The sequence below is a fragment of the Nonomuraea rhodomycinica genome (assembly GCF_013363995.1).
Lineage (GTDB): Bacteria > Actinomycetota > Actinomycetes > Streptosporangiales > Streptosporangiaceae > Nonomuraea > Nonomuraea rhodomycinica.
Genome location: NZ_JABWGO010000018.1, coordinates 1 through 56,192, shown reverse-complemented (window position 1 = coordinate 56,192; position 56,192 = coordinate 1). Strand labels below are relative to the sequence as shown.

Annotated in this window: 51 protein-coding genes and 2 tRNA genes (1 of these 53 running past the window's edge); 26 read left to right on the top strand and 27 right to left on the bottom strand. The window is 72.6% G+C overall.

Translation table 11 applies throughout. The annotated features are described in order from the left end of the window. The 5 genes from HT134_RS42080 to HT134_RS42060 all read right to left on the bottom strand — a co-directional run. On the bottom strand, nucleotides 1–306 hold the 5' portion of the coding sequence (locus HT134_RS42080) for a GNAT family N-acetyltransferase (RefSeq protein ID WP_217709013.1). 264 nt of this gene lie to the left of the window's left edge; 306 of the gene's 570 nt are visible here — the first part of the coding sequence; the start codon lies at nucleotides 304–306; its stop codon lies beyond the left edge, outside the window. Further along, nucleotides 303–1,403 (bottom strand): ribosome small subunit-dependent GTPase A, encoded by a 1,101-nt coding sequence (rsgA, locus tag HT134_RS42075; RefSeq protein ID WP_175606103.1) that lies wholly within the window; start codon nucleotides 1,401–1,403, stop codon nucleotides 303–305. The genes HT134_RS42080 and rsgA overlap by 4 nt, the downstream gene beginning before the upstream one ends. A gap of 233 nt (nucleotides 1,404–1,636) precedes the next feature. Continuing rightward, complete coding sequence (gene mca, locus HT134_RS42070; protein WP_175606102.1) at nucleotides 1,637–2,509, bottom strand: mycothiol conjugate amidase Mca; 873 nt, start codon at nucleotides 2,507–2,509, stop codon at nucleotides 1,637–1,639. Between the two features lie 90 nt (nucleotides 2,510–2,599). Beyond that, entirely contained in the window at nucleotides 2,600–3,589 is a 990-nt protein-coding gene (locus tag HT134_RS42065; RefSeq protein ID WP_175606101.1) for an LLM class flavin-dependent oxidoreductase, read from the bottom strand. 110 nt (nucleotides 3,590–3,699) lie between these two features. Continuing rightward, nucleotides 3,700–7,008: an ATP-binding protein gene (locus HT134_RS42060; RefSeq protein WP_175606100.1), complete on the bottom strand. Its 3,309-nt coding sequence runs from the start codon at nucleotides 7,006–7,008 to the stop codon at nucleotides 3,700–3,702. A gap of 189 nt (nucleotides 7,009–7,197) precedes the next feature. Between HT134_RS42060 and HT134_RS42055 the strand changes: the two genes are divergently transcribed. The 3 genes from HT134_RS42055 to HT134_RS42045 all read left to right on the top strand — a co-directional run bounded on the left by HT134_RS42055 (nucleotide 7,198) and on the right by HT134_RS42045 (nucleotide 11,006). After that, complete coding sequence (locus tag HT134_RS42055) at nucleotides 7,198–8,556, top strand: FAD-binding oxidoreductase (protein WP_312888855.1); 1,359 nt, start codon at nucleotides 7,198–7,200, stop codon at nucleotides 8,554–8,556. A gap of 39 nt (nucleotides 8,557–8,595) precedes the next feature. Beyond that, on the top strand, nucleotides 8,596–10,071 hold the full coding sequence (locus HT134_RS42050) for an FG-GAP-like repeat-containing protein (RefSeq protein WP_175606099.1): 1,476 nt from the start codon (nucleotides 8,596–8,598) through the stop codon (nucleotides 10,069–10,071). Between the two features lie 68 nt (nucleotides 10,072–10,139). Next, nucleotides 10,140–11,006, top strand: a complete 867-nt coding sequence (locus HT134_RS42045) for a GNAT family N-acetyltransferase (RefSeq protein WP_175606098.1) — start codon at nucleotides 10,140–10,142, stop codon at nucleotides 11,004–11,006. A gap of 61 nt (nucleotides 11,007–11,067) precedes the next feature. Here HT134_RS42045 and HT134_RS42040 read toward each other — a convergent pair whose 3' ends face one another. Next, a complete protein-coding gene (locus HT134_RS42040; protein ID WP_175606097.1) occupies nucleotides 11,068–11,640 on the bottom strand; it encodes a TetR/AcrR family transcriptional regulator in 573 nt (190 codons plus the stop codon). Nucleotides 11,641–11,732: 92 nt separating this feature from the next. On the opposite strand from HT134_RS42040, the gene HT134_RS42035 reads away from it, so the two are divergent. The 5 genes from HT134_RS42035 (at nucleotide 11,733) to HT134_RS42015 (ending at nucleotide 18,282) form a co-directional block, all read left to right on the top strand. After that, complete coding sequence (locus tag HT134_RS42035; RefSeq protein WP_175606096.1) at nucleotides 11,733–13,664, top strand: fumarylacetoacetate hydrolase family protein; 1,932 nt, start codon at nucleotides 11,733–11,735, stop codon at nucleotides 13,662–13,664. Beyond that, complete coding sequence (locus tag HT134_RS42030) at nucleotides 13,661–14,269, top strand: DUF2867 domain-containing protein (protein WP_175606095.1); 609 nt, start codon at nucleotides 13,661–13,663, stop codon at nucleotides 14,267–14,269. The genes HT134_RS42035 and HT134_RS42030 overlap by 4 nt, the downstream gene beginning before the upstream one ends. Next, complete coding sequence (locus HT134_RS42025) at nucleotides 14,266–14,685, top strand: DUF6463 family protein (RefSeq protein WP_175606094.1); 420 nt, start codon at nucleotides 14,266–14,268, stop codon at nucleotides 14,683–14,685. The genes HT134_RS42030 and HT134_RS42025 overlap by 4 nt, the downstream gene beginning before the upstream one ends. A 33-nt stretch (nucleotides 14,686–14,718) precedes the next feature. Then, nucleotides 14,719–16,932: an SF1B family DNA helicase RecD2 gene (gene recD2 / locus HT134_RS42020; RefSeq protein ID WP_175606093.1), complete on the top strand. Its 2,214-nt coding sequence runs from the start codon at nucleotides 14,719–14,721 to the stop codon at nucleotides 16,930–16,932. A gap of 162 nt (nucleotides 16,933–17,094) precedes the next feature. Further along, complete coding sequence (locus tag HT134_RS42015) at nucleotides 17,095–18,282, top strand: L,D-transpeptidase (protein ID WP_175606092.1); 1,188 nt, start codon at nucleotides 17,095–17,097, stop codon at nucleotides 18,280–18,282. A gap of 91 nt (nucleotides 18,283–18,373) precedes the next feature. On the opposite strand, the gene HT134_RS42010 is transcribed toward HT134_RS42015, so the two are convergent. Then, nucleotides 18,374–19,324 (bottom strand): GlxA family transcriptional regulator, encoded by a 951-nt coding sequence (locus HT134_RS42010; protein ID WP_175606091.1) that lies wholly within the window; start codon nucleotides 19,322–19,324, stop codon nucleotides 18,374–18,376. A 71-nt stretch (nucleotides 19,325–19,395) separates the two neighbouring features. On the opposite strand from HT134_RS42010, the gene HT134_RS42005 reads away from it, so the two are divergent. Further along, nucleotides 19,396–20,235, top strand: coding sequence for an alpha/beta fold hydrolase (locus HT134_RS42005; RefSeq protein ID WP_175606090.1), 840 nt, complete (start codon nucleotides 19,396–19,398; stop codon nucleotides 20,233–20,235). A gap of 202 nt (nucleotides 20,236–20,437) precedes the next feature. Then, entirely contained in the window at nucleotides 20,438–20,722 is a 285-nt protein-coding gene (locus HT134_RS42000; protein ID WP_175606089.1) for a carboxymuconolactone decarboxylase family protein, read from the top strand. A 7-nt stretch (nucleotides 20,723–20,729) separates the two neighbouring features. On the opposite strand, the gene HT134_RS41995 is transcribed toward HT134_RS42000, so the two are convergent. The 4 genes from HT134_RS41995 to HT134_RS41980 all read right to left on the bottom strand — a co-directional run bounded on the left by HT134_RS41995 (nucleotide 20,730) and on the right by HT134_RS41980 (nucleotide 26,897). Next, a complete protein-coding gene (locus tag HT134_RS41995) occupies nucleotides 20,730–22,109 on the bottom strand; it encodes an MFS transporter (protein ID WP_175606088.1) in 1,380 nt (459 codons plus the stop codon). A 1,439-nt stretch (nucleotides 22,110–23,548) separates the two neighbouring features. Continuing rightward, entirely contained in the window at nucleotides 23,549–24,394 is an 846-nt protein-coding gene (locus HT134_RS41990; protein WP_175606087.1) for an alpha/beta fold hydrolase, read from the bottom strand. After that, complete coding sequence (locus tag HT134_RS41985) at nucleotides 24,394–25,326, bottom strand: VOC family protein (RefSeq protein WP_175606086.1); 933 nt, start codon at nucleotides 25,324–25,326, stop codon at nucleotides 24,394–24,396. Before HT134_RS41985 ends, HT134_RS41990 begins: the two co-directional genes overlap by 1 nt. Nucleotides 25,327–25,352: 26 nt before the next feature. After that, nucleotides 25,353–26,897 carry a bifunctional 3-(3-hydroxy-phenyl)propionate/3-hydroxycinnamic acid hydroxylase gene (locus HT134_RS41980; protein WP_175606085.1) on the bottom strand — a complete coding sequence of 515 codons (1,545 nt, stop codon included), beginning with the start codon at nucleotides 26,895–26,897 and terminating at the stop codon, nucleotides 25,353–25,355. Nucleotides 26,898–27,093: 196 nt separating this feature from the next. Here HT134_RS41980 and HT134_RS41975 point away from each other — a divergent pair, with 196 nt between their 5' ends. Further along, nucleotides 27,094–27,762 (top strand): TetR/AcrR family transcriptional regulator, encoded by a 669-nt coding sequence (locus HT134_RS41975; protein ID WP_217709012.1) that lies wholly within the window; start codon nucleotides 27,094–27,096, stop codon nucleotides 27,760–27,762. A gap of 3 nt (nucleotides 27,763–27,765) precedes the next feature. On the opposite strand, the gene dmpG is transcribed toward HT134_RS41975, so the two are convergent. From dmpG to HT134_RS41960, 3 genes are read right to left on the bottom strand one after another with little or no spacing between them, the layout of a single operon-like run. Then, complete coding sequence (dmpG, locus tag HT134_RS41970) at nucleotides 27,766–28,791, bottom strand: 4-hydroxy-2-oxovalerate aldolase (protein ID WP_175606084.1); 1,026 nt, start codon at nucleotides 28,789–28,791, stop codon at nucleotides 27,766–27,768. After that, the gene (locus tag HT134_RS41965; RefSeq protein ID WP_175606083.1) at nucleotides 28,788–29,735 is read right to left on the bottom strand and encodes an acetaldehyde dehydrogenase (acetylating); all 948 of its coding nucleotides are present in this window, start codon (nucleotides 29,733–29,735) and stop codon (nucleotides 28,788–28,790) included. Before HT134_RS41965 ends, dmpG begins: the two co-directional genes overlap by 4 nt. After that, nucleotides 29,732–30,556, bottom strand: coding sequence for a 2-keto-4-pentenoate hydratase (locus HT134_RS41960; protein WP_175606082.1), 825 nt, complete (start codon nucleotides 30,554–30,556; stop codon nucleotides 29,732–29,734). Before HT134_RS41960 ends, HT134_RS41965 begins: the two co-directional genes overlap by 4 nt. Nucleotides 30,557–30,624: 68 nt before the next feature. Between HT134_RS41960 and HT134_RS41955 the strand changes: the two genes are divergently transcribed. Next, nucleotides 30,625–31,386 (top strand): IclR family transcriptional regulator, encoded by a 762-nt coding sequence (locus HT134_RS41955; protein ID WP_175606081.1) that lies wholly within the window; start codon nucleotides 30,625–30,627, stop codon nucleotides 31,384–31,386. A gap of 39 nt (nucleotides 31,387–31,425) precedes the next feature. Here the strand turns inward: HT134_RS41955 and HT134_RS41950 are convergent, their stop codons facing one another. Next, nucleotides 31,426–32,190 carry an IclR family transcriptional regulator gene (locus HT134_RS41950; protein WP_175606080.1) on the bottom strand — a complete coding sequence of 255 codons (765 nt, stop codon included), beginning with the start codon at nucleotides 32,188–32,190 and terminating at the stop codon, nucleotides 31,426–31,428. Nucleotides 32,191–32,269: 79 nt separating this feature from the next. Here HT134_RS41950 and HT134_RS41945 point away from each other — a divergent pair, with 79 nt between their 5' ends. From HT134_RS41945 to HT134_RS41925, 5 genes are read left to right on the top strand one after another with little or no spacing between them, the layout of a single operon-like run. Further along, entirely contained in the window at nucleotides 32,270–33,424 is a 1,155-nt protein-coding gene (locus HT134_RS41945) for a cupin domain-containing protein (protein ID WP_175606079.1), read from the top strand. After that, on the top strand, nucleotides 33,421–34,254 hold the full coding sequence (locus HT134_RS41940; protein ID WP_175606078.1) for a fumarylacetoacetate hydrolase family protein: 834 nt from the start codon (nucleotides 33,421–33,423) through the stop codon (nucleotides 34,252–34,254). The genes HT134_RS41945 and HT134_RS41940 overlap by 4 nt, the downstream gene beginning before the upstream one ends. Then, a complete protein-coding gene (locus HT134_RS41935; RefSeq protein WP_175606077.1) occupies nucleotides 34,254–34,901 on the top strand; it encodes a maleylpyruvate isomerase family mycothiol-dependent enzyme in 648 nt (215 codons plus the stop codon). Before HT134_RS41940 ends, HT134_RS41935 begins: the two co-directional genes overlap by 1 nt. 16 nt (nucleotides 34,902–34,917) lie before the next feature. Further along, the gene (locus tag HT134_RS41930; protein WP_175606076.1) at nucleotides 34,918–36,201 is read left to right on the top strand and encodes an FAD-dependent monooxygenase; all 1,284 of its coding nucleotides are present in this window, start codon (nucleotides 34,918–34,920) and stop codon (nucleotides 36,199–36,201) included. Between the two features lie 46 nt (nucleotides 36,202–36,247). Further along, nucleotides 36,248–36,487, top strand: coding sequence for a hypothetical protein (locus HT134_RS41925; RefSeq protein WP_175606075.1), 240 nt, complete (start codon nucleotides 36,248–36,250; stop codon nucleotides 36,485–36,487). A gap of 102 nt (nucleotides 36,488–36,589) precedes the next feature. Here the strand turns inward: HT134_RS41925 and HT134_RS41920 are convergent, their stop codons facing one another. After that, nucleotides 36,590–37,696: a hypothetical protein gene (locus tag HT134_RS41920; protein ID WP_175606074.1), complete on the bottom strand. Its 1,107-nt coding sequence runs from the start codon at nucleotides 37,694–37,696 to the stop codon at nucleotides 36,590–36,592. Nucleotides 37,697–37,979: 283 nt separating this feature from the next. Next, nucleotides 37,980–38,405 (bottom strand): hypothetical protein, encoded by a 426-nt coding sequence (locus HT134_RS41915; RefSeq protein ID WP_175606073.1) that lies wholly within the window; start codon nucleotides 38,403–38,405, stop codon nucleotides 37,980–37,982. A 297-nt stretch (nucleotides 38,406–38,702) separates the two neighbouring features. Between HT134_RS41915 and HT134_RS41910 the strand changes: the two genes are divergently transcribed. The 3 genes from HT134_RS41910 to HT134_RS41900 all read left to right on the top strand — a co-directional run bounded on the left by HT134_RS41910 (nucleotide 38,703) and on the right by HT134_RS41900 (nucleotide 40,344). Further along, nucleotides 38,703–40,118 (top strand): hypothetical protein, encoded by a 1,416-nt coding sequence (locus HT134_RS41910; RefSeq protein ID WP_175606072.1) that lies wholly within the window; start codon nucleotides 38,703–38,705, stop codon nucleotides 40,116–40,118. Between the two features lie 68 nt (nucleotides 40,119–40,186). Continuing rightward, nucleotides 40,187–40,260, top strand: a tRNA-OTHER gene (locus tag HT134_RS41905). A 12-nt stretch (nucleotides 40,261–40,272) separates the two neighbouring features. Continuing rightward, nucleotides 40,273–40,344: transfer RNA gene (locus tag HT134_RS41900), tRNA-Pro, on the top strand. A 168-nt stretch (nucleotides 40,345–40,512) separates the two neighbouring features. Here the strand turns inward: HT134_RS41900 and HT134_RS41895 are convergent. From HT134_RS41895 to wrbA, 3 genes are all read right to left on the bottom strand, one after another. Beyond that, nucleotides 40,513–40,821, bottom strand: a complete 309-nt coding sequence (locus tag HT134_RS41895) for a hypothetical protein (protein ID WP_175606071.1) — start codon at nucleotides 40,819–40,821, stop codon at nucleotides 40,513–40,515. Nucleotides 40,822–41,513: 692 nt separating this feature from the next. Beyond that, nucleotides 41,514–42,941 carry an MFS transporter gene (locus HT134_RS41890; RefSeq protein ID WP_175606070.1) on the bottom strand — a complete coding sequence of 476 codons (1,428 nt, stop codon included), beginning with the start codon at nucleotides 42,939–42,941 and terminating at the stop codon, nucleotides 41,514–41,516. A gap of 28 nt (nucleotides 42,942–42,969) precedes the next feature. After that, entirely contained in the window at nucleotides 42,970–43,647 is a 678-nt protein-coding gene (wrbA, locus tag HT134_RS41885; RefSeq protein WP_175606069.1) for an NAD(P)H:quinone oxidoreductase, read from the bottom strand. A 258-nt stretch (nucleotides 43,648–43,905) separates the two neighbouring features. On the opposite strand from wrbA, the gene HT134_RS41880 reads away from it, so the two are divergent. From HT134_RS41880 to HT134_RS41865, 4 genes are all read left to right on the top strand, one after another. Beyond that, nucleotides 43,906–45,072 carry a hypothetical protein gene (locus HT134_RS41880; protein ID WP_175606068.1) on the top strand — a complete coding sequence of 389 codons (1,167 nt, stop codon included), beginning with the start codon at nucleotides 43,906–43,908 and terminating at the stop codon, nucleotides 45,070–45,072. After that, on the top strand, nucleotides 45,057–47,606 hold the full coding sequence (locus HT134_RS41875; RefSeq protein WP_175606067.1) for a fibronectin type III domain-containing protein: 2,550 nt from the start codon (nucleotides 45,057–45,059) through the stop codon (nucleotides 47,604–47,606). The genes HT134_RS41880 and HT134_RS41875 overlap by 16 nt, the downstream gene beginning before the upstream one ends. Before the next feature lie 38 nt (nucleotides 47,607–47,644). Further along, on the top strand, nucleotides 47,645–48,073 hold the full coding sequence (locus tag HT134_RS41870; RefSeq protein ID WP_217709011.1) for a hypothetical protein: 429 nt from the start codon (nucleotides 47,645–47,647) through the stop codon (nucleotides 48,071–48,073). A gap of 93 nt (nucleotides 48,074–48,166) precedes the next feature. After that, nucleotides 48,167–48,811 carry an acyl-homoserine-lactone synthase gene (locus HT134_RS41865; RefSeq protein WP_175606066.1) on the top strand — a complete coding sequence of 215 codons (645 nt, stop codon included), beginning with the start codon at nucleotides 48,167–48,169 and terminating at the stop codon, nucleotides 48,809–48,811. Nucleotides 48,812–48,813: 2 nt separating this feature from the next. Here the strand turns inward: HT134_RS41865 and HT134_RS41860 are convergent, their stop codons facing one another. Beyond that, nucleotides 48,814–49,389: a TetR/AcrR family transcriptional regulator gene (locus HT134_RS41860; protein ID WP_175606065.1), complete on the bottom strand. Its 576-nt coding sequence runs from the start codon at nucleotides 49,387–49,389 to the stop codon at nucleotides 48,814–48,816. A 119-nt stretch (nucleotides 49,390–49,508) separates the two neighbouring features. Here HT134_RS41860 and HT134_RS41855 point away from each other — a divergent pair, with 119 nt between their 5' ends. Then, on the top strand, nucleotides 49,509–49,949 hold the full coding sequence (locus HT134_RS41855) for a DoxX family protein (RefSeq protein ID WP_175606064.1): 441 nt from the start codon (nucleotides 49,509–49,511) through the stop codon (nucleotides 49,947–49,949). Between the two features lie 29 nt (nucleotides 49,950–49,978). Here HT134_RS41855 and HT134_RS41850 read toward each other — a convergent pair whose 3' ends face one another. Both HT134_RS41850 and sigJ read right to left on the bottom strand, forming a co-directional pair. Further along, nucleotides 49,979–50,905 carry an RNA polymerase sigma-70 factor gene (locus tag HT134_RS41850; protein WP_175606063.1) on the bottom strand — a complete coding sequence of 309 codons (927 nt, stop codon included), beginning with the start codon at nucleotides 50,903–50,905 and terminating at the stop codon, nucleotides 49,979–49,981. A gap of 269 nt (nucleotides 50,906–51,174) precedes the next feature. Continuing rightward, a complete protein-coding gene (sigJ, locus tag HT134_RS41845; protein ID WP_175606062.1) occupies nucleotides 51,175–52,110 on the bottom strand; it encodes an RNA polymerase sigma factor SigJ in 936 nt (311 codons plus the stop codon). 148 nt (nucleotides 52,111–52,258) lie between these two features. On the opposite strand from sigJ, the gene HT134_RS41840 reads away from it, so the two are divergent. After that, entirely contained in the window at nucleotides 52,259–52,792 is a 534-nt protein-coding gene (locus tag HT134_RS41840; RefSeq protein ID WP_175606061.1) for a YceI family protein, read from the top strand. Between the two features lie 42 nt (nucleotides 52,793–52,834). Here the strand turns inward: HT134_RS41840 and HT134_RS41835 are convergent, their stop codons facing one another. From HT134_RS41835 to HT134_RS41820, 4 genes are all read right to left on the bottom strand, one after another. After that, nucleotides 52,835–53,491, bottom strand: a complete 657-nt coding sequence (locus tag HT134_RS41835) for a maleylpyruvate isomerase N-terminal domain-containing protein (RefSeq protein WP_175606060.1) — start codon at nucleotides 53,489–53,491, stop codon at nucleotides 52,835–52,837. A 98-nt stretch (nucleotides 53,492–53,589) separates the two neighbouring features. Next, complete coding sequence (locus tag HT134_RS41830) at nucleotides 53,590–54,804, bottom strand: cytochrome P450 (RefSeq protein ID WP_175606059.1); 1,215 nt, start codon at nucleotides 54,802–54,804, stop codon at nucleotides 53,590–53,592. Nucleotides 54,805–54,868: 64 nt separating this feature from the next. Next, on the bottom strand, nucleotides 54,869–55,765 hold the full coding sequence (locus tag HT134_RS41825) for an RNA polymerase sigma-70 factor (protein ID WP_175606058.1): 897 nt from the start codon (nucleotides 55,763–55,765) through the stop codon (nucleotides 54,869–54,871). A gap of 66 nt (nucleotides 55,766–55,831) precedes the next feature. After that, nucleotides 55,832–56,192 (bottom strand): SDR family oxidoreductase (locus tag HT134_RS41820; RefSeq protein ID WP_512698725.1); only part of this gene is annotated, 361 nt, incomplete at its 5' end.

Genomic DNA, 56,192 nt, shown 5'->3' with positions numbered 1-56,192 from the left:
GGCGCACGGGCCCAGGGTGAGCGCGGGAGCGCCGTCGACGTGGCAGCGGGTGAGCAGCGCGAACCCGGCGACGGCGCCGCCGGGCTCCTGGGAGACCCACGACAGGCCGGGGATCCACGCCTGCGGGTCGGCGCGCAGGGCCTCGACCAGGTCGGCCTCGTGGGAGGTGGGGAAGGCGGCGAGGTTGACCGCGCGGATCAGGTCGACGTCGGCGGCGGTCTCGGGGCGGGTGATCCAGTTCATGGTGGTGTTCGGGTCCGTTTCTGTGGAGGCGTTCGGGTGCAGGCCGGGCTGGGCGTCGCTCATGACTGCCGGTCCCGGAACCTGTAGGTCGCGCGCAGATGGCTGGTGATGGCCTTCTGCCGGTTGGTGCGCTCGCCGCGCAGCCGGGCGTCGGTGCGCGAGGCCGCGTACGCGTTCTCGCGTTGCAGCTTGCGGTAGTTGTCGAGGCGGCGCCGGGTCAGCTCGCCCGCCTGGATGGCGGCCTGCACCGCGCAGCCGGGCTCGGTGCCGTGGGAGCAGTCGCCGAAGCGGCAGTCCCGGGCGAGGCCTTCGATGTCGGAGAAGACCTGTTCCAGTCCGTCGGCGGCGTCGTACAGGCTGATCCCGCGCAGGCCCGGCGTGTCGATGAGGACACCGCCGCCGGGAAGGGGGACCAGCTCCCGGCGGACGGTGGTGTGGCGCCCCTTGCCGTCCTGCGCCCGCACCGCGCCGGTGGCCAGGAGCTCGTCGCCGAGCAGCGCGTTGCCGAGGCTGGACTTGCCCGCGCCCGACGAGCCGAGCAGGACCGTGGTGCCGCTCAGCAGCGCGGTCAGCACGTCGATGTTCTGACCGGTGGTCACGCTGGTGACCAGGATGTCCACGCCCGGCGCCAGCGCGGCCGCCTCGGCCTGGACGGCGGCCGGGTCGGGGGCCACGTCCGCCTTGGTCAGGACGATCAGCGGCCTGGCGCCGCTGTCCCAGGCCAGGGCCAGCAGCCGTTCGAGCCGGGCCGCGTCCAGCCGGGCGGCCAGCGAGACGGCCAGGACGACGGTGTCGACGTTGGCGGCCAGCACCTGCCCGTGGGAGGAGCGGGAGGCGGACGAGCGCACGATCGCGCTCCGGCGCGGCAGCAGGGCCACCAGCCGCGGCTCGCGGCCCGGGAGCAGCGCGGCCCAGTCGCCGGTGCAGGGCGCGAGGAGCGGGTCGGGGGAGTGGGGCGCCGTGAGAGCGGCCCGCACCGGGCCGGACTCGGTGACCGCGTCGCACAGGCCGCGGTCCACCCGCGCGATCCGGGCCGGGACCAGGCCGGCCGCGCGGTGTTCGGCGAAGGCGTTGTCGAGTGTCTCCGTCCAGCCGTACCGGGACAGGCCGGAGCCGGACGGGTCCGTGAAGGGGGATGGATCAGTGAAGTGATGGGTCAACGTGAGACACCTTGCGGGAAGGGGCCCCGACGAGACGCAGCCGCCACCTCGCGTGCGCAGCCGGACGGCTACGGCGAGGGCAGGAGATGGGTCAGACCGGGGCCCGGGACGTGAGGAATGTCCGGGCGCTGCGCGGGGCAGCGGTCTTCACCGCGGTCATCAAGCCTCACCTCCCTCTCATCCGGTACTGCACCACCAAACGGGCAGCAGCATAGCAGGTCCTCTTCCGCGGATCACCTCAGTCCGGCGAAGAGGTCGTCCTCGGGAAGCGTGACGGGCACGTGGGAGCGGGCCAGGTAGTAGTCCTCGGTGGGCCACGCCTCGCGTTCGACGTCGCGGTCGTGCAGCATGAACCCGGCGTCCGGGTCGACCTGGGTGGCGTGCGCGAGCAGCGCCCGGTCCCTGACCGGGAAGTAGTCCGCGCAGGAGACGCGCGTGGAGAACTCGGGGGCGGGGGCGTCGGCCGGGAACTCCGCGAGCACCTCCCGCATGGGCGATGCGAGGCCGCGCGCGATCAGGGCGTCGTGCAGGGTCTGGAACCACGCCCTGGACAGGGCGCCGTGGTAGTAGAGCTTGGCCGGCCGCCAGGGCGGGCCCGCCTCGGGATGACGGCCGGCGTCGCCGGCCGCGTCGAAGGCGGCCACGGTGACCAGGTGGGTCTGGATGTGGTCGGGGTGGGGGTAGCCGCCGGTCTCGTCGTAGGTGACGACCACGTGCGGCCGGAAGGCGCGGATCGAGGCCACCAGCCGGCCGGCCGCCTCCTCCACCGGCTGCCGGGCGAAGCAGCCGTCGGGCAGCGGCTCGCCGTCCGCCGGCAGCCCGGAGTCGACGAACCCCAGGAACTCCTGCCGCACGCCCAGGATCCGGCGGGCGGCGGCCATCTCGGCGCGGCGGATCCGGGCGAGGTCCTCCCGCACGCCGGGCCGGTCCATGGCGGGGTTGAGCACGTCGCCGCGTTCGCCGCCGGTGCACGTGACGACCAGGACGTCCACGCCCTCGGCGGCGTACCTGGCCAGCGTGGCGGCGCCCTTGCTCGACTCGTCGTCGGGGTGGGCGTGCACGCTCATCAGGCGAAGGGGTTCGCCCGGGGTGACGCGCAGGTTCATGCGGACTCCTCTCCTCCGGTACGCCGCAAAACATATGACTGACCTAAAAATATGTCAACCACGATTTTGTGCTCGTACCAGGGGAGGGCGTCAGGCGGGGAGCAGGCCGTGGACCTTCGCCAGGAGTTCCAGGGAGCGCAGCCACGCCCTCCGGTCGGGGGCCACGGAGACGACGATCAGCTCGTCCGCCTGGGCGTGGCCGGCGAACCGGTCGAGGTAGTCCTCCACCTCCTGCGGGTCGCCGACCGCGGAGTACTGGGTCATCTGCGCGATCTGCCGCCCGGCGGGGGAGTCGAGGACGGCGTCGGCCTCCTGCGCCGTGAGGGTGCGGCCGGGCGTGAGGAACCGGGCGGCCCTGAGGCGCTTGGCCGCCAGGAACTGCTCCTGCGCCTCCTCCGTGGTGCCGGCCGCGACGACGTTGACGCCGGCGATCACGTAGGGCCGCTCCAGCTGCGCTGACGGCTTGAACTCGCGCCGGTACACGGCGACCGCCTCCTCCAGCGCGGCCGGCGCGAAGTGCGAAGCGAAGGCGTACGGCAGCCCCAGCGCGGCGGCCAGCGTGGCCCCGAACAGCGAGGAGCCCAGGATGTACAGCGGCACGTCGGTGCCCTTGCCCGGCGTCGCGTCCACGCCCGGGATGCGGGAGTGGCCGGTCAGGTAGCCCTGCAGCTCCAGGACGTCCTCCGGGAAGGCGTCGGCGGAGGCCGGGGCGCGGCGCAGGGCCCGCAGGGTCTTCTGGTCGCTGCCGGGCGCCCGGCCGAGCCCGAGGTCGATGCGGCCGGGGTGCAGGGTCTCGAGGGTCCCGTACTGCTCGGCGATGGTCAGCGGCGAGTGGTTGGGCAGCATGACGCCGCCCGCGCCGAGCCGGATCGTGCGGGTGTGCGCGGCGACGTGGGCGATGAGGACGCTGGTCGCCGAGGACGCGATGGACGGCATGTTGTGGTGCTCGGCGTACCAGACGCGCCGGTAGCCCCACTCCTCGGCGCGCTGGGCCAGCTCCACGCTGGCGCTCAGGCTGTCGGCCGCGGTCTCCCCTTCACCGATGTGGGCCAGGTCGAGGATGGAGAGGGGAAGAGCCATGGGGGACAAGCCTTTCGTCGGTCCGTGTTCGTGGCAGGCTGTGCGGCCGCCGCTGCGCGACCATCGCTGTGCAACCACCGCGGGCCCAGGGATATTTCGGGCGGGAGGCGTCAGCCCAGGTCGGCGAGCAGCCGCCCGCTCCGGCCGGCCCAGTGCTCCAGCCCGTGGCGCAGGTGCGTCTCGTGCGCCTGCCGGGCGTGGGCGCGCGCCCGCTCCGTCTCGCCCATGGCCCGGGCCAGCTCCGCCAGCACCAGGTGCATGGAGCCCCACCCGGCCGCGCCCATGCCGCTGACGACCAGCCGCCCGGCGTACGGCGCGAGCCGGGCGTACAGGTCCGCCGGATCCGGGACGCCCAGCCGGGCGGCCACGTACCCCCACACGACGGTCAGGAACTCCGTGGACCAGTCGTGGCGTACCTCGGCCCCCCAGCGGGCGACCAGCTCACGCGCCGGCGCGTGGCCGTCCGCCTCGATCGCGGCCAGCACCGCCACGGGCCGCAGCGGCACCATGTCGGGACGGCCCGCCCGCGACACCAGCCCGCCGGCGAGCTCGCCCGCCCTTCCCTGAGCCCAGCGGCAGGTGAACAGGGTGATCAGGCCCGGGAAGTCGGGCGCCCACATGCTGGAGCCGTCCAGCAGCGCGGTGAACTCCCCGGCGAGCCGTTCGGCCTCCTCCCACCGGCCCTGGAGGGTGCGGCCGGCGGCCTCGGCGATGCGCACCATCGCCTCCGGCTCGGGGCGGCGCACCTCGCCCAGCAGGCGTTCGCAGCGCGCGAGGTCGCGCTCCCACTCGCCCAGCTCACCGTCCCTCAGCAGGTGCGCCATCCGGAACACCCGCGCCACGACCTCCGCGCCGGCCGGCAGGCCGGGCACGGCCAGCATCTCCTCGGCGGCGCTCCTGCGCTCCCGCTCCCGTTCGGGCACCCAGGAGGCGATCACGTAGTTGTTCAGCACCCGCGTCAGCAGGGCGGGATCGCCGGCACGGCGGGCGATGGCGACGGCTTCGGCGGCCCGCCGCTCGCCCTCGGCCCGCCGCGTGCCCGTGTAGTACAGCTCGACGCCGAGTGTGCCGAGCAGCGCGGCGCGGTCACGGTCGTCGAGCGGCTCGTCCAGCAGGCCCTCCACCAGGGCCGCCAGGCGCTCGTCGGACTCACCGTAGGAGCGCCAGTTCCACACCGCGACCTCGCCGAAGACGACGATCGCCGAGACCAGCGCCGCCCTGTCACCGAGATCGGCGGCGATCCGGATCGCCTCGTCCAGCGCCGTCCGCGCCCCTTCCACGTCGCCCACGGCCCGCAGCGCCCGCCCGAGCCCGATGAGCAGCTCGTGGCGGCGGCGCGGGTCCGCCCCGTCCAGCGCCTCCAGCACGTCCAGCGCGTCGAGCGCGCGCCGCCAGAAGCCGACCGCCTCGTCGTAGGCGTGCCGCTCGGCCGATCGGCGCGCGGCCCGGACCGCGTGGCCGACCGCCTTGGCCGCCCCGCCGGTCCGGGAGGCCGCGCCGAAGTGGTGGGCCAGCACGGACGCCTCCACGCCGGCGAACGCCTCCAGCGCCTCGCCGGCCCGCAGGTGCAGCCGGGTCCTGCCGAGCCGGCCCAGCTCGGCGTACAGGGCGTCCCTGACCAGGGCGTGGGAGAAGCGGTAGTCGAAGCCGTCGGGCAGCTCGGCCAGCAGTCCGCTGGCCACGGCGGGTTCGAGCAGCGCCATGACCTCCTCGGGCGGCAGCGCGCCCACCGCCGCCAGCGCGTCGAAGCTCACCTCGCGGCCGAGGACGGCGGCACAGCGCAGCAGGTCCTGGGTCGGCTCGGGCAGGCGCGCCACCCGGCGCCCGATGACCTCGCGCACCCCGGCCGGGACGCCCAGCGACGCGGCGTCCAGCCGGTGCTCGCTGTCCAGCAGGCGGAGCAGCTCGGTCAGGAAGAACGGGTTGCCGCCGGTCCTGTCGTGCAGCACGGCGGCGAGCGCGGGGTCGGTGAGCTCGCGCCGGGCGAGGTAGGCGGAGACCTCCTCCCGGGTGAAGGGCGCCGGCGTCAGGCGGTCGGTGCCGGGCTCCCGGACCAGCCGGCCGAGCGTGTCGCGCAGCTGCTCGGGCTCGCCTCCCGGCTCCGGTCGCAGCGTCGCCAGGACGAGGACCGGGGCGCGGTGCAGGTGCCCGGCCAGGAAGGCGAGCAGCCGCAGGGACGAGGCGTCGGCCCAGTGCAGGTCGTCCAGCACGACCAGCCGGGGTTCGCCGGACGCGGTCAGCTCCCGCAGGACCCGCTCGTGCAGCCCGAACAGCGCCGTGTCGGGGTCGCCGCCGCCGGTGCCCGGCTCGCCGCTCAGCAGGCGCAGCGCGCCGGTCGTGTCCTGCCCGAAGGCGCCCAGGACCTGCAGCCACGGCCAGAACGCCGGCGCGCCGGTGTCCTCGGCGCAGCGCCCCCACGCGGTGGCCAGCCCGCGGGCCTCGGCCTCGTCGGCCGCGGCCTGGGCGAGGCGGGTCTTGCCGATGCCGGCATCGCCCGTGACCAGCAGGACACCGCCCCGGCCGCGCCGGGTCGCCGCCAGGCGCTCCGTGATGAGGCGCAGCGGCTCCTCGCGGGCGATGAGGCCGTCCGCCGGCTGCGGCGGGGCGGGGGCCGGCTCGCGCACCTCGACCCGGGCCGGTCCGGGTACGGCCGCGGCCAGCTCGGGGGACTGGGCGAACACCGCCTGCTCCAGCGTGCGCAGCGCGTCGCCGGGTTCGAGGCCGAGCTCGTCGGCGAGCAGCGCCCGGACCCTGCGCAGCGCCGCGAGCGCGTCGGCCTGGCGCCCGGCGCGGTAGAGGGCGAGCACCAGCAGCCTCCACGACCGTTCGCGGAACGGCTGCGCCTCCACCAGGCGCTCCAGGTCGGGGACGCACGCCGCGCCCTCGCCGAGCGCCAGCCGCGCCTCGAACCGGTCCTCCATCGCCGTGGCGCGCAGCTCGCCGAGGCGCGCCACGACCGGCCGGGCGAACCCGTGGCCGGCGAACTCGGCGAGCGGCTCGCCGCGCCAGGCGGCCAGGGCCCGGTCGAGATGGCGCAGCGCCATGGCGTGCTCGCCGAGGCCGAGCGCCCGGCTGCCGTCCTCGGCCCACGTGCTGAACCGGACGAGGTCCACCTGCCCCGGTGCGACGGACAGCAGGTAGCCGGGCTCGCGGGTCACCAGCACCGCCGGCGGCGTGCGGGGCGGCCGGTCCGGCTCCAGCGCCTTGCGCAGCTTGGCGATGTAGACCTGGAGCGATCCCATGGCGCTGGAGGGCGGCTCGCCCGACCACAGCTCGTCGATCAGCCGGTCGAGCGACACGATCCGGCCCGGTTCGAGCGCCAGCATCGCGAGCACCGCACGCTGTTTCCGGGTGCCGAGCTCGACGGGCCGCCCGTGCGCGTCGAGGACCTCCAGCGGGCCGAGCAGGCGAAAGTCCATGGCTCCTCATCGCTCACGTCTGTCCGGCGCACCAGCGTAAGGGGACACCGGCGCGAGAGGAAACGAACCGTCTGTCCGGAATGAGGCGGGTCACCACCACGGCAGGGGGCAGGTCGCCGACAAGTCGCGGACAGCTCCTCCCCAAGTGCCGCGCCGCATCGTGGAGCGGCGACGACAACAGGAGGAACAGTGACATCTCACGCGACGGGTCTGCGGCGGGCGGTACGCGGGCAGGTGCTCGTGCCCGGCGACGACGGCTTCGACGCCGCCCGGCTGCCCTGGAACCGGGCCGTCGAGCAGCGGGTGAGCGCGGTGGTGCGGGTGCGGGACGCGGCCGACGCGGCGGCGGTGGTCAGCTACGCGAGACTGGCCGGGCTGGGCGTGGCCGTCCAGCCGTACGGTCACGGCGCCGGTGACGGGCTCGACGGGCAGATCCTCGTCCGGACCGGCCGGATGCGCGGCGTGGAGATCCGGCCGGAGCGGCGGGTGGCGCGCGTCGAAGCCGGCGTCCAGTGGGGGGAGCTGCTGGCCGCGGCGGCCGAGCACGGCCTGACCGGCCTGGCCGGCAGCTCCCCGGTGGTGAGCGTGACCGGCTACACGCTCGGCGGCGGCATCAGCTGGTTCGGCCGCTCGTACGGCATGGCCGCCGACGCCGTGCGCGCCTTCGAGGTGGTCGACGCCGGCGGCGCCCAGGCGCGGATCACCGCCGAGTCCGACCCGGAGCTGTTCTGGGCGCTGCGCGGCGGGGGCGGCGACTTCGCGCTGGTGACCGCGATGGAGATCGGGCTCGTCCCGGCCCCGCACCTGTACGGCGGGGCCATGGTCTGGCCGGTCGACCGCGCCGAACGGGTCCTCGCCGCCTACCGTGAGATCACGGCGACGGCTCCCGAGGAGCTCACCGTGTGGTTCACGCTCATGCGCTTCCCGCCGCTGCCCGAGCTGCCCGGACCGCTGCGCGGGCTGTCGGCGGTGGCGGTGCACGCCGCGTACCTCGGCGAGGAGGCGGCGGGCCGGGACCTGCTCGCCCCGCTCGACCGGGCCGGGGCCCCGCTCCTCGACACGCGCGGCCGCCTGCCGGCGCACGCCCTGGGCGCGATCGCCGCCGAGCCGACCGAGCCCAAGGCCGGGCTGCTGCGCGCCGAGCTCGTCACCGACCTCGACGACGCCTGCGCCGCCGCGCTGCTCGCCACGGCGGCGGACGGGTCCGTCGCCCCGCTGGCCGCCGTGCAGGTGCGGCATCTCGGCGGGGCGCTGAGCCGTCCCGCCCCGGGCGGCGGCGCCTGCGGGCACCTCGCCGAGCCGTACGCGCTGAGCATGCTCGGGCCCGCCGACACCCCCGAGCTCGCCGCCGCCGTCAAGGAGCGGCAGGCGGCGCTGTCCCGGGCGATGGTCCCGCACACCAGCGGGCGCAAGCCGTACACGCTGCTCGGTCACGGGGAGAAGGCGGCGGCGGCGTTCCCGGGCGACGTGCTGGCGCGGCTGCGCGACGTCAAGCGCCGCCGCGACCCGCACGGGGTCTTCCGCGGCAACTTCCCGGTTCTGGGCTGACCGCCTCACGCCGCGCCCGCTGGTCCTATCCTGCGGGGCATGGTGATGATCGTGCGCGGGTTCGCGGCCGTCGTCCTCGCGGTGTGCCTGGCCGCGTGCACCGCGGAGCCTCCGGCGCGTCAGGCGTCGCCCACGTCCGCGCCGGGTCCTTCGCGGACGCCCTCGACGTCTCCGACGTCCCCGACGTCTGCGACGCCCGCGACCCCCGCGACGCGCGGGGCGTGCCGCGCGGGCTGCGACACGGCGAAGGCCCGCGACTACAACGGTGACGGCTACGCCGACCTCGCCATCGGCGCTCCCGGAGAGCCGCCGGACGAGGGGCGCTCCACGCGGGGCGGATACGTCGTCGTCTCGTACGGCGGGGCCCGGGGCCTCGACCCGCGTCGCCGGACGGTGCTCCGGCCCGGGCAGGGCGGCCTGCCGCGGGGCTTCACCGAAGGGGAGAACTTCGGCGCGTCGTCCGCCGGCGGCGACTTCGACGGCGACGGATACGCCGACCTCGCCATCGGCGCGAGTTCCGAACGCTCCGACGGGCCCGTCGCCGTGACGATCGTCTTCGGAGGCCGGGACGGGCTGTCGGCCCGGTCGGCGGTTCTGATCACGCACGAGGACCCGACGTTCGGGGAGCTGCTGGCGGCGGGCGACTTCAACGGCGACGGCCATCAGGACCTGGGGGTGACGACGGTGGAGGGGGCATGGGTCGTCTACGGGAGCGCCGGGATGCGGCGGCAGCCGCCGCGGCCCCGGATGGTCCGGCGGACCAGCGCCGTCAACGCGCTGGCCGCGGGCGACGTCACCGGTGACAGGATCGACGACCTCGTGGTCGCCTTCTCCGACGACGACCCGGCCGACGAGGGCACCGGAGCCGTCCACCGGGGGTCGCCCGCCGGGCTGAAGGGCGTGGCCGGCCCCACGTTCGACGCGTGGGGGGTGGGGGCGCTGGCGGTCGGAGACGTCGACGGGGACGGCTTCGGCGACGTGATCGCGGGCAACGCCTACGCCGACGCCGACGATGCCGGAGGCCAGATCTTCCTCCACCGCGGATCGGCCTCGGGGCCGGCGGCCGAGGGGGTGCTGATCTCCCAGAACTCTTCCGGCGTGCCCGAGGACTCCGGGGACGGCGACGGGTTCGGCGGGGATCTCGCCGTCGGCGACGTCAACGGCGACGGGTACGCGGACGTGGCGGTCGGCGCGTCGGGCAAGTTCGAGATGCAGGGCGCGGTCTTCCTGCTCCACGGGGGGCGGGGCGGGCTGCCGGGGGACGGTGCCCAGGTGCTCAAGCCGGGTGACGCGGGCTTCGCGAGTGACGTTCAGGGGTTCGGGGCCTCGTTGCGGCTGGCCGACTTCGACAAGGACGGGAGAGCCGACCTCGCGGTCACGACCCGCACCGAACCTCTGGTCGCCGTGCTGGCAGCCTCGCGCGAGGGCGTGCGCACCACGAAGCCGCTGCTCATCGGCCCCGAAGGGGCAGGCACGCCCGGCGAGGGCTCCGATTTCGGCCGATCGCTGACCTGACCGTGCGCGGCTCGCCGGCGGCGAAAACCGGGTGCGGGCCGCCGGCGCGGTGGTATGTGATCGGGACCATGGCGATCGTGTCGGGTGTGCCGCGTGTCGACGGGCTGAGCAGGGTTGTCGGCGTACTGCGCGAATGGCAGCACGACGGGGCGCCCGTGCACCTGCATCCGGGCGACCTGGGCTGGTTCTGGCGGTTCGGCGCGGCGGCGACGGCCGCGGCGGTCCGGACGTGGAGCCGGGACGGCCGGATCGTCGCCGTCGGCCTGCTGGACGGTCCCGGGCTGTTGCGGCTGGCGATCGCGCCGGACCTTCAGCGGGACGAGGAGCTGGCGCGGCGGCTGGCCGAGGACGTGAGCGACCCGCGGCGCGGCGTGCTGGACGAGGGGAAGGCGAACGTCGAAGCGCCCAGGGCCGCGCTGATCCGGGAGCTGCTGTCCGGGGACGGCTGGGACGACGACGAGGCGTGGACGCCGCTGTGCCGCGACCTCACGGAGCCCGTGGAGGACCCGGGCATGCGGGTCGAGGTGATCGGGCCGGAGCGGGCGCACGTGCGGGCCGCCGTGCAGCGGGCGTCGTTCGACGGCTCGACGTTCACGGAGGAGCGCTGGCGCGCGATGGCGGCCGGAACGCCGTACGCCGACGCCCGGTGCCTGGTCGCCCACGACGAGCGGGGCGCCGCGGTGGCGGCGGTGACGGTGTGGTCGGCCGGGCCGGGCAGGCCGGGGCTGCTCGAACCGATGGGCGTGCACCGGGAGCACCGCGGCCGCGGCCACGGCAGGGCGATCACCGTCGCCGCGGCGGCCGCGCTGCGGGAGCTGGGCTCGTCCAGCGCCATCGTCTGCACCCCGAGCTCCAACGCCGGCGCCGTCGCCACCTACGGCTCAGCCGGCTTCCGGCGGCTTCCCGAGGTCCGCGACAAACACCGGGACGCCTGAACGGGGCGACGCGAGGGGTGCGCGTGCGAAAGCGGGCGCAGACGTGCGCGTGCGGCCGTCGTCATGCCCGGCCGAGGTCAGCGGGCAGCAGGGCGCGCATCGCGTCCCGGACGGCGTCAAGGTCCACCGCCTCGGGCGCGACCCGCCACTGGACGTGAACGCCGATGATGGCTCCGATCATCAGCACCGTGAACGCCTCCGGTGTGGTGCCCGGAGAGAGCGCCTGGGCCGGTATCCGGGCCAGCACCGCCTGACGTAGGGCCGCGTGCAGCCGCGCGTAGTGCTCGCGGATCGGCGAGTCCACCTCCACCGCCTCGGCCAGCAGCGTGATGAACAGGCGCGTGACCGGCAGGCGGATGAAGCCCATGACCTGGTCGAGCGGATCGCCGGGGCGCTCGCCCTCGGACGCGGCGATGCCGGCCAGCATGCCGTGGACCCGCTCGTCGAGGACCGCCTCCAGCAGGCCGAGCTTGTTGCCGAAGTGCCAGGGGATGGAGCCGCGGCTGATGCCGGCCCGCTCGGCGATGTCGATGAAGCTCGTCTGCCGGTACCCCTTCTCGGCGAAGAGCTCGGCCGCGGCCGTCACCAGCAGCCGGCGGCTCTCCTCGGTCCTCTGGATCCGTCGCGTGGCCATGCCGACCATCAAACCAGGTATGCCGACTGACAGAGCAAATGCTGTCAGCTATAGCCTGTGTTAGCCAACATAGAACTGCGAAGGAGGTTGTCATGCGGTGGGTGACCTACGCGACGGACACCGGCGACCGCGCCGGAGTGATCGGCGACGACCGGATCCACCCCGTCGCGCCGGGCGTCAGCCTGGTCGAGCTCATCGGCCGGGGCGCCGAGGAGCTGCGGGCGGCGGGAGAGGAGGCCCTGGCGTCGCGGGCGCACACGGTGCCCCTGGCCGAGGCCAGGCTGCGCGCGCCGATCCCGCGCCCGCCCTCGGTGCGCGACTGCCTGTGCTTCCTCGACCACATGCGCAACTGCCGGCAGGCCGCCGGCCGGCCGCGCACCCTGGAGGACGCCTGGTACGAGATCCCGGCCTTCTACTTCGCCTGCCCCTCGACGGTCGTCGGCCCGTACGACGACGTGCCGATCCCGCCCGGCAGCGCCTGGTTCGACTTCGAGCTGGAGATCGCCGCGGTCATCGGACCGGGCGGCCGGGACCTCACGCCGGAACAGGCCGAGCGGCACATCATCGGCTACACCGTCTACAACGACTGGTCGGCGCGCGACCTGCAACTGCGCGAGGCGCCGCTGGCGATCGGCCAGGCCAAGGGCAAGGACGGCGCGACCACGCTCGGCCCGTTCCTGGTGACCCCCGACGAGCTGGAGCCCTACCGCCGCGACGGCCTGCTCGCCCTGCGGGTCGAGGCCACCGTCAACGGCAGGACCATCGGCACGGGCAGCACCGGCGCCATGGACTGGAGCTTCGGCGAGGTCGTCTCCTACGCCTCGCGCGGCGTGGACCTGGTGCCCGGTGACGTGTTCGGCTCGGGCACCGTGCCCGGCTGCTGCCTCGTCGAGCACCTGTCGCTCGCCGAGCCGGCCGCCTTCCCGGGCTGGTTGCGCGACGGGGACGTCGTCGAGCTGACCGTCGAGGGGCTGGGCAGCACGCGCCAGAGCGTCCGCGCGTCCGCCGCGCCGTACCGGCTGGCGCCCCGGCACAACCCGGACCGGCGGCCCGCGCGCCCGCGCGTCAACCGCGCATCGTCGAGGCTGCCCTACACGCGCGGGCTGCACGAGGTGGGCGCGGGCGTGTGGGCGTGGCTGCTGCCCGACGGCGGGTACGGCTGGAGCAACGCCGGGCTGGTCGCGGGACAGGGCGCCTCCCTGCTGGTCGACACCCTGTTCGACCTGCCGCTGACGGCCGAGATGCTCGACGCCATGCGCGCGGTCACCGACCGCCACCCGCTCACCCACGCCGTCATCACCCACTCCAACGGCGACCACACCCACGGCAACCAGCTCCTGGGCGAGCACGTGCGGATCGTCTCCGCCGAGGCGACGTGCGCGGAGATGCGGCACGAGCTGCCCCCGGAGCTGATGGCCGCCGCCCAGGTCATGGACCTGGGGCCGGTGACGCCGTACTTCCGCGAGCGTTTCGGCGCCTTCGACTTCGGCGGCATCCACCCGCGGCTGCCCGACCTGACCTACGACGGGGAGCTCGTCCTGGACGTCGGCGGTCGCGAGGTGCGCGTGACGAACCTCGGCCCCGCCCACACCGGCGCCGACTCCGTCGTGCACGTGCCCGACGCGGGCGTGCTGTTCGCGGGCGACCTGCTGTTCGTCGGCTGCACGCCGATCGTGTGGAGCGGCCCGATCGCCAACTGGATCGCCGCCTGCGACGCGATGATCGCCACCGGCGCCGAGACGATCGTCCCCGGCCACGGCCCGGTCACCGACCCCGACGGGATCCGCGCGGTGCGCGGCTACCTGGCGCACGTGGTGGAGCAGGCCGACGCCGCCCACGCCCGCGGCCTGTCCTTCGCCGAGGCGGTGCGGGCCGTGGACCTCGGCGAGTACGCCACCTGGCTGGACTCCGAGCGGATCGTGGTCAACCTGCACCGCCGCTACCGCGAGCTCGACCCCACCGGCACACCCGAGCAGGGACAGCTGGCGCTGATGGCCATGATGGCGGAGAGGGCGCTGTCATGAGGCTGCCGGACAGCGCGTACACCTCCCGGCCCTGGCGCGTCCACGAGTTCGCCGGCGACTTCGCGGTGGAGGACGTGTGGTCCTTCCGCACTCCCGGAGCCGGACCCGACGACTTCCCGGTCATGCTCGCGGCGTTGCGCGAGCACGGCCGGCTCGCGAGGCAACCCCAGCCGGCGCGGTTCCTGTTCGACCTCCGGTGGAAGCTCGGCGCGCTGCTCGGCTGGGACGAGCCGTCGTCGGGCGTCGGCCGGCGGGTCGCCTCGCTGCGCGACCGCCTGCCGGACGACCTCCGTGACGCTCCTCGCGGCCCGGACGACGAGCACATGCCGCTCAAGGCGGTCTACGAGCTCGACACGGAGGCCGTCCGCGAGCTGGCGAACAAGACCGTGCACACCCTGATGCATCTCGGCTGGGTGCGGGGGGCGGACGGCGACCACGAGCTGCGGATGACCGTGCTCGTCAAGCCCAACGGGCTGTTCGGGCGGCTCTACATGGCCGCCATCGCGCCGTTCCGCCACCTCGTCGTCTACCCGGCCCTGACCCGGCAATGGGAGCAGGCCTGGCGCGAGCGCCACCACGACGGAGAAGAGGGGACCTCACGATGAAGTCCGGGAGACGGCTGCTGCGCTGGGCGAGCGGGATCATGGTCGTGCTGGGGCTCGGGCACCTGTCCCTGGTGGCGATGACCGCCTGGACGGACGTCGCCGGCTGGGCGGATCGGGGGGTGTGGGCGGCCGTCCCGCTCGACCTGTCCACCGGGACCGCCGGCTCCCTGCGCAACGCGCTCACCTTCTGGGCCGGCCCGGGCAGCTTCGCCGTCCCTCTGGTCCTCCTGGGGTGCCTGACCTGGCGGCTGGCGGGACGCGGGGTGGCCGTGCCCGCCGGCATCGGCTGGGGCCTGGCGGCGTGGTGCGCGGTGGGGGGCGTCCTGCTGGTGCCGTCGCCGTACTTCGCCGGGACCGTCGCGGGGCTGCTCGTCGTCCTGGCCGCGCGGACGAAGGACCGGGCTGCTCTACGCTGACTGCGACAAGGGCGACGGGAAAGGGGATGTCGCGTGCGGGCCGGTGCCGATGCTTCACACGCTGCTTCGCTGGACGCCGTCCTTGAGCGCATCACCTACGCCAACGAGGAGACCGGCTACACGATCGCCCGCGTGGCCACCGAGCGCACCGGCTCGGAGCTGCTGACCGTGGTCGGCCCCCTGCTCGGCGCCCAGGTGGGGGAGTCGCTGCGGCTGAGCGGACGCTGGACCTCCCATCCCCGCTACGGCCGCCAGTTCGAGGTGTGGTCGTACACCACCGTGCTGCCCGCCACCGTGCAGGGGATCCGCCGCTACCTCGGCTCGGGCCTGATCAAGGGGATCGGCCCGAAGATGGCCGAGCGGATCGTCGACCACTTCGGCACCGACACGCTGGAGGTCATCGAGACCGCGCCCGAACGCCTGGTCGAGGTGCCGGGCCTCGGCCCCAAGCGGACCAAGATGATCGCCGCCGCCTGGGAGGAACAGAAGATCATCAAAGAGGTGATGATCTTCCTCCAGGGCGTCGGCGTGTCCACCTCGATCGCCGTGCGCATCTTCAAGCAGTACGGCGAGCAGTCCGTCACGGTCGTGCGCACCCGCCCGTACCAGCTCGCCGACGACGTGTGGGGCATCGGTTTCAAGACCGCCGACACCATCGCCCAGGCCGTCGGCATCCCGCACGACAGCCCGGAGCGGGTCAAGGCCGGCCTGCGCTACACCCTGTCGCAGGCCGCCGACGACGGTCACTGCTACCTGCCCGCCCCCAATCTCGTCGCCGACGCCGTCAAGATCCTGGACGTGCCCGCCGCGCTGGTCACCACCTGCCTGGACGAGCTGGTCGCCGCCGAGGGCGTGGTGCGCGAGGAGATCCCGGCCGGCGACAACGTCGTGCCCGCCGTCTACCTGCCGCCCTTCCACCGGGCCGAGCTGTCGCTGGCCGGCGGTCTGCTGAGCCTGCTGCGCGGCGGCCACGACCGGCTCAGGGCGTTCGCCGACGTCGACTGGGAGCGCGCCGAGACGTGGCTGGCCGAGCAGACCGGCGCCGAGCTGGCCCCCGAGCAGCGCCAGGCCGTCCGGCTGGCCCTGACGCACAAGGTCGCCGTGCTGACCGGCGGGCCCGGCTGCGGCAAGAGCTTCACCGTCCGTTCCATCGTCACCCTGGCCCGCGCCAAGCGGGCCCGCGTCATCCTGGCCGCCCCCACCGGCCGCGCCGCCAAGCGCCTGGCCGAGCTGACCGGCCACGAGGCGACCACCGTCCACCGGCTGCTGCAACTGCGCCCCGGCGGTGAGGCCACCTTCGACCGCGACAACCCGCTCGACGCCGACCTGGTCGTGGTGGACGAGGCGTCCATGCTCGACCTGCTGCTGGCCAACAAGCTGGTCAAGGCCGTCGCGCCGGGCGCGCACCTGCTGTTCGTGGGCGACGTCGACCAGCTTCCCTCGGTCGGCGCGGGCGAGGTGCTCAAGGACCTGCTCGCCGCCGACGACATCCCCCGCGTACGGCTGACCCAGATCTTCCGCCAGGCGCAGGAGTCCGGCGTGGTCGTCAACGCCCACCGCGTCAACACCGGCCGCCACCCCGTGCTGGAGGGCATGAAGGACTTCTTCCTGTTCCCCTGCGAGGAGCCCGAGGAGATCGCCCAGCTCACCGTGGACGTCGTCGCCCGCCGCATCCCCCGCAGGTTCGGCCTCGACCCGCGCCGCGACGTGCAGGTGCTGGCGCCCATGCACCGTGGCGCCGCCGGCGCGGGCGCCCTCAACCTCGCCCTGCAGGAGGCGCTCACCCCCGCCCGCGAGGGCATGCCCGAACGCCGCTACGGCGGGCGCGTCTTCCGCGTCGGCGACAAGGTGACCCAGCTGCGCAACAACTACGACAAGGGCGCCGCCGGCGTCTTCAACGGCACCGTCGGCGTCGTCACCGACCTGCGCCCCGACGAGCACAAGCTCACCGTCCTGACCGACGAGGACGAGCAGGTCGAGTACGCCTTCGACGAGCTCGACGAGCTCGCCCACGCCTACGCCGTCTCCATCCACCGCTCGCAGGGCAGCGAGTACCCGGCCGTGGTGATCCCGCTGGCCACCAGCGCCTGGATGATGCTGCAGCGCAACCTGCTCTACACCGCCATCACCCGGGCCAAGCGGCTGGTGGTCATCGTCGGCTCGCGCCGCGCGCTGGCGCAGGCGGTGCGCACCAAGGGCGCCGGGCGGCGTCACACCAGCCTCACGCACCGCATCTCGCGCGGCTGACCCGTCTTTACCTGCGCTTGACCCGGCCCTGACCTGCGGTTGACCGCAATAAGTGATCTAAATGTGACCGAACTCTCCCAAACGAATCCGCGTCATACATGCATCGGCATTAAGGTTTTTTGGGTGCAGTTTTGACTGACTGCCATGGGGGAGAGGACAGACTTGAACATCGCGTCTGGTTGGAAGAAGCCCACCGCGGGCATGGCGCTGCTCGCCGCAGCCGCCCTGACGGCTTCGTGCTCGAGCGGCAACGCCGCCACGGGCAACGCCGGCGCGCCCGACGCCACCACGTCCGCCACGCCGCAGGCGCCGACGATCACCATATCGCCCGCCGAGGGCAACGCGAAGGTCAGCCCCGACAAGAAGATCGTCGTCACCGCGTCCGGCGGCACGCTCGACGAGATCAGCGTCCAGGGCAAGGACGACGACGACGAGATCACGGGCACCTTCAACGCCGACAAGACCCGCTGGGTCTCCAAGGGCACGCTCAAGCCCTCCACCGGCTACACGGTCACCGCCAAGTCCGGCGTCACCACCGCCACCAGCGCCTTCACCACGATCAAGCCCGAGCGCCCGCTGCAGGTCGCCGACGTCACCCCCAACGCCAAGGGCGAGACGCTCGGCGTCGGCGCGCCCATCATCGTCACCTTCAACCAGCCGGTCACGCAGAAGGCCAACGTCGAGCGGGCGCTGAAGGTCGAGGCGGAGAAGCCCGTCAAGGGCGCGTGGCGCTGGATCAACGACACCGTCGTCATCTACCGCACCGCCACCTACTGGCCGGCCCACCAGAAGATCACCTTCACCGCCGACATCGAGGGCGTCAAGGCCGGCAAGGGCACCTACGGCGTCAAGGACTACACCGCCGACCTCAAGATCGGCGCGAAGGTCATCAGCAAGGTCAACACCCGCACCCACATGATGTACGTCTACAAGGACAACAAGCGGGTGCAGACCATGCGCATCAGCGCCGGCAAGGGCGACACCCGCGAGTACACCACCACCTCCGGCGTCCACCTCACCATGGAGCGCGGCAACCCCGTCCGGATGATCTCGCCGGGCCGCAAGAAGGGCGACCCGGGCTACTACGACGTCATGATCAACCACGCGGTCCGCATCTCCAACTCCGGCGAGTACGTCCACGCCAAGGACAACGTCTGGGCCCAGGGCCGCGCCAACGTCAGCCACGGCTGCGTCAACGCCCGGCCCGACCAGGCCAAGTGGTTCCACGACACCATGCAGCGCGGCGACGTCGTCGACATCACCGGCACCAGCCGCAAGCTGGAGTGGAACAACGGCTGGGGCTTCTGGCAGATGCCGTTCTCCGAGTGGAAGAAGGGCAGCGCCCTCTGACCCGCGCCCTGCGGCTCCGAGGCCCGGCCCGCGCCCTGCACGGTCCACGACGTCCTCCCACCCGCGCGTGCGTGGACGCCCACCTGCGCCGTCAGGTCTCGCCGAAGGTCCGCCGGTAGGCGCCGGGTGTGGTGCCGAGCTGCGCCCGGAACCGGCGACGCAGGTTGACCGCCGAGGCGAGTCCGACCCGGGTGGCGATGGCCTCCACCGGAAGGTCGGTCTGTTCCAGCAGTATCCGTGCCGCATCGAGGCGCCGGCTGAGCAGCCACTGTCCCGGGCTGGTGCCGAGCTGTTCGCTGAACCGCCGGGCGAGGGTTCGGCTGGACAGGCCGGCGCGTTCGGCGAGATGGTCGAGGGTCAGTCTGGTGTCGAGGCGGGTGGTGGCCCACTCCAGCAGTGGCGCCAACGACTCGTTCGTTCTGGCCGGTGCGGGCTGTGTGACGTACTGGAGCTGGCTGCCTTCCCGGTGCGGCGGCAGGACCATGCGCCGGGCGATCTGGGAGGCGTACGCCGCCCCGTGGTCGGAACGCGCCAGGTGCAGGCACAGGTCGATGCCCGCGCCGGTCCCGGCACTGGTCGCCACGTCGCCGTGGTCCACGAAGAGCACCTCCGGATCCAGGGGCACCTCGGGGAAGGCGGCGGCGAACCGGGCGGCGCTGCGCCAGTGGGTGGTGGCGCGGCGGCCGTCGAGCAGTCCGGCCTGAGCGAGGATGAACGCCCCCGTGCAGATCGCGACGATCCTGGCCCCGCGCCGGTGGGCGCCCAGCAGCGCCTCGATGACGTCCGGCGACACCGGCGCGTCGGGAGGCTGCCGGCCCGGGACGACCACGGTGTCCGCCTCCCGCAGAGCGGACAGCCCCGCCTCGACGAGCATCGAGTAGCCGGCGCCGGTCGGCAGTGGTCCGGGGTGCTCGGCGCAGACCCGGAAGCTGTAGCGGGGCGGCGCGTCCGGCGGGGCGATGCCGAAGACCTCGAAGGCGCAGGCCAGCTCGAAGGGCGACTGCGGCGGGGTGAGCAGGGCCACCACGCGATGAAGCGACATGGCAAGAATGTACCTGTAGGTGACATTCCAGACTCTCGGCCCGGCAGGCCGGCCTCGGCCACAGTGGGCCCATGAGCGAAATCAGCGAATCGACGGTGCTGCGGACCGAGATCCAGGTCGACGGCGAGCCGGCCAGCTATGTGACCGTGGAGCGGGACGGCCCGGCCGTGCTCCTGCTGCACGGAACGTACTGGAGCCGGGTCTGGCTTCCGGTGATGGACCGTCTGGGCGCGGCCGGGCTACGACCCGTCGCGGTCGACCTTCCCGGGCTCGGGCGCTCGGGAGGCGAGCTCACCCTGGAAACGGGCACGGTCCCGGCCCTCGCGGACTGGGTGGCGCGCTTCGCCTCCGCGCTGAAGCTGTCCGGGCCGATCGCCGTGGCGGGTCATGACATCGGGGGCGCTGTCGCCCAGCACCTCCTCGTCCACGATCGGCTGGAGGTGTCCCGGCTGGCCTTGGTCAACTCGGTCACCTACGACTCCTGGCCGGTGCCCGGCGTGGCCCGGTTCCGAGACCCGGCGGTCGTGGCCGCGACCACCGCCGACGAGATCCTCGCCGCCCGCCGGAAAGCCGTGACAGAAGCGCTGGCCGGTGCCGCCACGGAGCAGCGGATAACGGACTATCTGCACCCGTGGACCGACGCGCGGGTGTGCCGCTCCTGGATGGCCATGGCGGGCGCAGCCGACAACCGCTACACCCGGGACGTCGTCCCCGCCCTCCGGCGGAACGCGACACCCAAGCTGCTGATCTGGGGCGAGGACGACGGCTTCCAGAAGGTGGAGTACGCCGAGCGGTTCGCCTCGGAGATCCCGCACACCACACTCCTGCGTATCCCGGACGCCGGACACATCCCCATGGAGAACGCGCCCGGTCAGGTCGCACGCGCACTCGTCGACTTCTGCACGGCATAGCGTCCTCCAGGGTGTACTCGCGGGCGAAACCGCGGCCGACACGACCGTCGCGCCGGTCTCCGGAGGCGCCTCTCACCATCGGTACTCAACCAATCGGCAGAAGAGGATCCCCATGACACCTTCTCCCTCTCCTTCTCCCTCTCCGGAAGCTTTCCGCAGGTACAGAGCCGACGGAAATGAGCGCCTGCGCGGCAGCGGCCCGTTGTTCGAGTCCTTCTTCTCGCTGGACGGAGCAGCGTACGCGCCCGGCGCCCTGCCCGTCTCGGTCAAGGAACTGCTCGGCCTCGTGGTGTCCGTGATGAAGGACTGCGAGGAATGCGTCTACCATCACCTCGAACGATGTGACGAAGAGCGGGTCGCTCGTGACCAGGTGCTGGAGGCGCTGCAGATCGCCCTCGTAGGAGGCGGGTCGGTCACCATTCCGCTCCTTCGCCGGGCCGTCTCTCACATGGAGAAACTCCCGAACCTCGGCGATGGAAGGGCGTGAGTGAGGTTCACGTGGAAGCGAGGGCTCTGCTGTGGTTGCGCACCTCCGCGAACGTGACGACGCCCGCTGCGATCACCAGTGCGGCGAGCACATACATGGCCGTCCGGTATCCGGCCGTGAGGGCCTGCACGTGCGCGATGCCCTTGCCCTCCAGCGCGCTGGTCCGGCTGGACGCCAGCGAGAGCAGCACGGCGACGCCGAGCGCGATGCCGAGCTGGAAGGAGGTCTGCCGCACCCCCGCCGCCAAGCCCTGCTCACGAGGCGTGACCCCCGCCGTGGCGGCGATGGTGGAGCTGACCGTGGTGGCGAGGGTCGCCATGCCCATGGGAAACAGCGCCAGCCCGAACAGCACCAGGTTCTGTGCCACCGCCACCTGCGACGCGACCAGGGCGACCAGCAGGCCGGCGCACACGGGGGCGCCGGCCAGCGACGCCGCCAGGCCGATCCGCGGGATCAGCCGTCCGAGGAACACGCCCCATATGACGTTCACCAGCCCGATGGGCGCCACGATGAGCCCCGCCTGCACCGGTGTGCGCCCCATGACCTCCTGCAGGTACAACGTGACCAGGAGATACGCCGAACCGGACAGCAGCCCCGAGGCCAGCGTCACGACGTTGGCGGCCCGCAGCAAGCCCGACCGGAACAGCCCGAGACGGACCAGCGGATCGGGGTGGCGGTGCTCCACGACAACGAAGAGCGCCAGCACGCCCAGTCCGGCGGCCAAGGGGACGACACACTGAGGAGACGTCCACCCCTGGGCGCTCGCCCGGGTCGGCGCGACGACGACCAGCGCGACCCCCACGGTGATCAGCACCGCGCCCAGCACATCGAGCCGGCCACGTCGCGCGGCCACCGGAGACGGCGCGACGAGACGGGGAACCAAGACCGCCATCAGGGCGCCGACCGGCACCGTGACGTAGAAGACGCTCTGCCAGCCAAACGAGTCCACCAGCAGCCCGCTGAACACCAGACCGCCGACGAAGCCCAGCACGGTGGCGATCCCGAACCTGCTCATCGCCCGCGCCCTCGCCGCCCCTTCGGGAAACGCATCGGCCAGCAGGGCCAACGCGGTCGGAGCGATGGCCGCCGCCGACAGGCCCTGCAGGACACGGCAGGTCACGAGCATGGCGGCATCCACGGACAAGCCGCACAGCAAGGAGGACAGCGCGAACCCGACCATGCCCAGGACGAAGAGACGACGCCGCCCGAAGAGGTCCCCGACCCTGCCACCGAGAATGAGCGCGCCTCCGAACGCGACGTTGTAGGCGGTGACGACGGCCTGCACACCTGACGCGGAGAAGCCGAGGTGATGCTGGATGTCCGGCAGTGCGACCGTGACGATCGACGCGTCCAGCATGATCATGAACTGGGCCGACAGCACGATCATCCATCCCCGCCCACCTCCTCCGCCTCCTTGCCCTCGTCCGCCTCCGGACGACTGCGGTCGCATCGACCTTCCCCCTTCCCCCCGCAAGGCCGGGCCTTCCGGGGCACCCGATCGGACGGCCGGCTTCTCCAGACGCCGTCGACATCGGGCACCGATGCTTCCGTCCCCTGCCGCGAGAGCACCGGCGGAAATCGGCCCTCGCAACAGAGACGCCCGTAAGAAACGTGTCATGAGCCCCAAACGAGGATGATCATGAGACTTGTGCGGTGATATCGCGAACTCGACAAGGCGGTCACTCTGGCCCGGGAACTGCGCGCGACCGGGGTGGCGGTGCGGGCACACTCGTGGTGCGGGTCCAGCGCACTGCATGGCACCCTAACGCCGTATCTCGGCCGTACCCCTAGCTGGGCTGGAAGCCGAGGCCGCCCGGCGCGGCCTGACGCTGGTCGGCCGAGCGCCCCTTACCTCGAAAGCCGACTTCGCGGCCGCGTCGAGTAGCCGGCAATCCGAGACGGGTCTCAGCCGACAGTTTGGGGTCCGTCAAATCCGCGCAGAAACCCGAAGAACCGCCGAGAGGTCTGTTTTGCCCAGACTTTTTGGGGGACGGCCAGACCAACCCCGTACCACCAGCCAAGGCGAGCAGGCCGAAAGCGATCTGGTGGGCAGCGGGCATCTCGCCGAAGAATCAAGCACCTGCCCCCGGCCGAGGTCCGCGCCGATCGAAAGGGGTTCTGCGCGCACGTTGACATCGCCGCGCGTACCCGGGCACCGGCTCGCACACCGACCCCTGCGCCGGCTTCCAAGGGAACCACTTCCTCGCCCTGGTGAAGGCCGAGCTCCACGGCGAGCTTGCCAAACCCGTCGCCTGGTCCCGGACCTCGTCTACACCAAGGCAAGCCGTACATGAAGGGCGCGACGTCGACGTGGACGGCCTGTACGGCGCAGGCTCCACGGCCGCCACCGAGGCGAGTGACTGGCTGGATCATCCTGCTTGGCACCCGCGGCGTGCTGGTGGGCCCGCACGATGGTCGAGTCGACGCAGACCCGCCCGGTCCTGGATTGGCCGGCAGCAGCGGCGCGATACGTTCCCAGGCGGCATCCGTTGACTCATGGCGACGAACCATGTACCCATCGAGCCGCACCCGAGCTCACCATGCTGCCCGGATCGGCGAATCCGCAGGTCCAACCCTGCTTCCAGATCCACAGAACACGGCCTTGGGCTGGGCAGGTTGTGAGTTGCCACCAGTCCTCCTGGCTGCCAGTTCTGTTTCGTCTGGTTCTCTGTGTCAACAGACGCAAGCACGCCAGGAGTCATGGGTCGTGGTGGCCATCGACGCGGCGCGACGATCGGCGGTCCCGAGTCTGATCGGTCGTGCCGGCCCGCCGCGTCGTCGCCGGCCTCGCCCTGGGCGCGGGAAGGTAGCGGCCCGCCCCTGGGGTCAGTTGTTCGCGATGAAGTCGGCGACCAACCGGTTGAACTCGTCGGCGTGCTCGATCATCGCCCAGTGCCCGCAGCGGTTGAGCAGCACCAGCCGGCTGTCCGGGATGTTGGCCAGCAGGTACAGGGAGGTCTCGAACGACACGACCCGATCGTCGCGGCCGTGGATGAGCAGGGTCGGCACCTGGATCGTCGGCAGTAGCTCCGGTTTGACCCACTTGGGCAGCGGGGCGCCCTTCGGCAGGCCGTCCACGTAGTTGCGCAGGTGGTCGGGGCGGGCGAGTGCGGCGTCCGAACGGGCCTGGCACAGCTCGGGGGTGGCGAACCGCGCCTTGTCGTAGACCATGATCTCGACGAGCCGGCGCATGTTCTCCGGGCTGGCGTCCCGGTACGCCTCGATCAGCACCTTCAGCCCCTCGGACGGGCCGTCGCCGGCGCCGAACAGCGTGGGGATCCGGCCGACCGGCGGTCCCATGGTGATCAGGTGCGAGATCCGGCCGGGATGCTCGGTGGCCAGCCGTAGCGAGGTCTGCCCGCCCATCGAGTTGCCGACGAACGCGGCCCGCTCGATGCCGAGGGCGTCCAGGAACTGGATCGCCGCCTCCACGTGGTCGAGCCGGTCGACGGTCGCCGGGTCCGACTCGCCCCAGCCGGGCATGTCGACGGCGTGGACGTGGAAGTGCTCGGCCAGCGCCTCGATGTTGCCGGCGAAGTTGCTCCAGCCCGTGGCGCCCGGCCCGCTGCCGTGCAGCAGCACGACCGGATGGCCGGAGCCCGCCTCGTAGTAGCGCAGCTTCCAGTCCTTGGTCCGGACGGTGCGTGCGATGTCCTTGGCGTCGAGTGCCATCAGTGGTCCTTCCCGTTCGGCGCGGGCGCGGCGGCCAGCAGCCCGGCGACGACGCCCGGGGGGCGGTGGCCCCAGCTGTGCAGCTTGTCGAGCGTCTTCACCTCCCACGTCGCGTCGTCGATGATCAGTCCGCCCCAGCCGTACTCGACGCTGAAGCCGGAGGGGGTGTGGACGTAGAAGCTGAACATGTGGTCGTTCGGATGCATCCCGAGCGTCATCTCGAACGGCTGCCTGGCGTCCATGCATCGGTCGTAGGCCAGGCCGACGTCGCGGATGTCGGTCACCTCGACCATGAAGTGGTGGGTCTTCTTCGGCGAGGGCAGGTCGCCGAAGGCCACGGTGTGGTGGCGGCCGTTGCAGTGCAGGAAGATCAGGTCGGCGACCACGCCCGGGGCGAGCTCCTCGACGATGACGTCGCTGACCTTGAAGCCGAGCAGGTCGATGTAGAAGTGCAGGTACTCCTCCCGGGAGACGCCGTGGGCCAGCAGCACCTGGTGGCCCGCGCCGCCGGCGCCGGTCACGAACCCGCCGAGCAGCTTCGGCGACTCGAACGGGGTGGCGGCGTCGGCCAGGCCGGTGACCAGCTCGACCCGGTTGCCCATGGGGTCGGCGGTGACGAAGACGCGCTCGACCTTGCGGGCGGCGGCGAGGGCGTCGTCTCCCTCGGTGACCTCGACGCCGGCCGCGCGGACCTTGTCCACCAGGGCGTCCAGCGCGGCGGCGTCGGAGACCTCGTAGCCGGTGGCCACCAGGTCGTCGGCAGGGCCGCCGGTGACGATCCAGCGGTGGGCCTTCTCGTCGGTGCGCAGGGTGAAGCCGCCGTCGGTCTTCTCGCCGAAGCGCATCCCCAGCAGCTCGACGGCGAAGTGCTCCCAGTCGGCGAGGTCGCTGACCTCGTAGACGACGTAACCGAGCTCCTTGACTCCGGACATCTCTCTTCTCCTCTCGGGTGACGGGTTCAGGCGGGTACGGCCAGGCCGCTGACGTCGGCCGCGGCGACGAACTTGTCGGGACGGACGGCCACGGCGCGGACGCCGTACCTGCGCAGCCAGGGCAGCAGGATCTCGTCGAGGTCGACCAGCTCCTCCGGCCCCTGCGTGTAGGCGGTCTTCGGCCGTACGGCGAGGTAGCGGGCGCCGAGCGCGTCCCAGCCGGCCCTCTCCTCCGCCGTCAGCAGGGTCGCCGGGTCGACGTCGTCGCCGAGCAGCACGAAGCCGTCGCCGAGCAGGTCGTCCAGGCGGGCCATCCGGCCCGTGGCGTCGCCGGCCACCGGCTGCGGGACCATCCGGCCGACGATGCTGGCGTCCCCCAGCGGCCCCCTGATCCAGCCGCCTTCGAGTACGGGCGGCGCGGTGAGCGGCGGCTCGTACGGGGTGACCGTGCCCTGGGGGACGGCGTTCATCGCGGCCTGCTCCTCCTCGGACAGTTCCTGCTTGATGACCCGTCCGAGCTGGACGGCGAGGCCGGTGTAGAAGGCGGTGTTCGGACGCCGTTCGGCCTCGTAGGTGTCCAGCCAGCTCTCGGGCAGCTCGCCTCTGATCACGCGGGCGAGCTTCCAGCCCAGGTTGTGGGCGTCGCGCATGCCGGACTGCATCCCCGCGCCGGCCCACGGCGGCATCAGGTGGGCCGCGTCCCCGGCCAGGAACACCCGGCCCTGGCGCCAGGTGTCGCACATCCGGACGTGGTGCTTGTAGAAGGCGTGCCGGTGGATCTCGACGTCCTGCTCGGTGACGCCCAGCGCCTTCAGCAGCGGCCAGACCTCGGCGCTGGTCGGGTAGTCCGCGGGGGACTCCTCCGGCTTGAGCGGGATCTCCCACCGGTGGTTGCCGGCGGAGAGCGCGATGTCGACGACCGGTCGCTCCTTGTCCGACCAGAACGTCAGGAAGTCCCGGTCGGGCCACCAGCGCTTGACGCGGCAGTCGATGACCACCCAGGTGACGTCGTTGGTGTCGCCCAGCAGGCGGCAGCCCACCTCGCCGCGGATCGTGCTGGCGCCGCCGTCGGCGGCGATCGCGTACCGGGCGCGGGTGGTGCGCGTCCGGCCGGTCGCGGTGTCCGTGGAGGTGACGGTGACGCCGTCGGCGTCCTGGGCGACGCCCGTGACGTCGGCGCCGTAGTGGACGGTGATGCGGTCGCCGTGCTCCTGCGCGGCCGCGCGCAGCTCGGCCTCCATGGTCGGCTGGTAGATGTTGTAGAAGCGCGCCTTGCGGCCCAGCGTCGAGGGCGGGTGCTCGATCCGCATGATCTCCAGGCCGCCGTAGGTGACCCAGCGCAGGGCCCGCTGGGGGTCGATCTTCTTCTCGATCCGCTCGTCGATGCCCAGGTCCTGGAAGATCCGCATCGTCCAGTCGTTGACGGTCACGGCCCGTGCCCGGGGGTAGATGTCCGTGTCCCGTTCCAGGGCGACGGCGGACACGCCGTACCTGGCGAGGGTGAGCGCGGCGATCACGCCGGTCGGGCCGTACCCGACGATCGCGACGTCCGCGTCGTAGCTGTCGGTCATGCGCTGACTCCGTTCTCGGCCGCCGGTGATCCGATGCCGCACTTTTGGACCGAACGTTCGGTCCAATCGTGAGGAGACTAACAACGCCCTGCGGCGACGTGTCAAGACCTGTCCACGAACCGGTTACCCGGACCGCGTCCGCCTCCGGCCGGCCCGCCGGACGAGCCGCCGTCCCGGGATCCCTAGAATTCGGCTGGTGGAGAAGTCGGCGCGGGAGGCGCACACCGGAAACAGCCGCGGCCGCCGGTCCCGGCAGGAGATCCTCGACGCGGCCGCCCGGGTGATGTCCGTGCGCGGCTACGCCGGGACGTCGATCTCGACGCTCGTGAAGGAGACCGGCCTGCCCAAGAGCGCCTTCTACCACCACTTCGAGTCCAAGGCGGGGCTGCTGTCGGCCGTCATGGCCCAGGGGGCGCGGGGCTTCTTCGAGGCGATGCGCGAGGCCCACCGCGACCCGCCGGCGGGCGGCACCCCCCGCGAACGCCTGGGCTGGTACCTGCGCCGGACCGGCGAGGTCTTCGTGCACCACGAGGAGTTTCTCCGCCTGCTGCTGGTGCTGGTGATGAGCAAGGAGGCCGACGAGGCCCCGGAGGCGATGCGGACCGTCATCGACGTCCGCGGCGAGGGCCGCGAGCTGATGCGGCACATGATCCGCTCGTCGTTCGCCGGCGAGGGCGAGGCGGCCGCGGACGCGGTCGCGGACGCCCTCGCCCACTTCGGCATGGCCGGATTCGACGGCGCCTTCGTCTCGCTCCAGTCCGGGGACGGCAAGCCGATCGCGGAGTTCATGGAGCAGCTCGCCGACGCCCTGGTGGCGATCGGCGAGTCGCTGATCGCCGGCCGCCGGGGCGCGCCCGGCGGCTGACGGTCAGGCCGACTGCTGCTCGCACCCGGCGGCGAGCGTGAGGGCGATGTCGACGATCATGTCCTCCTGGCCGCCGACCAGCCGGCGGCGGCCGCACTCCATCAGGATGTCGCGCACGTCGACGCCGTACCGCGCGGCGGCGGCCTCCGCGTGCCGCAGGAACGACGAGTACACGCCGGCGTACCCGAGGGTGAGCGTCTCCCGGTCGACCCGCACCGGACGGTCCTGCAGCGGGCGGACGATGTCGTCCGCGGCGTCCTGGAGCTGGAACAGGTCGCACCGGTGCTCGAAGCCCGACAGGTCGGCGACCGCGACGAACGCCTCCAGGGGACAGTTGCCCGCGCCCGCCCCGTGACCGGCCAGCGACGCGTCGACCCGGTGGACGCCGTTCTCGACCGCGACGACGGAGTTGGCGACCGACAGCGAGAGGTTCTCGTGGGCGTGGATGCCGATCTCGGTCCCGGCGTCGAGCACGTCGCGGTACGCGCGGACCCGCGCGGCCACGTCGTTCATGGTGAGCCGGCCGCCGGAGTCGGTGACGTAGACGCAGTGCGCGCCGTAGGACTCCATGAGCTTGGCCTGCCGGGCCAGCTCCTCGGGCGGGGCCATGTGGGAGAGCATCAGGAACCCGGACACGTCCATGCCGATCTCGCGGGCCGCGGCGATGTGCTGGGCGGAGATGTCGGCCTCGGTGCAGTGCGTGGCGACCCGGACGGACCGCACGCCGAGGTCGTAGGCACGCTTCAGCTCGTGGACGGTGCCGACGCCCGGCAGCAGCAGCGTGGTCAGGCGGGCGCGCCGCAGCACCGACGCGGCCGCCTCGATCCACGCCCAGTCCGTGTGCGAGCCGGGACCGTAGTTGAGCGACCCGCCGGCCAGGCCGTCGCCGTGCGCGACCTCGATCGCGTCGACGCCGGCCCGGTCCAGCGCGGTGACGATGCGCTTGACGTCCTCCAGGCCGATGCGGTGGCGGACGGCGTGCATGCCGTCGCGCAGGGTGACGTCCTGGACGAAGATCGGGGTGGTCATCGAAGGCCCGCCTTCCATGCGGCGATGCGTTCCGCGACCCGCAGGCCGGCGGAGGTCATGATGTCGAGGTTGCCGGCGTAGGCCGGGAGATAGTGCGCGGCGCCCTCGACCTCGAGGAAGACCGACACCTGGTGGGTGGGCCGAGCCGCGCCGGCGGCCAGCAGCGTCTCCACCGGCTGGTCGGCGGGCACCTCGGTGATCTGCACCTGCTGCTTGAGCCGGTAGCCGGGGACGTAGGCGGCGACGTCGGCGACCATCTTCTCGACCGACCGGCGGATCTCGTCGTGGACGGCCGGGTCCGGCGCCGCGACCAGGCACAGGACGGTGTCCCGCATGATCAGCGGCGGGTCGGCCGGGTTGAGGATGATGATCGCCTTACCGCGGCGCGCCCCGCCGATCTGCTCGATGGCGGCCGAGGTGGTCTCGGTGAACTCGTCGATGTTGGCCCGGGTGCCCGGCCCGGCCGACTTCGAGGCGATGGACGCGACGATCTCGGCGTACTCGACGGGCGCCACCCGGCTCACGGCGGCGACGATCGGGATCGTGGCCTGGCCGCCGCAGGTGACCATGTTCACGTCGGGCGCGTCGAGATGCTCGTCGAGGTTGACGGCGGGGACGACGTAGGGGCCGATCGCCGCCGGGGTCAGGTCGATCAGCCGCTTGCCGAGCGGGAGCAGCTTGGCGGCGTTCACCTCGTGCGCCTTGGCCGAGGTGGCGTCGAAGACGATCCCGATCTCGGCGAAGCCCGGCAGCGCGATCAGGCCGTCGACGCCTTCGGACGTCGTCGGGACGCCCATCCGGGCGGCGCGGGCCAGGCCGTCGGACGCCGGGTCGATGCCGACCATGGCGCCCATCTCCAGGTGGCGCGAGCCGCGCAACACCTTGATCATCAGGTCGGTGCCGATGTTGCCCGAGCCGATGATCGCGACCTTCGTCCTGCTCATGCTGCTGCTCCTTCGGTGAAGCGGACCGTCACGGTGCCGAGGCCGGACAGGGTGGCGGTGACGGTGTCGCCGGCGGCGACCGGCCGCATCGGGCCGAGCGCGCCGGACAGGACGACCTGGCCTGCACGCAGCGGCTCGCCGAGGTCGCGGGCCATGCGGGCCAGCCACACGACCGCCTCGATCGGGTCGCCCAGGCAGGCCGCGCCGGTGCCGGTGGAGACCTCCTCGCCGCCGATGCTCATCGACATCGCGACGTCCACCGGGTCGAACTCGTCGAGGGTGCGGCGTTCCGTCCCGAGGACGTAGGCGCCCGAGGAGGCGTTGTCGGCGACCGTGTCGCCGAAGGAGATGTCCCACCCGGCGATCCGGCTGCCGCAGATCTCCAGCGCGGCGACGGCGTACGCGATCGCGGCGCGGACCTGGGGGGCGTCGAGGGGGCCGGCGTCCAGGTCGGCGCGGAGCACGAACGCGATCTCCGCCTCGGCCCGCGGCTGGAGGACCCGGCCGATCGGGATCGTGTCGCCGTCGGCGTAGGCCATGTCCTCGAACAGCACGCCCAGGTCGGGCTGGTCGACGCCGAGCTGGCGTTGCACCGCCTCCGACGTCAGGCCGATCTTGCGTCCGGTGATCCGCGCGCCGGCGGCCAGCCGGGAGGCGGCCAGCGCGGCCTGGACGGCGTACGCGGCGGCCAGGTCGTCGCGGCCGATCAGATCCCGCACGGGGGAGCACGGCACGCCGGACGCGGCGGCGCCGGCCAGCCGCTCGGCCGCGGCGGCGATGTCGGACGGGCTCGCGGCGGCGAGCCCGTTGGTCTCGTTCATCCCCCCACTGTGCAGGCAGGATGCCGCCCCAACCAGCACATCGTCTCGTTCAGCGATACGCTGTGCCGGTGACCGATCGGGCCGACCTCGACACCGTGCTGGGCAAGGCGGTGACGATCCTGCGCGCCTTCCGGCCCGACGACCGGGTCGTCAGCCTCGCCGAGCTGGTGCGGCGCACCGGCCTGCACAAGGCGACCGTCCACCGGCTGTCGGGCGACCTGGTCGCCAACCGCCTGCTCGACCGCGCCGACGGCGGTTACCGGCCCAGCCGCGGCCTGTTCGAGCTCGGCATGCTCGCCTCGGTCGAACGCAGCCTGCTCGAACTGGCGATGCCGTTCCTCCAGGACCTCTACGAACGCACCCACGAGACCGTGCACCTCGGCGTGCGCGAGGGGCACGACGTCGTCTACGTCGCCAAGATCGGCGGCCACCGCCAGGCCAGGGCGCCCTCGCGCACCGGCGGCCGGATGCCGCTCCACTGCACCGCGATCGGCAAGGCGCTGCTCGCGTACGCCGCGCCCGACCTGCGGCGCGAGGTGCTGACCGGGCCGCTGGAACGGCGTACGCCGCACACCGTCGTCGTGCCGAGCATCCTGCGCGGCCAGTTGCGGCGCGTCACGGAGACCGGGGTCGCGTTCGAGGCGGAGGAGTCGGCCGTCGGGCTGGTGTGCGTCGCCGCGCCGGTGCTGGGGCGCGGTGACGAGCCGCTCGCCGCGATCAGCGTGGCCGGCCCCACCGGCCGGTTCCGGCCGGAGGGGCACGTGGCCGCGGTGCGCGCGGCGGCGGCCGCGCTCGGCAGCACGCTCACCCGGCGCGACCTCCTCCGGTGAACGGGCTGAGCAGAGGGACACGCCGTGCGGGCGGGCGGCTCAGAGGGCGCGGCTGATCGCGTCGGCCGCGGCCGTGAGCGCGGTGACGAGGGGTTTGATCCCGTTCGGGGAGTAGCGCACGCTGGGCATCGAGATCGACAGCGCCGCACCGGTCGCGCCGTCGCGGCCCTTCACCGGGCATCCCACCGCGACCACGCCCCGCTCGGTGCGCTCCAGGTTGAGCGCGACCCCGCTGCGCCGGACGGACCGCAGGTCCCGCCGTAGCCGCGCCAGGTCGGGCAGTTCCTCGGCCGGGTCACCCCGGTCGCCGGGGGCGTAGAGCTGCGCCAGCTCCTCGTCGGAGAGGGCCGCCAGCGCCACCAGGCCGCCGGTGGCCTGGTGGGCCGGGAAGACCATGCCCTCACGGCTGCCCACCCGCAGGGCCTGCCCGCACTCGACCGAGGCGATGAAGCGCACGTTGCGCCCGGTGCGGATGCTCAGGTTCACCGTCTCGTCGATCCGGTCCACCAGCGCCCGCATCTCGCCGAGCGCCGCCGCCCGCAGCGCGCCGACGTCGGACTGCGCGCGCTCGGCCAGTGCGAGGACCGGGCCCACCCGGTAGCTGCGGTCGTCGTTCTGCACCGCGAAATCGCGGTACACCAGCGCGGTCAGCAGCCGGTGGGCCGTGGAGCGGGCCACGCCGAGCCGCTCGGCGGCGGCCGAGACGGTGATCACCTCGTCGAGCTGGAGGATCTGCGCGAGCCGCAGGGCATGGTCGACGCTGGTGGGCGCGTAGGCCGGCGGGGTCTTCATGAGCTTGGCCATGGAACCGATCCTGGCACATGAATTCCGCTGTGCAGAATCCTCTTTTCCAGCGCGGACGCCTGCGCGGATAGTCGGGGCCATGCCCCACGTGAACGCCGGCGGCTCGCCGGTCAAGATCGCCGCCGTCGACCGGCCGGACCAGCCCTCGCGCAGCCCGGAGCTGGAGGACCTCTACCGAGGCTTCGAGAAGGCGCTGCTCGTCCCGTTGTGGACGGAGATCGGCGATTTGATGCCGCCGCACCCGCGCTCCAGCGCGCAGCCGCACCGGTGGGAGTGGGGGACGCTGCTCGACCTCGCCGGCCGCGCCGGTGAACTGGTCCCGGTCGGCCGCGGCGGCGAGCGCCGGGCGATCGCGCTGGCCAACCCCAGCCTGGGCGGCAAGCCGTACGCGACGCCGACCCTGTGGGCCGCGATCCAGTACCTGATGCCGGGCGAGAACGCCCCCGAGCACCGGCACAGCCAGAACGCCTTCCGCTTCGTCGTCGAGGGCGAGGGCGTGTGGACCGTGGTCGAGCGCGACCCGGTGCCGATGCGCCGCGGCGACTTCCTCCCCCAGCCGGGCCTGCACTGGCACGCTCACCACAACGCGGCCGACACGCCCATGGCCTGGATCGACGGGCTCGACATCCCGTTCCAGTACGGCGTCGAGGCGCAGTTCTTCGACTTCGGCCGGGACACCCTCACCGAGGAGGAGCACGCCACCCCCGACCGTTCGCGCGCCGAACGGCTCTGGGGGCACCCCGGCCTGGCCCCGGTCTCCCGGCTCCGCCGGCACGAGGGCACGCCGTTGCTCTGCTACCGCTGGACCGACACCGACGCCGCGCTGACCGACCAGCTCGCGCTGGAGCGGGAGGGGCACGCGGGGACGATCGAACCCGGCCACGCCCTGGTCCGCTACACCGACCCCGCGACCGCCGGCGACGTGCTGCCGACGATCCGGGCGCAGTTCCACCGGATCGCGACGGGCGTGGAGACCGCGCCGTACCGGGAGACCGGCTCGTCGGTCTACCAGGTCTTCGACGGGTCCGGCCAGGTCACCGTCGGCGACCGGTCGTGGCGGGTGAGCCGCGGCGACCTGTTCGTCGTGCCGTCCTGGCAGCCGCTGTCGATCCGCTCGGAGGCGTCGGCCTCCGACTCCGACTCCGGCGCGCTCGACCTGTTCCAGTTCAGCGACGCCCCGATCTTCACCAGGCTCGGCCTGTACCGCAGCCGCACCGAGGAGAACAGCCGATGAAGCTCGCCACCGTCCGTCTGGACGACCACCGCACCGCCGCCGTCCGCGTCGAGGGCGACGAGCTCGTCGAGCTGGGCCGGGCCGACGTCGGGGCGGTGCTGGCCGCGCCCGGCGGCCTGGAGGGCGCCGCGGCGGCCGACGGCCCGCGCCACCCGCTCGCCGGCGCCGACCTCGCGCCGGTCGTGCCGCGGCCGAGCAAGGTCGTCTGCGTGGGGCTGAACTACCAGAACCACATCAAGGAGATGGGCCGCGACCTGCCCGAGTACCCGACGCTCTTCGCCAAGTTCGCCGACACCCTGATCGGCGCCGCGGACGACATCCGGCGTCCGGCGGAGACCGACCAGTTCGACTGGGAGGCCGAGCTGGCCGTGGTCATCGGCCGGCCGGTGCGGCGGGCGGACGAGGAGCAGGCGGTCGCCGCGATCGCGGGGTTCACCGTGCTCAACGACGTCACCTGCCGGGACTGGCAGTTCCGGACCCGGGAGTGGCTGCAGGGCAAGAACTGGGACTCCACCACCCCGATCGGCCCGTTCCTGGTCACCGCGGACGAGACCGGCCCGCGGCCGGCGCTCGACGTCCGCTGCGAGGTCGACGGCCGGGTGATGCAGTCCGACAACACCGGCGACCTGCTCTTCGACCCGGTCCACCTGGTCCGCTACGTCTCGACGATGGTCCGCCTCAACCCGGGCGACGTGATCGCGACCGGCACGCCGGGCGGCGTCGGCCACGCGCGCAAGCCGCCGGTCTTCCTGCGCGGCGGCGAGCTCGTCGTGACCGAGATCGAGGGGCTGGGCAGGCTGGAGAACCGCGTCGTCGGCGAGGGCGCGTGATGGCGCGCGACCTCGCCACCACGCTCGCGTGGGTCGAGACGGGGACCGGCCTGTGCGCGTCGGCGATCGCCGGCCTGTCCGAGCGGGAGTACGGCGCCGCGTCGGCACTGCCCGGCTGGACGCGCAAACACGTCGTGGCGCACCTGGCGGCGAACGCCGAGGCGATCGGCAACCTGGTCCGCTGGGCGCGCACCGGCGAGCTGACCCCGATGTACGCCTCGCCGCAGGCGCGCGCCGCCGGGATCGAGCGGGGCGCCCGGCTGGACGCCGGCGAGCTGGCCCGGTGGTTCACCGAGTCGGCCGCGACCCTGGCCACCGCCATGGCGGCACTGCCCGAGGAGGCGTGGCGGGCCGAGGTGGTGACCGCGCAGGGACGGACCGTGCAGGCGATCGAGATCCCCTGGATGCGCAGCCGGGAGGTCATGGTGCACGCGGTGGACCTTGCCACCGGGCTCACCTTCGCCGACCTGCCCGAGGGCTTCCTGCGGGAGCTGCGGGAGGACATCCGCGCCAAGCGCGGCCCCGGCGCGGTGCCCAACGTCGAGGGTTCGCTGCCCGACGTGACCGCCTACCTGGCCGGACGCCCGGCGGGCGGAGTGACCGCCGCCGGCGGCGGACGCCCACCGACCCTGCCTCCGTGGCTGTGACGAGAAGGAAGATCCTATGGGCACCCTCCCCTCCACCCGTGCCGACGTGATCGTCGTCGGGGGCGGCATCGGCGGCCTGTCCGCCGCCCTCGCCCTGGTCCGCCAGGGCCTGCGGGTCCGGGTGTACGAGCAGGCCTCGGCGTTCGGCGAGGTCGGCGCGGGCCTGCAGCTCGCCCCGAACTGCACCCGCATCCTGGACCGCTACGGCCTGCTGGCCGAGGCGTCCGCGCTCGGCGTGCTGCCCGAGACCATGGTCATGAAGGACGCCCTGGACGCCGCCGAGCTGACCCGGCTCGACCTGCGCGACGTCGAACGCCGCTACGGCTACCCCTACCTGGTGATCCACCGCAGCGACCTGCACGGCATCCTGCTCCGCGCCTGCGAGCGGGCGGGCGTCGAACTGCTCACCGACGCCCGCTGCACGTGGTACGAGAACCTCGACGGCGGCGCCCGCGTGCGGTTCGCCGACGGCGTCGTGGACGAGGCGGACGTGGTGATCGCCGCCGACGGCCTGCACTCGATCGCCCGCGAACTGCTGGTCCAGGACGAGCCGGTGAACTCCGGATATGTCGCCTACCGCTGCGCGGTGCCGTTCGAGCAGGTCGCCGGCAACGACGTGCACGACAAGGACGTCGTCGTGTACGTCGGGCCGCGTTGCCACTTCGTGCAGTACCCGCTGCGGGGCGCGGAGACGTTCAACCAGGTCGCCGTGTTCGAGTCGCCGAAGGCGCTGGCCGGCCAGGACGACTGGGGCACCCCCGACGAGCTGGACGCGGCGTTCGCGGGAACCTGCGCCCAGGTCCAGCAGGGCCTGCCGCTGATGTGGCGCGACCGGTGGTGGCGGATGTTCGACCGCGACCCGATCATGACCTGGGTCACCGGGCGGATCGCGCTGCTCGGCGACGCCGCGCACCCGCCGCTGCAGTACATGGCGCAGGGCGCGATCATGGCGATCGAGGACGGCTGGGTGCTCGGTGAGCACGTCGCCGCCCAGCGCGCCGAGGGCGGACCGGCCGTGGACTGGGACCGGGCGCTGGCCGCCTACGAGGCGGTACGGCCCGAGCACTGCCGCCGGGTGGTCGGCACTGCTCGGGAGTGGGGCGCTTTGTGGCACTTGGAGGGCGTCCGGAGACTGCAGCGCAACGCCCTGCTGCGGGAGCGCGACGTCCATGACTACGCGTTCGTGGACTGGATCTTCGGCCCGACGGCGCTGACCCCCGAGGACGAGCCGGAGATGTTCCGCCCGATCCCCCTGGACTCCGCCCCGTTGTGCCCCCCTCCCGGCGCGGAAGGCCGGTAGGACGTCCGGACTCGCTCAGTGGGACTTACGAAGTTCTATTGAACACATGGCTAGGAGGAGCTCGCGCGGCTGGATCGAGCCGGTCGAGTCCGCCGAGCGGCGCAAGCCGTACCGCATCACCGACGCCGGGCGGTCGGCGCTGAGCGAGAAGACGTGGCGGCGGCGGTACGGCGAGGAGGTCGCCGACCTGGTCGAAGCGCGACCGGCACGCGTGCGCACGGTGCTCGACCAACGGGCCCGCCGGCAGCAGGCCGAAGACAACCAGCGCCGCGGTGGCCAGGGATGACGGAGCGTCGGCAAAGGCAACAAGGAGCGGGAGGTCTGCCTCACCGAGGAGACCGCGCCGCCTCCGAGGAGGCGGACGGGGCTTCGTCGTGAGGCGATCGGCTCATGTCGCCACGCCGACCCGCTCGGCGAACGCGCGCAACCCTGGCATGGCCCCACGCCGATCAGCGCGCAGCAGATCCCGAGCCATGCTCCCGACCGGCGGCCGGAACCGCACCTCGGCCGGCGCGGCCCGCTCGGCGGCGAGCAGCGCCCGATAGCAGGCGTCCGGCTTGCCCCATTGGTGCCAGGCGCGGGCCACGTCGATCCAGAAGCGTCCCCGCCGTTCAGCGGTCGGGATGGCCGCAGGGTTGACGGTCTTGGCGTGCTCGATGGCGATGCCGCTGTCGCCGAGGACCTGCGCGATGCTGACCTGGAACAGGGCCACGTTGGTCGGCCCGAACGCGGTGTGCCGGTGGTTGGCGTCGCGGCCGAGCATGGCGGCGGCGGCCTGGGCGGCGGCGATCAGCTCGCTCGCTTCCTGCCGGTTGCCATCGACGGCGGCGGTGTAGGCCGCCGTCTGTAGCAGCGTCCCGTACATCGACACCTGCTCGGGGGTGGCGGCGCGGCCGGGGGCGATGGCGTCAGCGGCGTCGATCAGTAGTGCGTGGGCGCGGTCTGGGTGGCCGGTGCGACGCATGACGATGGCCAGGCCGCGCTGGGCGTCGGCCACGGTGAGCGTGTCGCCGGAGGAGGCGGCGGCCTGCGCCGCCCGGTCAGCGGCGGTCCATGCGAGTTGATCGTCATGCAGTTTGACTGTGAAGGCGGACGCGACGATGTAGGCGTCGGCCAGCAGGGCGTCGGCGCCTGGCCGCTCGCGAGCCTCGGCGTCGTCGCGGGTGGCCGTCGCGGTCGCGATCAGGTCGGGGAGGTCGGCGGCAAGCTGTTCGTAGCGGGCGGCCTGGAACAGGGCACGTGCGCGCCCGGTCGCGGTGCGCAGTGCCGCCAGGGGCACCGGCCGGGCGCCGGTCGGCGTGTGTCCGTGGAGCAGGTCCGCGAGGCCGCTGGCGGGGTCGGCGGCTTGCGCGGCCCGGGCGGTGCCCGGCAGGCCAAGCGCGCCGGCTGCTGCCAGCCCGGCCGCACCGGTGAGGAGATCACGACGACGCACCGGGTCACCATCCTCGCGAGGGGGCTCGATGACCACAGTAGGCGCGCGGGCATGATGGGTCACGGCTCGGACGGCGATCAAGGGCCCGTGCCGCCTCCCGGGGCGGCTATGCGCGCTGCTCCACCGACGAACAAGACGTCATCATCCAGACCGAGCAGTTCCCTGGCGCTCGGCGTGCCGCAAGAACGCATCTACATCGACCACGGGGTCTCCGGGACCACCCGCCGCAACCGCGTCGGCCTCGATCAGGCCCTCGCCGCCGTACGGTCGGCACGGTGTCCACCGTCACCAAGTTCGACCGGTTCACCCGCATCGGAGGGCGAACTCGCGGGGCGCTTCTCTCCTCTCATCCACCCGTCAGCGCCGAGACGGTCCCGGCACGTGGACATGTGCGTGAAGCGCTGGGGCTGGCTGAGGAGGTGGAGCTGCGGCAGGCGGCTGCGATGACGGCCAGGCGTACCGCGGGCGAGTCGTGGCCGAGCTGACCGGCCGCGGTGGCGAACCGGTCATTGTGCAGCTTGACCGTCTCGCGTTCCTCGCCGCGTTCACTGACCCGCTGAGCCGCCTCAGCAACCTTCTGCCGCCGGTAGCCCATCACCAGCGCCACCACCGCCAAAGCGATCTTCAACAAGTCGAAGAGGGTAGCCGTACTGACCTGTGCTTCAGGTTTCAGCCCTTCCGCACCGAGCAACACCAACACGACGACGATCACCTTCGTGAGGAGGACGAGCGCAGCGCCGGCCACGAGGGCGAGCGCCCGCCCTACCGGCATCAACCGCAGATTGCCCCGCTTGACGGCTGTCTTCTGACGCCCACATTGGCCCATACGCACGGGGAGAGGCGCCGTTACGGCACCCATGCCAAAATGCATGAAAGACGCTCTCGAGCAGTGACGAGCGAGATCATCGACATCGCAGCGGCCCCTCTGATCACCGATTGCTCGGCTGCCACACCGAGACGGAGCGCGCACTACACAAGCCGCCCGACACACACTCATCGCGAAAGAGCACGCGACCGGGTAAAGAAATCCGGTCGAAGTCGACGGGGAGTGGCGGCAATGATGGCGGTCATGAAGTTCCGCAAGGACCCAGATCGCTCTCATCACGAGATCCTGGTCGAGCTGCACGACTCGCTGGATCGACGCTACCGGCCTGAGGACGTCGCCGACCTGGTGCTGCAGGCGCTGGAAGGGCGGCTGTCGAGGCGTGAGCGGGTGGTGCTGGGACGTGCGGCCAAGCACTCCTCGCGTAAGACGGCATGGTTCTCCTCGATGTCCGCCGACTACGTCCGGCCGGTTGGCGGGGCGCGGCAGGTCGCGGCGGCCACTCGGCTGTTCGAGCGGTCCGTCGAGGTCGACCCCGACGATCCGGAGTCGTTGCTGGAGTTCGCGGCCACCATGGGGGACGCGATCAGGTGGGCGCCGGACCGGAGCGACTTCCTGGCCGACCGGCTCAACCGGCAGTCCCGCACCGAGGCGGGTATGGAGCTGTCCAAGCGGCAGTACAACCGCCGCTTCCGCATGCTGCGCAGGCTCGCCGCCAAGGCTGGCACCCTGGGCCTCGAGCAGGACAAGCGGCGGCTGCTCATGGTGGGCGTGACAGGGTTCGGCGCCGGCATCCCTCGTGAGCGCTTTCTGGCCGACCCGGACGCGGCCTGCTTCGTCGCCTACTACACCGCCCGGCGCAAGCTGCGCCGGGAGTTCAGCCTGTCGGGGCGGGAGAACCCGTTCGACGAGATCGCCTCCATCCTGCTCGACCGGTGCACGGACGGCAGCGACTGGTGGATGATCGCCCAGGTGCGGACAACGCCTGACGTCCTGGAGCACCTCACCGAAGAGGAGCGGGGGCGGCTGCTCGGGCAGTGGTCGGCGGTCATGCGGCACAGCGCCGGCATGCTCCGCGACCGCTGGGATCCCGCCACCGACCGGACCTCGATGATCGTACGGCGGGGCGACGACTCGAGCACCTGGAACAACCTGGCGGCTGCCTACAACGCCGCTCGGGCGGGTTGGCTGGCCTGCCTGGCCTCGCTGGACGCCCTCGACCTGCTGGACGTGGCCTGTCCCGGCAAGGCGATGCGGCTGATGGCGGCCGACCTGGCCGCCTGGCACCAGAGCAGTGGGAGCGACGTCGATCCCAACACCGCGGTGTGGGCGGCGCTGCCGCCGCCCTGGGAGGTTTTGGACGGGATCCAGGTCAGCACACGCGCCGACGTCGAGGCGGCCTGCCGTACGGCCGGGCTGGACCCGGAGAAGTGCGGGTGGACTGCGCCGGCGGCTCGGCGGGGTGCGGCCGTGTTCCGGCCGACGCCCGAACTGGTGCACGGGGTGAGCGTCGCAGACCCAGTCTGGGCGTCGCTGTTGCGACGGGCGGGAGCGTTCAGCGGCAAGCCTCTCAAGCCAGAGCTGGCCGCCGACGCCTGCCATGGGCTGGTTTCCGGGGTCGTGGTCAGCGACCTGCCCGCGGCAGACCGTCCGCCACAGTGAAAGCCGCGGGGGCCGCCGACGACAAAAAGGGTGGCCCCGCCCGGCAGCTATCGGACACACTGGAGGCGGCCCGCCGTAGTTCAGTGGTAGAACGCCTGGCTCTTCTTCCAGGTGGTCGCCGGTTCGAGCCCGGTCGGCGGCGCCTGGACGTGGCCTCGTTGTAGCTCAGAGGTAGAGCGCCCGGCTCGGGACCGGGTGGACGCCGGTTCGAGCCCGGCCAGCGAGGCCCCTCCTGCTTACGGCGAGTTCGAGCGACACTGGTGTGGCGCATCGGCCTGCACGGCCGGCTGACCTGCACGCTGGAGCAGGACCGTGTCGAGGCCCGGCGCAGGTTGGCCATCATGACTCACGAGTAGCCGAACCCCACCTCCTCGGCTCCGGAACCCTCCGCTCGCTACGTGCGGGGACTCAGTCGATAGACCGGTAACCGCTGTCGGGGGGTGCTCGGCGAATTGGGCTTTGATTCTTCATCGAGCGCCTTACTTTGCGTAGCGCGGGCCTGCTCCAGCGCCACTCGGTGCTCAGCCAGCGCATCATCTAGCGCCTGCCGCTGCTCCGCCGTTAGCGCTTCGCCCTCAGGCGGCTTCGGCTCGGCGGCCACGATTTCCGCCACCTTGTCTATCGCGGCATAGAGCGCAACCTGCTTATCGACGAGCTCAGGAGGAAACTCGGAGTCGGCTGCCATCAAGATGGTTGGCGCCACAGCGCCCTGCAGGCACACCCCTGCGTGCCGGGCTGGGGGTCGACAACGTGTCAACTCTCTGGCAGCGCGTCAGCGCGGTCACTGGCTGGAGGCGTGTGGCCACGGCTTCGCTATTGCACCGGTGTCAGTGCCGGCTGTACAAGTACGACGCCCTCGCCGTACTTGTCCTCCAGCCGTTGCTGGAGCTTCTCGCTGGCCACCCAGACGCCCACGACCACCTGCTCCTTCATGATGTCGACGGAGGTCGAGGTGAAGGGCTGGGCTGGCCTGGCTCACACAGAGCGCGCCGCCCCAGCTCTCCCGAATCCACGCCTCCCTGCCGGTCAGGTCACCCGTGAACTTCACGTTCAGCACCAGCTTGGCCGGGTCGTTGGCATACTTCTCCGACCACTCCCGCTTGCTGTCGTCGTAGCCGGGGATCGAGCTCACATAGCTCTGGTCCAGCCACACCCCGCCCACGGCGGCCTCGTCCTCCAGCCGCTGCTGAGTCGCCTCGAGCGCTTCCTGGGTGGCCTTGGCGGGATCGGCCGGCCGCCAGCCGCCCTCCGGGACGGAACGGAGACGTCGTCGGCCTCGTACGTGACCGGCTTGCCGGCCGCCACTCCGCTGCCACAGGCGGTCAGCACGATGAGGGCGAGGAATGCGAGTGAGCGCATGACCTTCAGACGGGCGAGCGCTTCAGTCGCGGGCGGTCAGTCGCGGCGGTGCCGTGGCAGCAGCATGCTGGCCGCCGCGATGGCCAGGCCGAGTCCGGCTGCTATGAGGAAGACCAGGTCGTAGCCGGTGGCGAGAGCGGCGGGCGAGGAACTCGCGCCGGCCTCCGACGCGGCTCTGGCGCCGGCGACCGTCGCGAGCACCGCCAGGCCCACCGAGCCGCCCACCTGGCTCGCGGTGGTGGCCAGACCGCCGACGATGCCCGCGTCGCCTTCGGCGACGTCGGCGGTGGCCGCGGCCATGAGGGTGGGGAAGGTGAGCCCGATGCCGGTCGCGATGAGCAGCGTGGGCCCGAGCACCCCGGTGACGTACCCGCTGTCGGGGTGGGCCTGGGCGAGCCAGCCGAAACCGGCCAGGAAGCAGGCGCTGCCGGCCAGCACCAGAGGCCGCACACCGGTTCGCGGCAGCAGGGGGGCGGCCCACCGCGCGATCACCAGGAACGTCACCGCCGCCGGCGTCTGCCCGAGCCCGGCCTGCAGGGCGCTGTGGCCGAGGACGTTCTGCAGGAAGAGCGACGTGAAGTACCACATCGCGATGGGGATGGCGCCGAACAGCAGCAGCATGCCGTTGCCGACGGCCACCCCGCGCGCCCTGAACAGCCGCAGGGGCATCATCGGCCGGGCGGCGAGGCGCGCCTGCACCACGCCGAAGACGACGAGGAGGAGCAGGCCCGCCACGACCGGCCCGGCGACCGGCACCGACGTCCAGCCGTGGTCGGCGCTCTGCATGACCCCGTAGACCAGCGCGGCCAGCCCCGCCGTCCCGGTGACCGCGCCGGTGAGGTCGAGCGACTCGCGCCGGGCGGTGCGGGTGCCGGCCGGCGCCATCAGGGCCACGACGATCAGCACCGCGCCGATCGGCACGTTGATGAGGAAGACCCATCGCCACGACAGACCGGTGGTGATGGCACCGCCCGCGATCGCGCCGGCCATCCCGCCCACACCGCCGGCGGCGGACCATGCGCCGAACACCTTGGCCCGGGCGTTCGGCTCGGTGAAGGAGGTGTTGATCACGGCCAGCGTGGCCGGGGCCATCATGGCGGCTCCGACGCCCTGCGCGACGCGGGCCGCGACCAACACCTGCGGAGCGGTCGCCAGGCCGGCGACCAGGCTCGAGACGGAGAACAACGACAGACCGGCGACCAGCATCCGCCGCGGGCCGAACAGGTCGGCCGCGCGACCACCCAGCAGCATGAAGCCGGCGAAGGTGAGCAGGTAGCCGTTCACCACCCAGGCCAGGCCGGTAGGGGTGAAGCCGAGTTCTTCGCGGACCGCGGGAAGGGCGAGATTGACGATGGACGAGTCGAGGATGACCATGAACTGGCAGGCGCACGCCAGCGCGGTGATCATCCAGGCGGGAAGGGCGTGGGGCCTGACCGGCTGAGGTGCGGTGTTGACGCTCGTCATGGCTTTCCTCCTGGCCGGACGCCGCCGCTCACGCGCTCGGAGAGGTCGTCGCGGCCAGGGCTTCGCGGGCGTTCCCGTCCGGTGGGGTGTCCTCGGCGGTGCGGTCGCCCTCCAGCAGCCGGATCGCGATCCGGGCCAGCCTCCGTCCCTGGTACCTGGCGGCTTCCAGCGTCGCGGTGTCCGCGCCGTCCATGGCCGGGCCGGTCATCGACGTGCCGTAGGGGTTGCCGCCGGCGGCGTACACGGCCGGGTCGGTGAATCCGGTCGGTACGATCAGCGCTCCCCAGTGGTAGAAGACGTTGGCCAGCGACAGGATCGTGGCCTCGCTGCCGCCGTGCCGGTTGTAGGCCGAGGTGAAGGCCGTCACCGGCTTGTCCGCCAGTTGTCCGTCCCGCCAGAGCCCGCCGGCCTGGTCGATGAACTGCTTGAGCTGCGCGGCCGGCCCGCCGAACCGGGTCGGCGTACCGAACGCGAACGCGTCGGCCCACGCCAGGTCCTCGACCGACGCCTCGGTGATCGAACGGGCGGCGTCGGCGTGCCTGCGCCACGACGGGTTCTGGTCGATCGCGCTGTCGGGCGCCAGCTCGGCGACCCGCCGCAAGCGCACTTCGGCTCCCGCCGAGGCGGCGCCCTCGGCGACGGCCCGCGCGAGTGAGTGAACGGTGCCCGTCGAGCTGTAGTAGATGATGGCGACCTTCACGGTCATGCCTGACTCCTCGATGCCCGGGATTGGTTATCCGCATAATAGTTATGTGCATAACTATACTGTCAAGCGGACCCCCGCCTGTGGTGCGCCCTGGCGAGGGGACCAGCACTTTTGCACGTACGTGGAAGCGTCTGTCGGACATCTGCGCCCACCGGCAGACTGACTCCGGTTTGACCCCTTTCGAAACGGAGGTGGTTCTTGGCCCTCACCGAACGCCGCCCGAGCCCCGGCCGTCCGGCGTGCACCTTGATGCGGGCGGTGCTCGCTTTCGTGCTGCTGGCGACGGCGACCCAGATCCCCGCGGCAGGCGCGTCGGCGGACAGCGGGGTGTTCCTCACCGGCAAGGCGCTGGACGCGACCGGGGCGCCCGCCGGGGGAGCGGACGTCTATGTGTTCGACGTGACCGAGGAGAGCGAGCACAACGATTCCGTCGCCCACGCGAAGGCGAACCCGGACGGCCGCTTCGAACTGTCGATGCCGCTGAACGCGGGAAAGACCGCCGCGTCCGGAAATGACGGATGGAGCAACTACATGGCGCTGGTCAGCCGCGCCGGGAAGTTCGACGTGCAGTTCTTCTCGCGCCGGCGGGAGACCGGCGGGCAGTGGATCGCGCCTTCCCACACGTCGGCCGCCCGGGACGTCGTGACGCTGAAAGCCGATCAACGCCCCTTCACGCCTCCCGCCGGAAGCCGTGCCGCCGAACTCCTCGCCTCCGCGCGCGCGTCCCAGGCCGCGGGCGCGGCGGGTCCGGCCGAGAAGGTGTCGATGAAGTCGGTGGTGCTCGCCCGCTACAGCAACGTCCCGACCACGGTCGCCCGGATCGAGGTCGCGCGGAACACCAAAGTGAAGTTCACCTACGGCAGGCGGGCGGACACCGAGGTCGAGGTCGGGGTGGAGTTCGAAGAGGGCCGGTGGAAGATGGGCGGCTCCAAGCACATCGGCAACGACGTGGGATACGAGGTGCCGTACACCCTCGACCCCGGCCTGAACAAGCCGGCGGCCCGCTACATGGAAGCCGGAATGGACTACGAGGACCGGCTGGAATGGATCGGCACGACCTTTCCCGTCGCCTACACGAAGCGCGTCGCGACCCGCTGGACGGGCACGCTGTACGGCTATTCGACGTGGGTCAACGGATGTGAGAGCCAGAGCTGCATGAGCCACGTCGCCTGCTATTTCAAGCACAACTCGGGGCTCAAGAAGACCAGGGGCGAGAACAGGAAGTACACCGCGGCGGCCAATGTGGCGGGCCTCATGCTGGGCGCCACGAGCGGCTGGTCGTCGAACGTGTCGATGGAGTACGACTTCGCCGTCCACGGAAATCCGGAGCTCATCGGCTACTGCATGGGAGGAAACAACACCTGGCCGCCCTACGCCCAGGAGGTCTACATGTTCACCACCACCACGCCGTGGAACGGGCAATGACGGCCGGCGGGCGCGCGGCGCGCCCGGGTGCCGCCGCGCTCCTCACCCTCCTGCTCTCGCTCCTGGTGTCGCTCTGCCTCGTCCGGGCCGCGGCGCCGGGCGTGGCGGACTCAGCCCCGACGGGCCCGGGCCTGGCCGCGGCGGGGCTTCAGCCCGGCCCGGGGCAGTACTTCCCGGCGAAGGCGCGGGTCATGGACGGCGTGACGATCGCGGCCAGGACCACCGTCACCGTGAAGATCGCCGGAGCTCCCAACGTGCCGACCGCGGGCGTCGCGAGCGCGGCGATCAACTTCGCGGTCAAGGGAACGGACGGAGCGGGCGGCCTGGTCGTCTTCCCGTCCGGCGCCTCGCAGCCCGGGGTGACCGGGGCGACCTACCAGGCCAACGTGTACAACCATGAGCTGATGCTCGTGAAGGTCGGGGCGGACGGGCAGGTCAAGGTGGCCAACACCGGCCAGGTCGCCGCCAAGGTCTACGCCGACGTCCACGGCTACACCCTGGCCGCGGCGGGCGGCTCGGCGGGATCCACGTACGTGCCGCTGAACACGGCCCGGGTGGCCTCCAAGGTGAGCATCCCCGCGAACGGCACCGCCACGCTCTCGCCGCTGGGGCTGGGCGGGATACCCGCCTCCGGCGTCTCGGCCGTGGCGTTCGCCCTGGTCGCGAAGGGCACCGCCGCGGGGAAGATCCGAGCGTACCCGTCGGGGTCGGCGGCGCCGGTGGACACCGTCCTGGACTACCGGGCGAACCAGTTCCTGTCGAACATGGTCTTCGGCACGCTCGGCGCCGACGGCAAGATCGCGCTCACGAACGTCGGCACCGCGGCGGTGGACGTCTACGCCGACGTGTCGGGATACTTCGGCAAGCCGGCCTCGGCCGCCGCCGGCTCGGCGGCCGTGCCCGTCGCTCCCGCACGGATCGCCTCGGCGATCACCATCCCGGCCAACGGCACGGCCACCCTCGCACCACTCGGCGAAGGCGGGGTGCCCGACACGGGGGTCACCGCGGTCGGGATCAACTTCACGGCCAAGAGCACCGGCTCCGGCAGCCTGCGCGTCCACCCGTCCGACCAGAGCAGCCCACCGGGCGGGGGATCGGTCGACTACCTGCCCACCGACCCCTACGCGCAGTACGTGCCGGTGAAGGTCGGCGCGGACGGCGGGATCACGATCAGGAACGCCGGAAGCTCCGCCGTCACCGTCTGGGCCGACGTCTACGGCTACTTCGCCGCGCCGCAGGCGCCCGGGGCGCCGCTGGACGTCCGGGCGACCGCGGGCGACGGGCAGGTCGCCGTCACGTGGAAGGCCCCGGCCGACGGGGGCGCCGCGATCACCGCGTACCGGGTGACCCCCGAGCCGTCCGGTGACCCCGTCGAGGTCGGCGGCGAGGCCACGACGGCCACGGTGACGGGGCTGGAGAACGGCCGGACGTACCGGCTGTTCGTCGTCGCGGTCAACGCGGTGGGCGCGGGGCCGGACCCCGGCGTCTCGGACGAGGTGGCCCCCCAGGGCCCGGACAGTCCCGTCGCGCGCTTCACCGTCGCCTGCGACAAGCCCGCCAAGGCGTGCACGTTCGACGCCTCGACGTCCACGGGAGGCGGCGGCGGGAACGTCACCGGCTACTCCTGGAGCTTCGGCGACGGCGCGAGCGCGTCCGGGGCGACGGCCTCGCACACCTACGGCACCAGCGGGAGGTACATCGTCGGACTCGTCGTGACCAACGAGAAGAACCTCTCCAGCTCCACCCAGCAGGAGGCCGACTTCGGCGTCCCCCCGACCGCCTCGTTCAGCACCGCCTGCGTCAACAGCACGCTGACCTGCACCTTCGACGCGTCCTTCGCCACCGACCCCGACTCGGCCATAGCGACGTACGAGTGGGACTTCGGTGACGGGGCCGCGGGCGCGGGGGTGCGGGTCTCCCACCGTTTCGCCGCGGGTACGCACCCGGTCACGCTCAAGGTCGTGGACGACGGCGGGCTGTCCTCGACGGCCACGAAGAGCCTCACCGTCGACACCACCGACGCGGCGCCCACCGGCAGGATCGTGGCCAGCTGCGAAGACGCGACGCGGTGGTGCGGACTGGAGGCCCAGTCGTCGGACCCCGACGGGGAGATCGTGCGCTACGAGTGGGACCTGGGTGACGGAACGACGATCACCGACACCGAGGCGCGGAACGCGGTGCACACCTACGCGGGCGCCGGCTCCTACACCGTCAAAGTGACGTTGGTCGACGACCAGGGCGCGGCGACGACGGTGACGACACAGGTCGACATCCGGGCGGCGGGCGACGGCGCCGAGTACCGGGCGATCATCTCCTACACCTGCGTGGAGCTGCAGTGCGAGTTCGACGCGTCCGACTCGATCGACTCGGACGGCGCCGTCGTCGCGTACTCCTGGGACTTCGGCGACGGCGGCACGTCCACGGACCGGATCGCCGCGCACACCTACGCGGCACCGGGCACCTACACCGTCCGGCTGGTCATCACCGACGACAAGAACCGCACGGTGGGCACCACGAGACAGGCGACGGCCTGAGCGCCCTGCCGCCCCGGCGTCACCGTGCCGCCGGGGCGGTGACGCGGCGGCACGGTGACGCCGCCGCGTCCGGAGGCGTCGTGTTCCGGGCCGCCGGAACCGTCGCGCTGCCCAGGAGCCGCAGTGCCGCCTCCGACGGCGAGCCCGGCTCGGCGGTATGGGGCACGCTGATCGTGGGCGGCGTCCTGCAGACCGTGTTCGCCGCGGCCCTGCTCGGCCTCGGCGCCGACCCCTCGTGGATGTGGCTCATGGTGGTCGCCGGCCTCGCGACCATGACCCAGCAGGTCGGCATCACGATGGGCACGCCGATCATGAGCGCCGTCGTCACCGCCGCCATGGCCGGCACCGGAGCCTCGGCCATCCTCGGCGGTCTGAAGGTCGCGATCGGGGTGAACGCCGCCATCGTGCTCCTCGGCGTCCTCACCAGCGCCCTGTTCCTGCGTGGCGCCCGGACGAGCGCGCGATGACGCGGCGGTCCGCGTCGTCCAACGCTCTTGGTCCGGCGAACAACAGGCGACAGGTGATCGGCTGAGGGGCCGGCTCGGACGCGGAGGATGCTCGTGGACGGTTCGCCAGAGGACGGGTGCGCGCGACGGATCGTGGTCGGCCGGGCGGGGGAGCTGCCGCCGTGGCTGCTCGACGGCATGTTCCGGCTGCGTCACGCGGTGTTCCACGAACGGCTGCGCTGGGACGTCGACAGCCGCGACGGCAGGGAACGCGACCGGTTCGACGACTGCGACCCGGTCTACGTGATCAGTTACGCGGAGGCCGGCCGGAAGGTGACGGGCTGCTGCCGGTTGCTGCGCACCGACGGCCCGTACATGCTCCGTGACGTCTTCCCCGAGGCGTTACGGGGCGTCCCGGCGCCCCGGGATCCGGCCGTGTGGGAGGCCAGCCGCCTGGCCACCGACCGCCCCTGGTCCGGCGCCGTGGCGACGGGGCTCGGGTCCCTGGCCCGCGCGCTGGTGCGGGAGGTGTTCGGCTGGGTCGACCGGCACGGTGACACGGTGGTCGCGTTCTCCAGCGTGGACCTGGAACACGGCCTGAACGCCATGGGCGTGCCCACCCGGCGCTTCGGCGACGGCGGGGCGACGCGGCTGGACGGGCTCGTCTGCTCCGCGTACGCCATGTCGACCGCGGCCTTCCTGCGCGGCGCGCACCCCGCGCGGAAGGATCCGCCGCACTGCCCGCTCGCGCGGGAGTGACCTCATCCCGGGGAGGACATCCCGGAGAAGAGGCGGATCACCGAGCGGGCCAGGGCCTCCGGGTCCTCGTGGGCGGCCTCGGGGAGGGAGCCGCTCAGCCACAGTCCGGCGAAGCCGTGGACCAGCGACCAGGCGGCGATCGTGGTCAGACGGTCCTGCGCCGGAGCGGGCGACAGCGTGCCGGAACTGGTGACGAGCACGCGGGCCGCGCGTTCGCGCGCCGTCGCCAGGTCGGGATCGTCCATGCGGTACAGCTCGGGCCGGAACATCACCTCGAAGTAGGGCCGATGGCCGACGGCGAAGCGGACATAGGCGACCCCGACCTCCAGCGCGTCGCCGGCCGCCCGCTCCAGGGCGTCGGCGAACATGCCGAAGCCCTCGGCGGCCACGGCGGTCAGCAGTCCCGTCTTGTCGCCGAAGTGGTGGGCGGGGGCGGCGTGCGAGACGCCCGCCCGGCGGGCCAGCTCGCGCAGGCTCCAGCCGGCGGGGCCCGACTCGGCGATGGCCTCCAGGGCGGCGTCGATGACGGCGCGCCGCAGGTTGCCGTGGTGGTAGCCGTTCTGCTTGATCGGTCTCACCTCCGCACTCCCATGATCGTCGTTGTCGGCACCACCCTATCTTGACATTGACAAAATGGCGAACGTCCCGCACTCTCTCCGGTGACTAGTTTCTTTCCACTGGCAAGATTGGAGGGGGGATGGCTCCGTTCATCGCCCTCATCGGTGGCTTCGTCGTCCTGCGCGTGCTCGGCCTGGCCGGCATCGAGGTCCTGGACAGCTGGCAGCCCGCGCTGCGGGGCGCTCTCGCCCTGATGTTCGTCACCACCGGGATCCCGCACTTCGTGCCCTCGTGGCGCCGTGACTTCGTCGCGATGATCCCCCCGGTGTTCCCGCGTCCGGCGCTGCTGGTCACCCTCACCGGGGTGCTGGAACTGGCCGGCGCCGCCGGGCTGCTGATCGCGCCGCTGGCGCCGTTCGCCGCGATCGGGCTCGCGCTGCTCATGGCCGCCATGTTCCCGGCCAACGTCTCAGCCGCCCGCCGCGGCCTCACCCTGGCCGGGAAGCCCGTGACCCCGCTGCCGATCCGCACCGCCCTGCAGGTGCTGTTCATCGCCGCCGCCGTCGCCGCGGCGGTCTAGCCGGCCACCTGCGGGGAGCGGAGCCGGGCTCAGCGGCTCAGGGCGATCTCCTGCTCGACCCGCGACAGCTTCGCGGGGTTGCGCACCGCGTACAGCCCGGTGATGAGGCCCTCCTCGACGCGGACCGCCATGACGGTGTCGACCTCGCCGCCGACCCGGACGATCAGCGCCGGGTGGCCGTTGACCTGCGCCGGGTGCAGCGACGCCACGGCGTTGATCCGGCCCATCAGGTCGGCCACCGTGCCGGCCCCCACGACCGGGGCCAGCGCGGCCCGCACGACCCCGCCGCCGTCGGTCAGGAGCACGACGTCCGGCGCGAGGATGTCGAGCAGCCGCTGCAGGTCGCCGGTCTCCACCGCCCGCCGGAACGCCTCCAGGGCGTCGCGGGTCTCGTCCGGGGAGACGAGCCCCCGTGGCCGGCGGGCGGCGACGTGCGAGCGTGCCCGGTGGGCGATCTGGCGGACCGCGGCCGGGCTCTTGCCGACGGCCTCGGCGATCTCGTCGTAGGACAGGTCGAACACCTCGCGCAGCACGAACACCGCCCGCTCGGTCGGCTGGAGGGTCTCCATCACCAGCAGCATCGCCATCGACACGCTGTCGGCCAGCTCGACGTCCTCGGCCACGTCGGGCGCGGTCAGCAGCGGCTCGGGCAGCCAGGGGCCGACGTAGGACTCCTTGCGCCGGCCGAGCGTGCGCAGCCGGCCCAGCGCCTGGCGCGTGGTGATCCGGACCAGGTACGCGCGCTGGTCCTGCACGGTGCCGAGCTCGACGCCCGCCCACTTCAGCCAGGTCTCCTGCAGGACGTCCTCGGCGTCGGCGGCCGAGCCGAGCAGCTCGTAGGCGACGGTGAACAGCAGGTTGCGATGGGTGACGAACGCCTCGGTGGCGGCGTCCGTGCGGCGGTCGCCGGCGAGCGGCTCCGATGTGTCCGCCGTCGGCTCGCTGCGCTCGTTCATGGGCTGGCTCCTGTCTGTGGGCTCTCGACCGTGCCGCACACAGGACGCCGGCACCCGGCCTTTTGTGACACCCGCGCGCGGTGGCGTACGTCACACGACCGCGCTGGTCCACCTGAACGCCATGATCGACGCGGCCGACCGGCTCGGCGTGATCGTGCGCACCCAGGGCGGCGCCTACGAGCACGGCATGTTCGGGAGCCTGGCGAACCGACCCGGGCACGGCGGGGTCACCGGCCGGGCCGTCCGGGCGTCGTCGCGCGGCCGGCGGGTCAGCCGGCCGTCCACGGCCGCAGCTTCTCGGGGTTGCGCACGGCCCAGATGCGGGTGATCCGGTCCCCGGCGACGTCGAACGCGAACACCGCCTCGATGAGGCCCTCCCGCTGCGCCACCAGACCGGGCTGGCCGTTGACCGTCCGCTCCAGGATCGCCAGGTCGGGCGCCATGCCGATGACCTCGATCAGGTAGCGCGCGATCCGCTCGCCGCCCTCGACTGGGTCGAGCACGGCGCTGACGAGGCCGCCGCTGTCGCCGACCGCCGTGGCCTCCGGGTCGAGCAGGCCGATGAGGGCGTCGATGTCCTTGGCCTCCCATGCCTGCTTGAAGTCCCTGACGACGCCGGCCCGCCGGGCGGCTGGCGTCGCCGGGGTCCGCGCGTCGCGGATGCGGCGGCGGGCCGAGGAGGCGAGCTGGCGGCAGGCCGCCGGGCTGCGGCCGACGACCTCGGCCACCTCGGCGAAGGAGTAGCGGAAGACGTCGTGCAGGACGAACGCCACCCGCTCGGCCGGGGTCATCGACTCCAGCACGACGAGGAACGCCATGTTGACCGACTCGTCGAGGGTGACCCGGTCGGCCGGGTCGGCCGTGGTGTCGCCCGGCCGTTCCTCGATCCACTCCGTACGGTCGGGCAGCGGCTCGGGGAGCCACTCGCCCACGTAGCTCTCGCGGCGGGCCCGCGCCGAGCCGAGCACGTCGAGGCAGATGCGGCCGGCCACCGTGGTCAGCCAGGCGCCGGGGGACGCGATCGCCTGCCGCTGCGCCCCCGACATGGCGTACCAGCGGGCGTAGGTCTCCTGCACGACGTCCTCGGCGTCGGCCAGGGAGCCCAGCAGCCGGTAGGCGAGATTGATCAGCTGGCGGCGCTCGCTCACGATCGCGCTCAGGCCCGGGTCGAGCCGGCCGTCTCCGGGCTCGGAAGGGATGCTCATGGTGTCGCCGGCTTTCCTTTGTCACGAGTGCTCTCACCTGTACGACGAGACAGCGCCCCGGAATGTGAGACCGGCGGCACGGCCTCACATTCGCGGGGCCTGCCTCGTCGTACAGGTGAGACGAACCCATCTTCTGGAGCGAGCAGGCATGCCCACCATGACCCCCCTCAGCGAACTGACCGGCGACTACGTCCTCGACCCCACCCGCACGCGGATCGGCTTCGTCGCCAAGCACACGATGGCAAGCCGGGTGCGCGGGCGGTTCGAGGAGTTCGAGGGCGGCGCGCACCTGGACGGCGACGACCCGTCGAGGTCCGGCGTCCGGCTCACGATCCGGGCCGCGAGCCTCCAGACCGGCAACCGGCGGCGTGACGAGCAGGTGCGCGCCGCGTTCCTCCACGTGGCGCAGCACCCGGCCCTCACCTTCACCTCCACCGAGGTGCGCCACCTCGGGGGGAGGAGCTTCACGGTCACCGGCGCCCTGACCATCCGCGGTGTGACCAAGCCGGTCACCGTGGACGTCGAACTGACCGGCACGCCGGGCGACGCCGAGGTCCGCTTCACGGGCGCCGTCACGATCGACCGCAACGACTGGGGCGTGAACTGGAACGCCGCGACCACCGTCATGGTCAGACCGAAGGTGACGCTGGAGCTCGACGTCGCCGCGGTCCGGCGGACCTGACGCCGGCGGACCTGACGCCGGCGGGGCCACGCCGGGCGCCGGTCAGCCGAGGACGAACGGGACCCTCGCCGCCAGCTCGCCGAGCTCGGCCCTCTCCGCGCCGGTCGCGGCCCGCCGCCCGGTGCCGACCAGCAGCGCGTCGGTGTCGGAGAACGACGCGGGGAACGCGGTCCCGGCGATCTCCTCCAGCGTCTCGCGGGAGCGGGCGAGCCCTTCGGCGGGCGGTCCTGCGACGCCCGGCAGGTGCGCGACCAGGTCGAGATGGTGCAGGGTCCACTCCATGACGTACGCGGAGAGGTAGTCCCGCACCGTGATGACCTGGCCGCGGGTGCCGACCCACAGGTCCGGATCGGCGAGCTCGGCGGCGCGGCCGGCGGCGGAGCCGACGTCGTCGAGGTGGAACTTCAGCAGCCGGGGCTCCTCGTAGGCGGCGGCCAGCCGGACCGTCAGCGCGTCGAGCGGGTCGTCGCCGGTCGGCGGCGTCCGGGAGACCTCCCAGTAGGTCACCGCGTCGCGGGTGGGCGCGGTCGCGGCCGGGGTCACGAGCGTGATCAGGACGTCCTGGGCGTCGATGACCAGGTGGCACACCAGGTCCCGGACGAGCCAGCCGGCACAGCCGGACGGCCGCGTGAAGTCCTCGTCCGCGAGCTCGGCGACCGCCGTGCGCAACGCCGTCCACGAGCGTGAGAAGAGATCCACCTCGGCACGGTAGTCCGGCTCGGCCGGGGCGGACAAGCACCCCGGCCGAGCCGCGCTCGAACGCCTTCAGCAGGTGACCGGCCGCGCCAGGCGGCCCTTCACCAGGTGACCGGCAGCTCGTGGACGCCGTAGACGATGGCGTCGCTCTTGAACGGCAGGTCCTCGACCGGCGCGGCCAGTCGCAGCGTGGGGATGCGGCGGAACAGCGTGTCGAAGACGATCTGCAGTTCGAGCCGGGCCAGGTTCTGGCCGAGGCACTGGTGCGGGCCGAATCCGAACGCGAGGTGGTGGCGGGCCCCGCGCTCGACGTCCAGGTCGCCCGGATTCTCGAACGCCGCCGGGTCCCGGTTGGCCGACAGGCCCGAGACGACGACGCCCTCACCGGCTTTGATGTCGGCCTCGCCGATCCGCACGTCGTCGGTGGCCACCCGCGAGGTGACCACGTCGGTGATGGAGAAGTAGCGCAGCAGCTCCTCCACGGCCAGGGGCGTCCTGGCGGGGTCGGCGGTGATCAGGGCCAGCTGGTCGGGGTGACTGAGCAGCCCGATCACCCCCAGTGAGATCATGTTCGCGGTGGTCTCGTGCCCGGCGGTCAGCAGCAGGAAGGCCAGGCTCACCAGGCCGGCGTGGTCGACGGCGCCGTCCTGCCGCTGCCGGGCGATCTGCCGGCTGATCAGGTCGTCGCCGGGTTCGGACTCCTTGCGGGTGACCAGCTCGTCCATGTAGGCGCGCAGGTCGGCGAAGGCGCCCAGGCGCTCCTGCGGCGACGACGTCCGGCGCACCGCCACGGCGGTGCGGCTCTGGAAGAAGTCGTGGTCGGCGTACGGCACGCCGAGCAGTTCGCAGATCACCAGCGAGGGCACCGGCAGGGACAGTGCCCGCACCAGGTCCACCGGGCGCTCCTCGGTGGCCAGCAGGTCGTCGACGAACCGGTCGACGAGGTCCTGGATCCGCGGGCGCAAGGCGGCCAGCCGCTTCACGGTGAACTCGCCGATCACCGGCCGCCGGGCCGCGGCGTGCTCGGCGCCGTCCATGCCGACCATGAGCGGCGGCTGGGCGCGCAGCTGCCGCTGGGTCTCCGCGTCGCCGACGACGAGCGGGAAGCCGTCCTTGCGCCGGTCGGAGGAGAAGCGGCGGTCGGCGAGGACGGCGCGGGCCTCCTCGTGCCCGGACACGAGCCAGCCCTCGGCGCCGCCCATCAGGCGGACCCTGCTGATCGGCGCCCGCTCGCGCAGCCGCTCGTACTCGGCGGGCGGGGCGAACGGGCAACCACGCTCGACCGGCAGTTCCACACCGGCGACGCTCTTGCTCATCAATGACCTCCCGGTCAACGCTCTGGTGGGGGTTGTCCGGCGGCGGCGTCACCGCCGCCGGTGCTCACCGCAGGGTGAGCGGGGTCTCCGAGGCGATGCGGGTCAGCTTCTCGGGGTTGCGGACGTAGTACAGGCCGGTGATGCGGGCGTCCTCGACGCGGATCGCCATGACGCCGTCCACCTCGCCGTCCACGCGGAGGACGAGGGCCGGGCCGCCGTTGACCACGATCAGCTCACTGGTGATCGCGACCTTGGCCTTGCCGATGCCGCCGGCGATGTAGCGGGCCACCTTGTCGGAGGTGCTGATCGGCCGCAGCGCGGCCTGCTTGACGCCGCCGCCGTCGCTGACCAGGACGACCTCGGGGGCCAGCACGTCGAGCAGGCGCTGCGGGTCGCCGGTCTCGACCGCGCGCTGGAACGACTCCAGCACCGCCCGGCTCCGGCGCGCCGGGACGGCCTGCCGGGGGCGGCGGGCTTCGACGTGCCGGCGGGCGCGGTGCGCGATCTGGCGGACGGCGTCCGGGCTCTTGCCGACGGCGGCCGCGATCTCGTCGTAGCCGACGTCGAAGACCTCGCGCAGCACGAAGACGGCGCGCTCGGTCGGCGCCAGCGTCTCCAGGACGAGCATGAGCGCCATCGACACGCTCTCGGCCAGCACGACGTCCTCGGCCGCGTCCGGCGCGGTCAGCAGCGGCTCGGGCAGCCAGGAACCGACGTACGCCTCCTTGCGCAGCTTCATGCTGCGCAGCCGGTTGAGCGACTGCCGGGTGGTGATCCGGATCAGGTAGGCGCGCTGGTCCTGCACCTGGTCCTGGTCGGCCTTGACCCATCGCAGCCAGGTCTCCTGGAGGACGTCCTCGGCGTCGGCCGCCGATCCGAGCATCTCGTAGGCGACGGTGAACAGCAGGTTGCGGTGGGCGAGGAAGGCCTCGGTCGCTGCGTCGGTGGCGTGGTCGCTCATGTCTCGTTCCTTGTTGCGGGCGGGCCGTCCGCTCCGGCCCGCCCTGGCGTCAACGTCGGCCGCGGGTCACCGATCTGCCTGGTCGAGGTGGCCCTGGGCCTGCGCTGACAGATCCTGCCAGTCGGCCCACGTCTTCAGCCGGTCGGCGTAGGCCTGTTCGATCATCGGGCGGAAGCCCTGGCCGAACAGGATGCGCAGGGGCGGGTTGTCGGTGTCGACGAGGGTGAGCAGGGCCTGGGCGGCGGCGGCGGGGTCGCCGGCGGGCTGCTTGCCGGCCATGGCGCCCAGGCGGCGGCGCAGCCCGTCGTAGGCGGGGTCGGGTGTGGCCACGTGGCCGTTGTCGAGCGGGTTGGGGTTCTTGCCGCCCCGGGTGGCGAAGCCGCCGGGCTCGATGATGGTGACCTTGACGCCGAACTCGGCGACCTCG

Bases quoted from the DNA above. Each gene is read 5' to 3' on its own strand.
- mca (WP_175606102.1), bottom strand. From the start codon at position 2,509: ATGAACCTGCGCGTCACCCCGGGCGAACCCCTTCGCCTGATGAGCGTG.
- HT134_RS42065 (WP_175606101.1), bottom strand. From the start codon at position 3,589: ATGGCTCTTCCCCTCTCCATCCTCGACCTGGCCCACATCGGTGAAGGG.
- HT134_RS42060 (WP_175606100.1), bottom strand. From the start codon at position 7,008: ATGGACTTTCGCCTGCTCGGCCCGCTGGAGGTCCTCGACGCGCACGGG.
- HT134_RS42050 (WP_175606099.1), top strand. From the start codon at position 8,596: ATGGTGATGATCGTGCGCGGGTTCGCGGCCGTCGTCCTCGCGGTGTGC.
- HT134_RS42045 (WP_175606098.1), top strand. From the start codon at position 10,140: ATGGCGATCGTGTCGGGTGTGCCGCGTGTCGACGGGCTGAGCAGGGTT.
- HT134_RS42040 (WP_175606097.1), bottom strand. From the start codon at position 11,640: ATGGCCACGCGACGGATCCAGAGGACCGAGGAGAGCCGCCGGCTGCTG.
- HT134_RS42035 (WP_175606096.1), top strand. From the start codon at position 11,733: ATGCGGTGGGTGACCTACGCGACGGACACCGGCGACCGCGCCGGAGTG.
- HT134_RS42030 (WP_175606095.1), top strand. From the start codon at position 13,661: ATGAGGCTGCCGGACAGCGCGTACACCTCCCGGCCCTGGCGCGTCCAC.
- HT134_RS42025 (WP_175606094.1), top strand. From the start codon at position 14,266: ATGAAGTCCGGGAGACGGCTGCTGCGCTGGGCGAGCGGGATCATGGTC.
- HT134_RS42010 (WP_175606091.1), bottom strand. From the start codon at position 19,324: ATGTCGCTTCATCGCGTGGTGGCCCTGCTCACCCCGCCGCAGTCGCCC.
- HT134_RS42005 (WP_175606090.1), top strand. From the start codon at position 19,396: ATGAGCGAAATCAGCGAATCGACGGTGCTGCGGACCGAGATCCAGGTC.
- HT134_RS41995 (WP_175606088.1), bottom strand. From the start codon at position 22,109: ATGATCGTGCTGTCGGCCCAGTTCATGATCATGCTGGACGCGTCGATC.
- HT134_RS41990 (WP_175606087.1), bottom strand. From the start codon at position 24,394: ATGGCACTCGACGCCAAGGACATCGCACGCACCGTCCGGACCAAGGAC.
- HT134_RS41985 (WP_175606086.1), bottom strand. From the start codon at position 25,326: ATGTCCGGAGTCAAGGAGCTCGGTTACGTCGTCTACGAGGTCAGCGAC.
- HT134_RS41980 (WP_175606085.1), bottom strand. From the start codon at position 26,897: ATGACCGACAGCTACGACGCGGACGTCGCGATCGTCGGGTACGGCCCG.
- dmpG (WP_175606084.1), bottom strand. From the start codon at position 28,791: ATGACCACCCCGATCTTCGTCCAGGACGTCACCCTGCGCGACGGCATG.
- HT134_RS41965 (WP_175606083.1), bottom strand. From the start codon at position 29,735: ATGAGCAGGACGAAGGTCGCGATCATCGGCTCGGGCAACATCGGCACC.
- HT134_RS41960 (WP_175606082.1), bottom strand. From the start codon at position 30,556: ATGAACGAGACCAACGGGCTCGCCGCCGCGAGCCCGTCCGACATCGCC.
- HT134_RS41950 (WP_175606080.1), bottom strand. From the start codon at position 32,190: ATGGCCAAGCTCATGAAGACCCCGCCGGCCTACGCGCCCACCAGCGTC.
- HT134_RS41945 (WP_175606079.1), top strand. From the start codon at position 32,270: ATGCCCCACGTGAACGCCGGCGGCTCGCCGGTCAAGATCGCCGCCGTC.
- HT134_RS41940 (WP_175606078.1), top strand. From the start codon at position 33,421: ATGAAGCTCGCCACCGTCCGTCTGGACGACCACCGCACCGCCGCCGTC.
- HT134_RS41935 (WP_175606077.1), top strand. From the start codon at position 34,254: ATGGCGCGCGACCTCGCCACCACGCTCGCGTGGGTCGAGACGGGGACC.
- HT134_RS41930 (WP_175606076.1), top strand. From the start codon at position 34,918: ATGGGCACCCTCCCCTCCACCCGTGCCGACGTGATCGTCGTCGGGGGC.
- HT134_RS41925 (WP_175606075.1), top strand. From the start codon at position 36,248: ATGGCTAGGAGGAGCTCGCGCGGCTGGATCGAGCCGGTCGAGTCCGCC.
- HT134_RS41915 (WP_175606073.1), bottom strand. From the start codon at position 38,405: ATGCCGGTAGGGCGGGCGCTCGCCCTCGTGGCCGGCGCTGCGCTCGTC.
- HT134_RS41910 (WP_175606072.1), top strand. From the start codon at position 38,703: ATGAAGTTCCGCAAGGACCCAGATCGCTCTCATCACGAGATCCTGGTC.
- HT134_RS41890 (WP_175606070.1), bottom strand. From the start codon at position 42,941: ATGACGAGCGTCAACACCGCACCTCAGCCGGTCAGGCCCCACGCCCTT.
- wrbA (WP_175606069.1), bottom strand. From the start codon at position 43,647: ATGACCGTGAAGGTCGCCATCATCTACTACAGCTCGACGGGCACCGTT.
- HT134_RS41855 (WP_175606064.1), top strand. From the start codon at position 49,509: ATGGCTCCGTTCATCGCCCTCATCGGTGGCTTCGTCGTCCTGCGCGTG.
- HT134_RS41850 (WP_175606063.1), bottom strand. From the start codon at position 50,905: ATGAACGAGCGCAGCGAGCCGACGGCGGACACATCGGAGCCGCTCGCC.
- sigJ (WP_175606062.1), bottom strand. From the start codon at position 52,110: ATGAGCATCCCTTCCGAGCCCGGAGACGGCCGGCTCGACCCGGGCCTG.
- HT134_RS41840 (WP_175606061.1), top strand. From the start codon at position 52,259: ATGCCCACCATGACCCCCCTCAGCGAACTGACCGGCGACTACGTCCTC.
- HT134_RS41830 (WP_175606059.1), bottom strand. From the start codon at position 54,804: ATGAGCAAGAGCGTCGCCGGTGTGGAACTGCCGGTCGAGCGTGGTTGC.
- HT134_RS41825 (WP_175606058.1), bottom strand. From the start codon at position 55,765: ATGAGCGACCACGCCACCGACGCAGCGACCGAGGCCTTCCTCGCCCAC.